Genomic DNA, 57,545 nt, shown 5'->3' with positions numbered 1-57,545 from the left:
CTGCCATGGAACGCGCGCGACGTGTGTACAGGATAGGTGGGAGGCGGAGAAGCCGCCGCGTTAGCGGCGGGGGAGCCATCCTTGGGATACCACCCTCACGGCGTGCACGATCTAACCGCCGCCGGCACCCGGCGCGGGACAGTGGCAGGGGGGCAGTTTGACTGGGGCGGTCGCCTCCTAAAGCGTAACGGAGGCGCCCCATGGTTCCCTCAGCACGGTTGGACAGCGTGCAGGGCGTGCAAAGGCACAAGGGAGCTTGACTGCGAGCGTGACAACGCGAGCAGAGCCGAAAGGCGGGCTTAGTGATCCGGTGGCACCGCGTGGCAGGGCCATCGCGCAACGGATAAAAGCTACCCCGGGGATAACAGGCTGATCTTCCCCAAGAGTCCATATCGACGGGAAGGTTTGGCACCTCGATGTCGGCTCATCGCATCCTGGGGCTGAAGTCGGTCCCAAGGGTTTGGCTGTTCGCCAATTAAAGCGGTACGTGAGCTGGGTTCAGAACGTCGTGAGACAGTTCGGTCCCTCTCCGTCGTAAGCGGTGGATACTTGAGGGGCGCGACTCCTAGTACGAGAGGACCGGAGTGGACGAACCGCTGGTGTGCCCAGTTGTGTTGCCCAATGCAGCGCTGGGAAGCTAGGTTCGGAGCGGAGAAGCGCTGACCGCATCTAAGCGCGAAACCGACCCCAAGATGAGGTATCCGAGGCGGCCTATGGGCCGCCACGAGACCCCCACACGACCAGTGGGTAGATAGGTGGTCCGTGGACACCCGGTAACGGGCGGAGCGAGACCATACTAATCGGTCGAGATCTTTCTCCTGTGAAGTTGTGAGGGTCTGTGGAGCCCCGAAGTTTGTCGGTGCTTTAGGTCGCGTGTGTTGACCCGTTCCCATCTCGCACACGGTCGTCCCCCACGCGGCCGCTGGTGGTACTGGATCCGTCGGGATCTGGGAGGCCCAGTGGTGCCGACAGATATTTTTTATGCCCCTCTCAGGGATGATGAGAGGGGTTTTTTTGATCGCACTGAACGCTGCAATCACGATTCGGTTCAACCGGTTAAAGGAATACTTATGGCTTGGGAACGTATGGACATGTTATTTGACCCTGTTTAGTAAACACGCCGCTGCACGGATTTTTTTTCCGGTGAAATCCTTCACAATTCAATAAATTGGGTCCATTAAGCCCTTATATCCTTCCCCCATAAGGCCTAATTTCTTTTCACCCAATGCGCAATAATCGTGGATAAGAACGTGAACAGCAAAGGGGGAATACTCATTGCAGAAGGTTGCGATTATTGCCAGTGGCGAAAATATCGACTCGGCCTATAAAGTCTTAAATATAGCCAACGCGGCCGCCACAATGGATGTCCAGGTCATTGTCTTTTGTACTTTTGGTGGGCTTCAAATGCTTTTCAAGGACCCGCAATATCCAATGATTCCGCTTCTCGAACCTTTTCAAGATCGTCTTAAAGATATTCCGACAGTCAAAGAATTGCGGGAATCCGCCATGGAAATGGGCGTGACATTTATTGCATGTCAAATGACGATGGACCTTATGGGGATTTCCGCGGATGATTTAGTGGACGGCATTACCACGGCTGGAGCCACTGCGTTTATGGAAGAAGCTCTGGACGCTGATTCGACGATTACCTTTTAGAGATCATGTGATTTTTTGGGTTACTGCAAAACGCTCTCGATGAATGAGGGCGTTTTTATGTTCATTTGCCGTGAAGAACAAGAATCATAAAGTAGTGCCAGCAAATACTCCGTTTGACTTATTAGCATTCAACAAATGAGCCATCACGGGATAAAAGTCATTTTACTGAAAAATCCTATGGATAAGTTAGTCAGCCGATCATTAGCAATAGTTCTTTAGAAACAGTTATACGAACACTGATAGCGAACAAAAATTTAGCTTATACGACCATAAAAGTAGGGTCGAATGGACCTATGGGCAGAGTTCAATGTCACTTTATACTCGCTATAGAAATATTTATAGTCTTGGGTAATTTTTCTAAAAGGTCTTATAAAATTTTTTAACTCAGAAAGTGTCGGCGACCTATGGTGGAAAATATGACGGTGACCACTGATATTCGACGAGTGCGCTTCATTGTGGAAGGAACGGTACAAGGTGTAGGGTTTCGTCCCTTTGTCTATCACCTTGCGCAATTAACCAAATTAAACGGGTTTGTCCGCAATGATGGGCAAGGTGTCATTATTGAAGTGGAAGGTCCTTATCACTTTATCCAGACATTTCGTTCAAAACTCGTGACAGATCTGCCAGGGCTTGCGACGATTACACGCATCCGTGAGGAGAATTGCGACATTCACCATGTGACTAGTTTCGCCATTCAGGATAGCACACAAGGCATTCGCCGTGCACTCACTATTCCACCAGACGTGGCCTTGTGTCCAGAATGTCGCAACGAACTGTTTGATCCGTCTAACCGGCGCTTTGGCTATCCATTTAATGCCTGTACGCAATGTGGTCCGCGTTTTACCGTCATTGAAACTCTTCCCTATGACCGCATGGCAACAACGATGGTAGATTTTCCATTATGTGAAAATTGCGACGAAGAATATCGCGATCCGGGTAGCCGACGGTTTCATGCGGAAGCCACAGGCTGTTTATCATGTGGTCCAACGCTTGAACTGCTGACAGATGATGAGAGTTTCACGGGACCAGTTCTTGATCAAGTGAGTCGCCTGCTAGCTCAAGGAGATATTGTGGGCATTAAAGGCATTGGGGGATATCACTTAGCTTGCGCGGCATGGAATGATGAGAGCATCGAACGTCTTCGACAGATAAAAGCGCGACCGAGCAAACCCTTTGCGTTAATGGCCCGTGATGTGGATACTATCCGCAAGTTTTGCGTGGTGACGCCCGAAGAAGAAGCCTTATTATCCTCCCCTGTGGCCCCGATTGTGTTGCTGGCTCATCGCCGAGATGATTCCCTCTTATCGGACCTGATTGCTCCTGGGCTGATGAAAGTGGGCGTGATGCTCCCTTATGCACCATTACATGCCCTCATTCTTGAACAGCTCAAAGCAGAAGGATATCCCCCCATTGTTGTCATGACAAGTGCCAATCATCATGGAGAACCGGTGATATTCGAGGATCAGACCATGGGATCTTTTGTTCACCAAGTGGATGGGATATTACGTCATAACCGCCGGATAGAGATTCCTGTGGATGATTCTGTGGTACAAGTTGCTGATAATGGTAGGCCCCTTATCTTACGGCGAGCTCGTGGATTTGTGCCTTCACCGATCAAACTACCCACCTCGGTTCCCATATCGACTTTAGCCCTTGGCAGCCATATGAAAAGCACCTTTTGTCTGACCGAGGGTGATGAAGCGATTTTGAGCCCGCACATAGGCGATTTAGATACCACCCTTGTGCAAGACCGCTACCGCTATGTTCTAGCCCACATGCTCGCTCTCGGTGATATTGAACCGGCCACCATTGCTGTCGATTTTCACCCGCAATATGCGTCAAGTCATGTGGCCAGTGCTTGGCCTGACGCCGAAATCATTAAAGTGCAGCATCACCACGCTCACATTGCTGCTGTCATGGGCGAGCATGTCATAACGGACCGGGCGGTGGGATTAGCCTTAGATGGCACGGGTCTCGGCGACGATGGGGCGATCTGGGGTGGGGAAATTTTGGTAGCCCGTCTCACCGATTTTCAGCGGGCATGCCATGTGCGTTATGTCCCGTTAGTGGGCGGTGATCGTGCTATTCGTGAACCCTGGCGTATCGCGGCGACTTATCTTCAACTGATTTTTGGTGATGCATGGCTGCAATTTCCCTTGGAGTTTGTTCGTGCCGTGCCGCTAAAATCGTGGCGCCTTGTGAAACAACTGCTGGAACAGAACGTGCATAACCATCCAACATCGAGCACAGGCAGGCTTTTTGATGCCGCAGCAGCTTTAATCACGGGGCGAATAGCGGTAGATTATGAAGCCCAAGCGGCCATGGAACTTGAACAACTCGCCCGGGAAGATGTCGAACCGTATGCATTGCCTGTCATGGCGAGCCCTCTTCAAACCGGAATAATTGATCCCTTTCCGCTGATCCGGGCTGTCATGACCGATTTGTTGCACCACGAAGACCAGCGGATAATTGCCGGCCGATTTCACAAAACCTTGGCCTGGATGTTTGCCGATGCGGCCGCTGATGTCGCAGAAAAGCAGCGCATTGCGCACGTTGTAGCGGCGGGCGGCGTGATGCAAAATCGCGTTTTCGTCAAGGCCCTGAGAAATCGGCTAGCCGCACGGGGTTATGACCTTAAGGTGAACGAGAAAGTTCCCCCTAATGATGGCGGGCTGAGTTATGGCCAGGCAGTGGTGGCTCAGGCTATTTTGGCCGCCCGCGCCACACAAAACCCAAAGATTGGAAAGGAGTACCAGCCATGTGTTTAGCCATTCCGGGCAAAATCGTAGAAATTGAAAATGAGACCGAAGCCAAATTGGAGGTTACTGGAGTCAAACGGCGTGTTGATGTGTCGCTGTTGAAACAACAGGGCATTGCGATTGCACCAGGCGATTGGGTCGTGATTCATGTGGGATTTGCCATGAATAAAATTAACGACCATGAAGCTCAGAGTATGTTGCAAGAACTTCACAATTTGGGACCTGAAAACTACCAGGACGAATTGATGTTATGGGATTTAATGTCGTCTGACACGCACGAGCCTAAGGAGCCCAAATGATGAAGGCAACGTGGTATCTAACGGTTCCGGCAGCGTCCCATGAGGACAACGAACCCGTATGTGTGACATGTAGTGATGCTGCCGAAACCATGGAAATTGAACGCGTGGAATCTTTGTATGACGCGGTAGCATTGAGCGCACGGGGGCCGGTACGAATTGATGTATCCCTCATAGAAACCCCACACGCTGGACAAAAAGTCTTAGTGCACGGGGGCGTTGCGCTCGGTATTGTTACCGAAAACGACTCAACGACTGACCAGTAAGGAGTAGGCCATGAAATATATGGATGAGTATCGCGACAAAGACCTTGTCGCACGGGTGTCCGAAGAAATTGCCCGTATCTCAGATAAGATGCCGATCAAGATTATGGAAGTCTGTGGAGGCCATACGCACGTCATTTTCAAATATGGGTTAGAAGATTTATTGCCGCAGAACGTAGAAATGGTCCATGGCCCTGGATGTCCGGTCTGTGTTTTGCCCATAGGCCGCTTGGATGATGCCATGGCATTGGCCCAAATTCCCGGTGTTATTTTTACCACCTTTGCTGATATGATGCGGGTCCCGGGTTCACAGTTCAGTCTTTTAGACATTAAAGCGCAAGGGGCTGATGTGCGCTTTGTCTATTCTCCACTGGATGCGCTAAAAATTGCGCAACAAAATCCGGATAAACAGGTCATCTTTTTTGCGATCGGATTTGATACCACGACGCCATCGACAGCCGTAACGATTGCGCGCGCCAAAACGTTGGGCGTAACCAACTTTAGTGTATTTAACAATCATGTCATGCTCATTCCAGCCTTGAAAGCTTTACTCGACGCGCCGGATTTAGACATTACGGCTTTTCTCGCGCCAGGACATGTCAGCATGGTGATCGGTATGGATCCCTATGAGTTCATTGTCCGTGATTATGACAAACCCGTGGTGATCTCGGGATTTGAACCCCTTGATGTTTTGCAATCGGTGTTGATGGTGGTGCGTCAATTGAGGAAAGGGGTGCGGCAAGTGGAAAACCAATATAGCCGCGTGGTATCACCCCAAGGGAATGTCTTAGCCAGGCGCATGATTGACGAGACCATGGAACCCCGTGAGGAATTCGAGTGGCGGGGGCTTGGCACGATTCCCTATAGTGCTTTGAAATTGCGAAAAGCCTTTGCCGAGTTTGACGCGGAACAGCGTTTTGCAATCCCTGGTCGTAAAGTTCCTGATCATCCTGCGTGTCAGTGTGGTTCGGTTTTGCGCGGCACGATTAGACCATGGGAGTGTGGGGTCTTTGGGACCGCGTGTACTCCAGAGCATCCTATTGGCACCTGTATGGTGTCTTCGGAAGGGGCTTGTGCAGCCTATTACAATTACGGCCGGTATTCTATGGCGCGGGAACGACAGCAACTGACAGGAGGGAAGTTGTGATGGGTCAGGTTCGAAGAACTCAAGAAGAGGTTTTAGACAATATTACGAAAGCGCAGCAGGCCAGGCGGCGACACATGACATTAAAACAGGACATAATCACCATGAGTCATGGGGCCGGTGGGAAATCCAGTCATGAATTGATTGAAGGGCTAATTCGGCCGATTCTTGCTAATCCCGTATTGGATGCCCTCGATGATGCTGCAGTGCTGCCTTTGAGCCGGTTTGTTTCCCTAGATAATGGTAACTTACCCGAATTAGCCTTTACCACGGATAGCTATACCGTCAGCCCGGTAAAATTTCCTGGCGGCAATATCGGCGATTTAGCGGTGAATGGCACGGTCAATGATTTGGCCATGAGTGGTGCCCGGCCCATCGCTTTGTCTTTAGGGCTGATTTTAGAAGAAGGTTTACCGGTCGCGCTCTTGCGGGAAGTCCTAGAAAGCATTGCAGTACATGCCAAAGAACTGGGAATATCTATCGTCACCGGCGATACCAAAGTGGTGCCACGCGGGAAAGGTGACGGCCTGTATATTAACACGGCAGGAATTGGAATTGTGGAACGTACCTGGCCTATGGGCCAGCATTTGATTCAACCGGGTGACAAGGTCCTCATTAGCGGCAGTGTGGGCGATCATGGCATTGCGGTAATGCTGCGACGAGAAGGTTTGGAGATGGAATCGGAAGTGCAAAGTGACACCCAAAGTTTGTATGACCTCGTTCATCATCTCTTTGTTCATATGGGCAGTGCCATTCATGCTTTAAAAGACCCAACGCGCGGTGGAGTGGCGACTACGCTGAATGAGATGGCGGTCAGTTCAGACGTGGCCATAAAAGTTTATGAAGACGCTGTACCTGTGAAGGAATCCGTCCGTGGAGCCTGTGAGATCTTGGGCCTTGACCCCTTAACGATCGCTAATGAAGGCAAAATGCTTGTGGTGGTCGCGAAAGAGCGGGCGGACGAGGCCTTATCCCTCATGCGTCAGCATCCCAAAGGGCAAGATGCTCGCATTATCGGAGAAGTGCAAGAAGAACCACGAGGCATGGTGTTTTTACAGACACTTTTAGGAGGCACAAGGGTGTTGGATATGCTCGTCGGAGATCCGTTGCCCCGTATTTGTTAATAAAGTGCCATTTTTAACCAGGAATAAGGAGGAAATCTATCATGTGGACCAATTTATTAGATCCTGCTCATCTGATTATTTTGTTGGTCGTAGTGTTGTTGATTTTTGGCCCCCGACGTTTGCCCGAGCTCGGATCCTCGTTAGGTAAGACGCTCAAGATGTTTAAAGATGCCCAAAAAGGCTTAGAAGACACAAGCACTCGGGACCAAAATCCTTCCTTGCCAAAGGAGTAAGCACGCGTGCAAACAGTAGAAAGTGATACGCAAGGACTTTTGCGATTTAGTCGCTATGCATTTCCTCCTAACCGCTTAGGCTACTGCGGCGGTGAGGATCATGCCGGCTTATATCAATACATGGCGGCCCAAAAAGTCGATGGTGGGTTAAGAGATATGGCCAAAAATTTTGAAGGTGCCTATCCCTACCTGCGTTTGATTGCTCACAGTGTCGGGATTGAAGATCCCCTGGATGAACGGGTTGTCGAAGCTTATTGGCTGGGAAATGCGTGGCTTGATAGGGTTAGTCCCTATGATTTTTACCGGTTTTTGGAACAGTATTACAAAAAAGTTATGGCCCCAACGCGATTTGACATGCTTAAAGACTCGCTCACTAAAGGAGCCCGTCCACACCACAATTTTCATGTATTTGGCATTTTTCTCTATTTACAAAAATCCTTGACGGGTTCAGCTCCCCGCATGGAACGGGTGTTAGGCATGGTAGATGGGTGCCGAATTAGCTGGGGACAAGTGATTACGGTAATCGGCAATCAGCTCATCGTGAACAGGCCTCCGGTAATGATCAAAGACGATCAGTGGGTGATCGGAAAACCGGTACCTGTCCGCGTGGACTGGAAATTGGACCACGATGGGCGGCTTTGGGAGGTGCATGCGGGCGACGTGGTCTCCATTCATTGGGGATGGGCATCAGAGCGCCTTAGAGCCCCTCAACTGGCCCGGCTCATCACAGATACCCGAACTTTTTTGAAATTGGCGAATCAACGCTTTTTGTGTGAATAGCTGCTGCCAGTACAAAACAGGGGAAAGGAATGAGGCGTGATGCCATACACTATTTGGTCCCTAGCGTCTTTGGGACCTTAAATGAGGACCAGAAGACGTGATCATCAAAGAAGGGGGATAGGAATGGATTCATCAATTAATTGGGATGATTTGCCCAAAGTTAGTGGCCGTCCACTGGAAGGTATTACCGAACACACGGCTCAGGATGTCCAACAAGCTGTCCGGGAGGTAGATCAAAGACTTAACGCGATTGATCCTGATGGCACTGTTTCTCGCAATTTTATTGATCGTTTTCTTGCCATGGGTCTAACCCGGAGAGATTTCATCAAATGGAGTTCTATGATGACCGCTGCGTTAATGCTCCCACCCGTATTTGAAAGCCGGGTAGCACGGGCTGCGGCCGTGTCCACAAAGCTTCCGGTGGTGTGGATTAACTTGCAGGATTGTGATGGCAACACCGAGTCTCTTTTGCGAACGTCTGACCCGGGATTTGCATCGTTGATTTTGGACACGATTTCTTTGGACTACAACGAAACCGTGATGGCGGCGGCAGGCTACCAAGCGATGGACCGTCTGAATGAGGTGATTGCTAAACACAAAGGACAATATGTCGCCGTCTTTGAAGGGTCATTGCCCTTAGGAAACAATGGCACCTTCTACACGACTGGGGCCAATGCTGAAACCGGTATCTCTTTGACCAAAAGAGTGGTCGCTGGCGCCAAAATGGTCATGGCCGCAGGAACCTGTGCGGCTTTTGGTGGCATCCCAGCTGCCCAGCCTAACCCGACGGGGGCAAAAGGTATTGGCGACGGGTTAAACATTCCGGTTGTCAATATATCAGGCTGTCCGGCCAATGCGATCAATTTGGTCGGAACCATTTTGGAAGTGGTGATGTTTAACGACAATCCGGCATTAGACCGCTATGGTCGGCCGTTATGGGCTTATGCACACCGCATTCACGACAACTGTGAGAGGCGCGGACATTTTGATGCCGGGGAATATGTGCTGAATTGGGGCGACACCGCAGCACAAAACGAATGGTGCCTGTTCAAGATGGGGTGCAAGGGCCCCTACACCTATAATAACTGTCCGCAAGTGCGTTGGAATCAGCAAGTATCTTGGCCTATTCGCGCGGGACACGGGTGCATTGGTTGCGCCGAACCCAACTTTTGGGACACGATGAGTCCCTTTGAACAACCTCTCGGTGCGAAAGTCTACGGGTCCGCCTTAGGGATCGGGATTGATGCTTCTGCCAACACCGTGGGTGAAGTGGTTGTCGGAGCGGCTGTCGCTGGAATTGCCATTCATGCTACGGCCACGTGGATCCGAGATAAAAAGTCACCTGGTTGGAAAAATCCGCAGTCTAAGGACATCCCACCCAAACCACCTTTGAATCAGTAACGACAGGAGGAAGAATGATGGCTCAGTTAAAACGGTTCACCATTGATCCCATTACCCGTATTGAAGGGCATTTGCGGATTGAAGTGGACTTGGATCCCAATAATGTGGTGAAAGATGCCTACAGTTCATCGGGCATGTTTCGCGGCATCGAACTCATTATGCAAGACCGCGATTTTCATGATGTGGGACTTTTTGCCCAGCGGATTTGCGGTGTCTGTACCTACACCCATTACCGGGTTGGAACCGAAGCCGTCGAGGCGGCCTTAGGTGTTCAAATTCCCACCGATGCCCGGATTGTACGGAACTTGTTGCACGCATCATTGTTTTTGCATGATCACGTCGTTCACTTTTATCAATTGCATGGGATGGATTGGTTTGATGTGGTGGCGGCCTTAAGTGCTGATCCGGAAAAAGCCGCTGCCGTGGCGTTGAAATATTCTCCCACACCGTATAACGCTGGTGCCGGTACGTTCCGCGCCGTCCAGGAACGAGTCTCGGCGTTAGTGGCTTCCGGAGAGTTAGGCCCCTTCGCCAATGGATATTGGGGGAACCCTTCGTATAAGTTGACACCTGAACAGGATTTAATCATGCTTTCGCATTATCTCGACGCTTTAGCGGTACAGCGAACCCTCGCCCAGGCTATGGCAGTTTTCGGTGGAAAAAATCCGCATCCGCAGTCATTGGTGGTAGGTGGCGTGACCTCCATTATGGATATTGTGGATCCGTCCCGGGTTGCAGAGTTCTTGGGCAAAATGCAAAGTGGTGCCCAGTTTATTCAAAATGCTTATCTCCCCGATATCCGCATGATTGCGGATGCGTATATCCAGGAAGCGAAATCGGGTGAAGGCTATGGTGTGCCGGATTTCATGTCCTATGGGGCTTTTCCTTTAGACAATATTCCGTGGCCTAAAGGGGCGATGCTATTTCCCTCAGGAGTCTTCAACCGCAATACCGGCATGGTTAACGATCTGAATGCGGATCAAATTAAAGAAGATGTGACCCGAGCCTGGTATCAAGGACCCAATGAGGGCGTGTATCCTGGCGAGGAATCGACGATTCCGGATTATACCGGATACGAAGCGGATGGTGCCTTGAACCGAAGTGGGAAGTATAGCTGGATTAAGGCGCCACGTTATCAAGGACTTCCCATGGAAACGGGACCGTTAGCGAGACTGTTAATTGGGCGTGCCCGAAAAGATCCCCTAATTGAAAAGGCTATGACAGATTTTGAACGGTCAGTGCCCCGAGGTTTTAGCCCTGACGAGTGGTATTCCACAGTAGGGCGTACAGCTGCCCGAGCTGTGGAAGCGGACATCATTGCCTCGCAGGTAGGGGCTTGGGTGGATGAACTGGCGGCAAATGTTGGACAAGGACAAACCCAAACCTACACCGCGCCCTCCAATACTTCTGGGGAAGGGTTTCGTCTCTTGGATGCGCCCCGTGGTGCCTTAGGACATTGGATCCGCATTGAGAATGGCCGGGTCACCCATTATCAAGCGGTGGTTCCCAGTACATGGAATGCCAGCCCTCGTGACCACAAGGGCCAAATGGGGCCGTATGAAGCATCATTAATCAATACCCGCCTTGCCGTCGCCAATCAACCTTTGGAGGTACTGCGCACTGTGCACTCGTTTGATCCCTGTATTGGATGTGCTGTGCATATTGTCGACAGCAAAGGCGCAGAAGTAGCCCGGTTTCAGGTCGATGTGTAAGTCGACCTGAACAACGGGGCATGAATTACGCCATAAACGCCCGAAGGAGGAATCGTAAACCATGACGGAAGAAAAGACTCAGAAACCCAGACATGTGTTATTTTCTCCTGCAACCAGGTGGATGCACTGGTTGCGGGTGGGATTAATTGCCTATCTGGTTGTGACAGGATTCGAAATTGGTCAACCTTTTATACTCTATAATCCCTTGGTGCCCACGTGGAAGGATTTCTTAATGAACTGGGTCCGGGGGACACATGAAATGGCAGGTTTCACTTTGATCGCGACCGAAATCGTCCGGATTTATGATTTTTTCCGCACACACGAATTTAAGGATGCTCGCATTATGTTTTCGAAAGAAGCATGGAAAAAGCAGTTGCGGTACTATGGGCTTTTTGGCCGGCAGTACCGGCATCCCGGTGTGCGCTATGGTCCGTTGCAATTTGCGTTTTATGCCGCGTTTTATTTGGCGTTGATTTTGATCTCACTAACCGGAATTCTCCTGTTTGGTGCCAACTATAATGGGCCGGGATTTGGATCCTTCATCTATCATCAATTGGGATTCTTTTACCCGCTGTTTGGGGGATTGGTTGGCTTACGGATGGTCCACATTTGGCTGGCATGGAGCATTATTTTCTTCGTAGTGGGCCATGTTTACATGGTGATTTGGAATACTGTGGAAAATCGTGATGGCACGATTGACACCATGTTGACCGGTACGCACATGCAGGTGGCTGACTCTCAGGAAACGGAGTAGGCACAGATGGAAAAAATACTGATTTTAGGACTCGGCAATATTTTGTTTTCTGATGAGGGACTCGGTGTGCACATGGCGCATTATCTCCAGGAAAAATACCGGTTTGAGCCAGCTGTGGATGTCTTGGACGGGGGAACCTTAGCGTATCAACTGATGGATCACATCGCGTTGTATGACCATGTTCTCATCGTCGATGCCGCCCTCATGTCCCAAACTCCAGGAAGCATCTTTGCGTTTCGTTACGAAGATGCGGTCAAATGGGGATGGCATATTACCGCCGGGGCGCACGAGATTGAAATTGTCGGCGTTCTCACGTCGCTGAAATTGCTTGGGGAATTGCCCGATGTGCAGTTTATTGCTATGGAACCCTATGACATTGTGAGCACGCACATTGGGCTAAGCCCTGTGGTACGAGACCGGATGACGGCTCTGGAACAGGTGATCATCGAAAAATTGGGGAGTTGGGGCATTCAATGCACCCCGGTCCGTGAGGTCTCGTTTGACCGGAGCGACAATGATCTCTTAGATATCGCGCCTGATAAGACAGGGAAGGAGAATAGTCATGTGTTTGGCGCTTCCGCTCAAAGTCGTCAAGGTTCTTGATGAATCCCGTTGCCTGGTGGAAGGAGGAGGCCGTACGAGGCATGCCTTCTATGACGGAATTGAAGACTTGCATGAGGGAGATTGGGTTCTCGTCGAGGCGAATTTAGTGCTGGAAAAATTGTCGGAAGAAGAAGGCCGGCAAGCTATGGAGGATGCATTGCGGTACGTATTTGGGAATGAGGATGACGAACCTTCGGCGTAAGGAGACGGGCAGATGCTTCTAATTCGGCTATTGCTGCAAAGACCTAAACGAATTCGCCGCAATGACGCCGTATCGCGTCGCGAGTTCTTTCAAGAGATCTTCGTGCTTCCACGCCCGACGCAACATGTACAGCCGGAGATTTTAGATCCCGAAGATCATCCAGTTGTCCCGGTGCCGCGATTTCGTCCTCCGGGCGCGGTTGCCGAGAACGCGTTTATTCAACAGTGCGTCGGTTGTGGTCTTTGTGCAGACGCTTGTCCAGTTGGTGCAATCGTCCCTGATGATCAAGGCCTGGCGATGATGGATGTAAATCGCCAACCCTGTCTGGCGTGTAGAGATGTCCCGTGCAGCCGGGTCTGTCCTCATGGAGCGTTAAAACCCTTGGAGCAAGCATGGGAAATAGCTATCGGACATGCGGTTTTGCATGCTGACAGTTGTTGGCAACTGACACAAAGCCAGGATTGTGGTGGAGCATGTCTTAATGCCTGTCCCTTACCGCATAATGCGTTGAAACTTTATCCGGGGCAAGCACCTGATATCTCTGAATTGATTTGTTTAGGGTGTGGACAATGCGTTAACGCATGTCCGAGCCCCGGAACTCTTAGCATGCAACCGCGTTAACAAAAAGTGGCAAGAAGAGAAACAAAAGAAAGAAGGTCGTAGGACATGGATTGGCAAGTCTTTCGGGATGCGAAGGAAAGTGAACTGGCCGAGCATAGGGCATTTGTTGAGCAAACTTTGCAGTGGCGGGTCCCTGGCTTCCACTGGAGTGCCGCCAGCGTCAAACAGTGGTATGAGGAACGGAGCCAATGGCCGGAAGAAATCCAGCGTGCCGTCGAGTTTCTCTACCAGTACGATTACCCGTTACGTGTGTTAGAAGAACAAATTGTTCACGACGAATCGTGGTTGTGGAATGACTATGATGGAATGAGAAAAAAACTTATGGAGACCGAAAACCGTTTCTGGCAAAATATTGCAGCCAGTGTTGCAAACCCGGATGCGGATGAATCCCAGAGTCAGGATCTGAGCATGCTAGAGTGGTGGCAGAGCGTGCGGGGACGTCGAGGGCCCCTTTTGGCTGTGTTGCGCTCAAAACTCCCCTTAGAAAAATATCTGCAGCATCTCATCGTGATTGCACAGTCCAATGATTATGAGGCAGCAGGACACATCGATGATGCCGATCATGCTTCCCTCGATCTCATTCCTCAACGATTTGTTGATCTTCTCCGTGATGTCAATCCGGATGTCATGCGGCTTCTCCCTCTTCACATGGATCTCTCCCGGGAGCAAGGCCGTTTATCCGTGACCTTAACGGATTGGATTGGCGAAAGCACATGGCCGGAAAATCCTTCTGAGGATGTTTTGAAAGCATTAGCATGGTTTGATGTGACCGGTACGATTTTTCTCGACAGTTTAGGATGGGTGCGTTAAGGAGGGCATTATGCACGAAGCCGGGCTTATGGCCAGTGTACTTGGCATTATCGACCAGTCGCGGGTCGAAAATAATATTCGTCGGGTTACCGAAATTACTTTAAAAGTCGGCGTCTTAAATGGCGCCTTGCCTGATGCTTTGCAATTTGCCTTTGATGCCCTGCGCAGTGAATATACATGGCTCGATGCATCATCGGTTCTTCGGATTGAATCGGTTCCGGCCATCCTCTTATGTTTTGAGTGTCATTATCAAGGTCCAGGATCCGAGATGACCTGCCCAGCTTGTCAGTCGGTATTGACCCAGCTTATTCAGGGCGAAGAATTTGACATTGTGGGTTTCGATGGTGAGGTTGATGAGTCGCGTAAAGACCGTTCACTTTATGAACCTCTTGGACGAGGAGGACAATAAGCATGCACGTGGATCTACACCAGGATGTATGGGCCTTAAATAACAGTGAAGGAAATCATAATCGGGAATGGCTGGATGAGCATAAGATTTGGGCGGTCAATATCATGGGATCGCCTGGTGCGGGAAAAACGACGTTACTGGAACATTTGCTTCCGATTTTGCGTAAGGATTTTCATGTCGGTGTCATTGAAGGAGACGTGGCGACATCTAAAGATGCTTTGAGAATTTCCGCATTAGGCATTCCTGTGATCCAGCTCGAGACCCAAGGCGTTTGCCATTTGGATGGCCGTATGGTGCGCTCAGGTCTTCGCGCTTTGGAACCGTTGCATTTGGACTTGCTCTTTATTGAGAATGTCGGAAATTTGGTCTGCCCCGCAGACTTCTTCTTAGGGGAACATGCTCGCCTCGGCGTTTTAAGTACTGTCGAAGGTGGGGACAAAATTGTCAAGTATCCGACGTTGTTTCGGCGCATTCACGCCCTGGCTATTACTAAAACGGATTTGCTTCCGTTTACAGATTTTGATATGGACCAAGCATCCCAAGATTTTGCAAGTCTTGGGGCAGGACGCCCACTGTTTTCCCTAGCCAAAAATGAAGGAATTTCCGATTTAGCTCAGTGGATTCGTCACATGGCTCTTAATGTATCCACGACGGAGCAGGATGTCTAAAAGCGCTTGGTGAGAGAAAAAAGGAGGAATGCAGAGTGTGTATGGACGGGAATAGCTACGAAGATTGGCAAATCGTTGCGGAACAATACGCAGCTCAAGTCAAACTGTATGCGGACCACATCGAATTATGGAGTGAGCGCCTCAAGACCGCCGGTTTGCCGGAGGCTACCAAGGCGTTCGAAAGAGCCGTGCTAGCTTTGGGTATGGCTTACAATGAAATGCTGAAGGCTAGTGACATGCTTCATGCCGAACATGATCATGATCATTTCCATGTGGAAGCGTTTAATGTCGGATTACCGGCGCAAGAAATGCATGACCATGATCACCCGACGGATGAGAGAAGTCATGGCCACCATGCCCATGTTCACGCTCATCCCCATTCTCATGCCTAAATTGAAGACGCATAAACTCTCTAGATAACGGGTGTCGCAAAACGTGAAAGAGGCAAAGGTTAATAGGGATTTTACGTTGTTATTGGAACCTGTCATTTTGATTGGTCATGTCCGCATGCCTTATGCGAGAAAAGAGAATGCAGATCACTTGAACAGGGCCCTGGAATCCCAGGACCCTGTTCAACGGGGGTACGCGACGAACTAGGATGCAATAATACCATGTTTCTTTAATAAATCTAAGGCGGTCTGCCGATCAATGACGCCGACATGAACCACTTGATTGTTGATAATGGTACTGGGGACACTACGAATATATAATTTGACGGCCAGTTCTCGTCCTTCTAATGTGCCCACATCCACTTCACGCACCGTAAACCCATATTGATTCGCCAAGTCCTTCCATTGACGAATGGTGGCGGGACAGGTGTGACACCAGGGAGATGTGGCCACAACGACCTCACCCATATTGGTCACCTCTTAACTACACCGCATGCACTGAATTTTGTCGCGGACAATCTTTTCGCGGTAGCGTGTGAGAGCCTCTTCTCCCGTAACCAGATGTCCCCAATCTTGATGCGGGTCAATCTTGAGCTTTGCAATCCATGCTGTCCCGTAGGGATCAATATTTAACAGCGCGGGTTGATCTTTTAAGATGTCATTGGTCTCCAAAATGGTGCCGGATAACGGGCAGACTAAAGGTCCTGCCCATTTCCCGCTTTCGAGCGACGCTAAAGATTTTCCCCGGGCCACATACGTTCCCGCCCTTTTCGGACGGACAAACAAAATACGACCGGACAGAGTTTGGGCGGGGTCGGTCATACCGACCGAGACCACCTCTCCCTCCTCGTTGCCCGTGCTTTCTATGCTTTCCTTTCGTACCCAGACATTATTTTCGATGTCGTAATAAAGGTCTTCGGGAATATCACAGCCTTGAATTTCAGCCATCGTGCACCTCCTGTCTGCTCTTTTGGGCGCAGGTGGGAATTAATGGGTTGGCAAAGAATATTCCGCTTGAGACAAGAACTGTTCGATGAGGCTTAAGGCATCGGATTCCATGTCACCTACATAAAGTTCCTCGGGACGGTGGCCAAAAGCAATGCCGACTAGCTGGGTGTAGTACATGACCGGCAATTTGGCGCCTTCACCAACGGCGTCAATGGCGCGTGGTTGTAGCGCATCCAAACCGCCAGCACATTTCGGGCACATCAGGGCGAGGACATCGGCACCGCTCGATTTTGCCTTGGACAAAATCCGCCCGGTTAATTTGCCGGAAGTCCTGCCATCAGACAACAGGTTCTTGCCGCCACAGCAGGTGGTTTCGGCCGGGTGAGAGACGACGGTGGCGCCCAAGGTCTTTAACAAATCATGCATGAAGTGGGGATGCTCGGTATCTTCGCCCGCAATTTGAACGGAGCTTAACATATTGCCAGGGCGGTGATAGAGACAACCGTAATAGGGCGCGACCCGCAAGCCCGTTAAAGGAACCCGCACATGTTGGGCAATGGTATCCAGACCGACCACATTGACGAGATACTCCAGCGTATTGCGCACGGACGGCTTTTCGGTAAGAGGCGGTTCGCCTGCCTCATTCAGCATATTTTGGATTTCATCACGCACGGCCCCACCCACCTCAAATGTGTAGGCGGTCCGGGAAAGTTCGTGGTAACAGACATTGCAAGATACCATAACTTCTGTCTCACCTTGATGAAGAAGGTGCGCTAAGTTTCTAGCCGGGAGAAAATGACTTTTCACCCCTTCGCCTTTGAGCTCGCCGGCACCACAACACGAATAATCTTCCACTTCGACCAATGTCATCCCTAAATCCTTGGCAATGACGCGTGTGCTGACATCATACGCTCGGTCGATGGTCTTTAAAGAACATCCGGGAAAATAGGCGGTTTTCATCGTGCCTGCCTCCTTAATTTGCCAAATTTGTGATTACGCTTGTTGATGCGTTAACAATAAGGCACTGCGTGACCAATGCCTGGGCTTGCCGATGAATAATGTGCGCATGACACGCCCATCGCGAAGCATTTTGATGGCTGTCTTGCGCATTTCGGGAGAAAACAATTCCTGCCGGCGGCCAAGACGGCTTAAAAACTCGGCTTGCAAGCGAGGCAGGTTTAACCGGCCATACGTGAAGAGTTGATGACGGTAGGCATCATGATTGGCCAGATAGGCCGGGTCCATTTTTTCCGGGACCTGGTGATGCAGCCATTGGCCGATGGATTCCATCACTTCCGCGGTGTTGACGCCTTTGGGGCAATGATTGGTGCAAATATAGCAACCCACACAGCGCCAAATGACATCCGCATTTTTTATCAAGTCCTCTTGACGACCCGTACGAACCCAATAGATGAATTGCCGGGGATTGAATTCGGGAATTTCGTGGGCCACGGTGCAGCCGGCCGTACACATCCCGCATTGAATACAATTGTCAATACTGGCGCCAATCGCACTCTGACGCACTTCATCCCACGAGTCTAATTCAGGGCGGCTGTGCACACGCGATTTAATCATGGTATTCCAGCGGCCAGATATGTCGATGCCGTCCATGACCAAATTGTCATACTCCATAATTTGGTCATCATTTAATAACGAACGTTCGATGATACCGGATCCTTTAGGCATTTTCTCACCTCCACAGGGCTAATTGGCCTCTAAGAGACCGGCGAGTTTTCTTGTTCCACAGGAATTCCCGTGGGAACCGCTTCTTTGGGAATGGGTAAACCCAAAAGATAGCTCACCACCCCGAGAACGGTCGGAATGGTCGAAAAAATGGATTTCGAGGTGGTAAAGTACATTTTGTACAAGTAGTCGGCATACACATAGGCCAACACAATGTCGTTCGAATACATACCCCAGCGGTGCAATGCGAATTGCTCCAGCGCTGTATCTAACTGCTCTAGACGCGCAAACAATTCGGAGTAACCGGCGCCAAATGCCCGGAACCGGTCCTTTCCGTTAAAGCCTGGTTCATTGGTAAACTCGAGCAGGTAAGGCAAGGCGCCGGTTCCTGTCTTCCACGAATACACCCACGTCGTGGCGAGTGGGTACCGTTTGGGAGAATAGAAATGGAGAAATTCGATGGCGATATCATGGGCAGCCTCTTTAGAAAGCATTGGCAAACTGAGGCCCAGGGCTCGGACTTGATCATCGACATCCTCATCCATTTCAATCAGCGCGGTCAGGAAGACAATAAACTGTTGAAACGGTAATTGCTTTTCAATCGTCGGTAGCCAGCGTCTTATCGATCTAAGCCGCATGAGGGCTTCGCGCCAATCCTGGAGGGATGCCGAAGCCATCATACGCGGATTTGCCACATGTTGCAGCTGGCGGCTGGTTAGCGTCAATCCTTGAATAACCGAATCCAGAGGAATCGCATCCAGGTTGGATTGGATGGATGTAAAGACTTCTGTCATGGACGGCTTTAATAAGCGTCTCAAAAAGTCTTCGTTTTCGGTACGCTCAGGGGAATTCATAATGTCACCTTCGCTTTTAAGTACTCGTAGACCGCTAAGCTTGCGACATCTCCTTCTGCAATACTGTCTTCAATCGCTTTGGGACCGCTTGCCGCGCCCGCGACGAACACACCGGGCCGGTTGGTTAAACTGGCATTTTGCATGGGGGATGCTTGTTGGATAAAGCCGTGGGATTCTAAAGAGACCTGGAATTTTTGGGCTAAATCGTGGGTACCCCGGCTTGGTTCCATACCTGCTGCTAATACCACTAAGTCAAAGGGCCACTCGAAGGGTCCGCGGACCAAGGTGTCTTCGCCTTTTAGCACCGGACGTCCATGCAGTTGGGTAACTTCGGCAATACGTCCTTTGACATAGACGACGCCCGCTTCTTCTTGGGAACGCCAGTACAAGGTGTCTTCCCACAGTCCGTACGTGCGTACATCCATATAGAACATGCTAATGCGGGCTTTGGGTAATTGTTGCCGTAGTTCAATGGCCTGTTTGGCTGAAACGGCACAACAGACGCGGGAACAATAGGTGTTGCCGACTTGGCGATCCCGGGAACCGACGCAATAAATGAACGCGACAGATTCCGGAATTTCACCATTAGAAGGACGACGAATCGGTCCTTTGGCAAACATTTCTTCTAATTCAGCTCCGGTAATCACATCAGGAAAGAGACCGTAGCCATATTTTCCATCCCGGGCTGGGTTAAAATGATCAAATCCTGTCGCTAACACCACGGCTTGCGCTTTAATGCTTTCTTGATGAGCCCCTTCAAGCTGAATATGGAACGTGCCATCAGATTCAAGGACCGAGCCGACCGTTGTCCCGGTGTAGACCTTAACATGAGGATCCTCATTGACGGTTTGGATCAGACGTTTCAAGAGCTCAGGACCACTGCTGAAATCGGGCATCAAGACCTGATATTGATGACGGGCGACGGCCCCGCCCAAAAAGTTTTGTTGTTCGACTAATGTGACGTCAAGACCCAAGTGACTTAATGTGGCGGCGGCTTGCAATCCGGCCGGGCCTCCTCCAATGACCGCAACGGACGTAGACATATTACCCCTCCTTTAGTGGAGATTTAATGACTCGAGCGGGGGAACATAGAGTTGTTCCGGTTCGCGTCCCGCCTTGAGTTCTTCCAAATACGCTTCATATTGGGCCTTGGAGGTTCGCCAATCGATGCCCATTTTATCGAGCAGTTTCTCCCAGCCCGAGGTATGCCATTGAATTTGAACGACTTTATACGGGTCGGCTCCTGCGGCTAATGCCGCAAATTGCACATCGGCCATGACCGGGAGTTCGTAGTTATAGCCATGGGCCTTGCCGATCCATTGGTTCTTGTCAAGCGTCGTGGTGCAACCGGTGTCTTGTGTGATGGCAACGTCCGAATGGGCTTCTTCCACCATGACTTTAATCTTGCGTTCTAAGGAGAATGAGCGGGAAAATTCACGCTCGGTCAAGATGTGACGGAACCCAAAACCGCAGCAATCATACCAGGTGGAATAATCGGCCACTTGAGCCCCTAACGCTAAGAGGATAGCGGTTGTGGGGGCAGGGCGTTCGCCTCCATAAATGTTGGGATCGTAAATCACATCTTCCGGCACTAATTTCCACACATGGCATGCAGGATGTACTGTGGTCACAATGTGGGACACATCATGCACTTTTAGAGCAGCAATGCGATCACGCAAGACGTGAAGCCACTCACTATAGTGAACAATTTCTTCAGGAATCACCAGCTCACGGCCCACTTTGTTCATAATCCGGCGCACTTCATCCCGCAAATCCTTGTGCTCAATTAACAAGTTCCGCATCTCTTTGTAATTGCCAAATGAGGTGCCGCAATGAATCAAGGGGTAATATCCGGTTTCATACGCACGGTGCCAATTTCTGACGGCGACAGAGGCTAAGGCGACGAGATTTGAGGTGCCGGAGCCATGATAGTTCCATGCGGTGCAACTCGTTTGATGGGTTTCATCAAGATATTCGAGACCGAGCTTATTCATAAACCACATGATGCTGGTCGGATAGCCAGGAATGTTGCCACATTGGCCACAGGATTTGTGATGCCAAAGCTTGTTTGTCGGAATGCGTTTGGTGCGTCCTAATAAGGTTTCGACTTCAATGGGGCGGTTTTCCTCGGTAATATGGATCACCTTGACTTCCCCTTTGGCTTCAAGCTCGGCCAGTTCTTCGCGGGGATCTTTCGGTTGGGCTTTCAATAAGGCCCTTTTGTCCACCGTCTTGGTGACGAACTCCCATCCACTGGTTCTTACCTTATCGCTAATAGGACTGGTTGCCATGGATTTCCCTCCTTTAGTTTTGTTGAACTTGTGGAACTTTTGCGAACCGACGAGACCACAATGTAACTGCCAAACGGTCTTGCCTGGATTGAAAGGAGTGACAAGTCCTAAAAATGGTTAAAAGGAACTTAACGCGTGGATTCCACCATATCGCGTAGGTCTTCAACCATATCTGAGACCACTTCATAAAGGTTAGGGTCAATTTGTTCGATCAAACGAAACACTCCGGTTTCTTCATAGATGGTATAGAGTTCATAAGACGTTTCCGGAGATACGCGCCATGCCGATGTGGTGACTTGCAGGGTGTATACCGGGATAGCCTTCCGTTTGATGGCGAGATCGGTCGAACTCCACGGGATTTTTGGACCCCAGTCGGGGAAGAAATCGGGTTGAATCATGTCCGGCGTGAGCTGATTGCCAATGGATAAGACTTTTAACAAGACCCGGCCATAGGGCTTGAGTAAACGGTGAACCGCTTCCATCCCTCGCCATACGGCAACTTCTCGCATAATCATGACTAACCCGCCGGGAGAATTGTGAAAAGGACAACGCATCGCACAGGTATAACACTGTGCACACGCCCAGATATACTCATCCATCATGTCTTTGACAGCCTGTGCGTCGCCAGATAGGACCGTTTGCACAACAATACGGGGGGAATAGTCAAAGAACCGGTGAGAGGGACAAGAACCACTGCAAACACCGCAGTTAAGGCAGCCGTGAATGACTTCCTCATAGCGCAAGTCACTCTTTATGGCTTGTAATAAACTTTCGGCATCTTGGTCGCCGACATCATCCGGATCGAGGCGTAAGTGGGGCATGACGGCTTCATCGCTCATACGGGTCACCTCCTTATTTCCAACCAGTTCGTGCGAATGTATCCGCAATGAACCGTTATCAGATACCTAGGATAAGTAAACGGCGCGATCGGCCTCGAGGAGAAGCGAATGGAAATCAGCAGCCCCAATCCACGTGAGAGGCCACACGATGGAAGACGGCTCAATCTGGACGAGGGGTAAGCTGAGCCGACACCCATAGAATGTGACACCTTGGTCCTTGGCATTGCGGATGAAGTCCGTCAGGGTTTTCCCACTGCCATCGAGAGCCAGCACATGATCGGCAAAGCCTTGGGTAAATATCGAAAGCCCGGTTTGCGTAAAGATAATGGCGGCATTATCATCCATAGCCTTTGCCACGGCAGCCATGAAAAAGACGGTGAAACACCGTTCGGGGGCTTCAATTCCGCGAGTTTGAACATAGACAAATCGTGCCATGATCAGCCTCTTTTCTAGTCGATTCCACTTGCTCCCATTACATGGTTCTTTCGAACCAAGATCCGATCGCCGTCATCGTATCACGGCATTGAACGGGGTTAAATGACTATTGGGTACGAATTAAATTTGAATTAACAAAGTTAAGAAAAAAGGCAAAGAGACAATGCGTCATATGGGCCAAACCAAAAAGTAGGGAAAACGTCACAATCTGACGTTTTAACTTGGTGAGGGCATTCACAAAGCGTCATAGCCAGGGCCATATGGTCCTCTAGGCGGGGTGCTTTCGGACCTGTTTAAGTGTAGCCATCTGGCAAAGAATGACCTTAGCGCACCACAATGAAGGTATCATGTAACCGGTGCGTGGGAGGGACGAAAATGGCTACCGTATCCGAGTGCAATATTCCAGAAGATCGGTATTACTGGATTGATAAACATGTATGGGCCAGACGGCTTGCCGGTGATGAGATTGAAGTCGGCATTACCGATCCGGCGCAGGCTTTGGCCGGTAAGATTCTTGTGTGTCGTATCAAGAAGGTGGGACGCGAACTCAAGCGGGGCGCGAGTGCCGCTACGCTGGAGAGTGGAAAGTGGGTTGGCGGTGTTTCAACGCCTGTTGCCGGCGTCATTTCTCAAATCAATGAGGCCGCTGAAAACGATCCGGAAAGTCTCAATCGTGACCCGTATGGCACATGGCTATTTCGATTACACGCCTCGTCACCTGATGAGGATTTGGCTCTTTTGGTGACTGGAGCGGACGCGGTGTCTTTATACCAACAAAAAATTCTGCAAGACGGGATTTCGTGCCATCATAGCTAAGAAGAAGCTTGGATTGCCAACGGGTAAGAGTTAGGGGTGCATAGAGAAGGAGGGACAATATGGAAGAGCATGTTCTTGATGTGCGAGGGTTGTCGTGTCCTATGCCCATCGTCAAAACCAAAAAGACGATGGACCAACTGCCAGCCGGCAATCAACTCGTAGTGTTAGCGACTGATCCGGGCTCGGTGGCAGATTTTGAGGCCTGGACCAAGCGGACGGGTCACAAGTTGTTGCAAGCCGAACAGGTTGGAAACGAGTTTCACTTTCGGATTGAAAAGGTTGGGGTCAAAGCCCAGGAGGGATAAATCACCATGAGCACGAAGAAAATCTTATACATTCAAACATCGGGACCAGATACTCCCGAACGCACGGCGTCCCCATTTTTTTTGGCGACGGCCGCATGCTTATTAGATCATGAAGTGACGATGCTGTTTACCATGCGGGGCACGCAACTCATGAAGAAAGGGATAGCGGAACATCTTTATGTGAAAGAAGGAGGCGAAACCCTGCAATATTTTATCGACCAGGCGTTAGATGCTGGGGTAAAATTTTTAGTATGTACTCCATCGTTAGATCTCAATGATATGACTAAAGACGATCTCATTGACAGCGTCTCCGCTATTGTGGGAGGCACTTTTGTCAATGAAGAAGCGTTAGCGTCGGATTTGGTTTTGTCGTTCTAATCGTCATCTTTCCAAAAATGTGTGAGCACGGGCAGGCCTGCCGATCTTTCCTGTCCCCGAAAATCCACCGGATGCTTGTGGATGGGTGTGATGTGAATGGAGGGAATGCTTAATGCGAGTCATTCATTTAGGACGTGTCCCCATTCCCCGGTCATTATCGGTTTTTCACGCCGTGGCAAAGGTTGCCAATGCCATGGACGAAATGGTTTTGGTGTCGTCGACACCGAGTGGACCTTTTGTGTCTGTCGGATATCATCAATTGGCCAACCGGGAATTAAATGTGCCCTACTGTGAGTCTCATCATATTCCGATTGCTCGCCGCTTGGTCGGCGGCGGCGCGGTCTTACTGGATTCGAATCAAACGTTTTGGCACTTGATTCTGCCTGGCGCCCATGCAGCCATTAAAGATCTCTATGCTGCGCTGCTACCCGCTCCGGTTTCGGCTTATCAACGATTTGGTATTAAGGCAGAGAAGCGGCCTTTGAATGACATTGTTGTGGGATCCAAGAAGATTGGAGGAACCGGTGCGGCGAGTATTGGTCACAGCATGGTTTTCGTCGGCAGTTGGATGTTTGATTTTGATCGCGAGTTGATGGCCCACGTCTTAAATGTCCCTTCCGAGAAGTTTCGAGATAAGACGATCCAATCACTCAAAGAGTATATGACGACAATGAAAGATGAACTAGGGACCAATCTTCCGACACCGGAAGAGGCCATGGCTGTTCTCACCGAAGAATTTGTGAATTTGCTCGACAGTCCGGCCCATGAAGATGTCTTGACCGATGCAGAAGAAGCGGAAGCTGAACGCTTAGCGGTACAGCTTTTCGAGCCGAATTTTGTGTTCCAAAATGAGGGATGGATTACTCCCGGGCGGAAAATCCGTGATGGCGTATATCTCTATGAAGGCTTACATAAAACGCCCACGGGACTGATTCGCATGATATGGCTTGAAGCGGACGGGTGGATTGAAAATGTTTGGCTCGGCGGGGATTTATTAATTGAGCCACCTGATGCGTTAACCCAGTTAGCTGGGGAATTGACTAAAACGCCGTTACTGGCTCGGGAGTTTCCTGAGCGTCTTCAGTCGAGTTTTGCCCGTCATCCGATTATCGGATTAACGCCTGAAGATCTCCTCGCAGCTTATCAACAAAAGATGTCAATCACGCCCGATGTGTCCACGCCAGTCAAATGATGGAGGACGATATGATGCCATCATCCCTTCGCGAGCGTATTTTAGAATATCTTGATCAACACAAAGAGGTGACGACGGAACAGCTCCAAAAGATTTTTGGTGTGTCCCGCCGCCATATTCAGCGTCATCTTCATCAGTTGGTCGAGGAACATCGGGTGTCTATGACCCTGCTTCCGGGGTCGCATCATACCGGGGTGTACCAAAGTGTTTTACCCCGGGATGAAGAGTTTCATGCGATTCCCCAATTGCTTAGAGCCATTGAGAAGGTGGGAGGGAAAGATCTTCTTGGGAAGGTTTTAGAACAATTCACCGATCAATATTACGGTCATTCGATCGATCAATCGCTAGAAGCGTTGAGCCAAGAGGATTCGGTGCTCATGGATTGGAAAAAGAGCCCGAATGGGTGGTGGATCACGATGCGCCAATGTCCTTTACCTAATACCCCGGACGCAGAACTCGTCTGTCAGGCCGAAGCCCGCACGTTTTCCAAACACTTCAAGGCTCCGGCCATTCATTTTAGTCGCGCCGAAACCGGGGTCTGTCAATTTTTCATTCCACAAAAAACGGTGACAGATCCAAGTGAGTCCAGGGCAGGAATGGCTAAGACTCAAGGACGTCTTTCATCGCCCATAGCATCTAGGGAAGGTGGCACAGACACTGATGAATAATCCAGTCGGGACCAAGGAATCGATTTTGGTTATTAGTGATTTTCCGCAAAAGGCATCGTCGTCACTCGTATCCTCGTTGGGATTTGAAGACAGCACCCCTAATCATGAAGAGATTACCGTACTCAATTTAGGAGGAAAGGAGCGGCTTGCCGTTCCCGACGTGTTTTATGATGGGTATATTCAGGTACTTACAGACGCCAGAAAACACGTGGGGCAATGGATAGACACAGTCGATTCGCCTTTGCTCATTGGTCTAGGATTAGGAGGGCTGGTGGCCTTATGGGCCTGTGCCGATAACCGGCAGGCTCCGGTCCGGGGAATTGTGGCTATCGGCAGTACACCCCATTTAGAATTTCTTAAGGATCGCCATCCCTATTATGACTGGCCTGCGGATACGGTGAAAAAGACGTTGCTAGATTGGGACGTCAGTTACAAGGTGCCTCGCATTGGTTCCCGCCATGTTTTGCTTCTGCATGGGGATCATGACCAGGTTATTGGCGCAAACTGGATTGAAGAATTTTTTCTCCTAGCCACGGGCGTTAGCCGGTTTCCTGATCATTGGGAATATCACCGCATCCGCGGCCTTGGACACGACTGGGATCATGAGGGGCAAGCTGTGCAAGAAGCCAGGCAATATCTTCACGCATTCCGTAAAAAGATTGCCACCTTGGTAGGGTAAATGGGGACAACCGCGCATTCGTGGTCGCAGGCCAGCGGGATTCCTTTCAGACTTCTCGGCATTCTTTGTTACAATAGAAAAGAATGTCTAAGAAGGGGTCGATGAGTGATGAAATTCCGCTGGTCTCATCGCAATCATCTGTCGGCAATTCAGCAGCGCCAGGCGGTTCTAGCGCAGTTGCCGCAGATGACCGCGGAGGACCAAAGACGCATCTTTTCTTGGTCCGTAGGGGCCGAAACGTTAGGATCATTTCAAGAATGTTTGACCGGAGAAATGGTCTTGCCAGTCGGTGTGGTCGGGCCCATGACGATTGAAATGGGATTATATGAACGCCGTGATGATGGTCAGTTACAGGAAGTGCAAAGACAAACAGATCACGTTTTTGTTCCCCTGGCTCATACAGAAGGGGGCCTGTCCGAATCCATGTTGCGTGGTTCACATGTCAGCAGCTTGGCTGGCGGCATTAAGACCTGGGTATTGCGTGATGAGATGACCAGGGACTGTGCTTTTGTGTTTCACACCACACAAGATGCGATTCACTTACATGAATGGGTGATGGCGCATCAGGAAGATTTGAAGGCGTGGATTAACAATCCTCTCCATGCCGATAAGGTGGTTCAGCCAGGCGAACGGTCTGCTAAGGTCTCTTCGCATGCTACCCTCTTAAATATCCGCACCCATGTGGTCGGTCCTGTCTGCCATGTTCTGTACGGATTTGATACGCAAGAAGCGTGCGGTCCGAATATGATTACACGAAACGCGTACGCCTTGAATGAATATATTGTCGAGCACATTGAGGGTCAAGGGCTTGCGCCGCACAGTATCTTTTTAGAGGCCAATATGGGCGGAGATAAAAAACCCAGTTATGAATATTTTCATGGTGGTCATGGGAAGACGGTTGTGGCGGAAAGCATCATTCCCGACGACATTATTCGCCGTTATTTAAATACCACCGCGGAAAATCTTCAGGCTCTGGAGTGGACAGGACTCCATGGCGCCCATGATAGTGGGATGCCTTCGTTCGGCTTTACCCCGGCATCGGCGGTGGCGGCGATTTTTGCAGCGACAGGTCAAGACTTGGGCATGGTCGGCACCAGCAGCATGGCTCATGCTACGCTATCGCGGGTAGACGAAGGGATTGCCTTTAGTATCACCTTGAGTGGGCTCGAAGTGGGGACAGTTGGTGGGGGAACAAAATTACCCCATGCCAGGTCCTATTTGCGTATGATGGGCTGTGAAGGTCCTCATTCAGCGCGACGTTTAGCGCAAATTATTGCGGCTGCCACCTTATCCTTAGAAATCTCGGCGGCGGCCTCGATGGCAAGCCGCGGCAGTGAAAATTTCTTTCGCACACACTGGAAACATGGAGGCCTTCGTTAGAAGGCCTCCATGGCTAGTTATACACATTGAGCGCGTCGGAACAAGGGTGTCTGACAGAGCAGTGCTAAATAACATGTTGTGCATTTGGAAGGTTTCAAGGCTTTAAAAGACAATGGGGAATGAGAGCTTGACGACGCGACACCCTTGCCAAAACCCGGAACGATTTTACGCCGCCCTTCTCGAGAGTCTGGACCTTTGGTATCATCAAGACCAATGCGGCGTGCCTTGGTTTCGATATCTTCCCGTAAGCGGTCTAAAAATTGACGACCGTCCATGCCGACGGTTTCCGCATCATCCCGGAGCCTGTAATACATGGCGTCCATAATCATCAAGAGTTCGTCTTTCATGTCGAGCAGAACCTTGTATCGTTCGAAGGGAACGGTGGGTAAAGCCCCTTTCAAATAATGCTCAGCAAAAGCCTGATGCCGTGATTCATCCTTTAATATCCGCCCGGATAATTTGCCAAATAGCGCCTCAGGTTGTGTTTTGGCATATAACGAATAAAAGTTTTTAGCAAAAATATCACTTATCAGAATGCCCCAGACCCAATCCAGGCGGTCTCCTTTACGTAGACGGTTATGGTAACGTAGCATTTCCGGCATCTGCCGGATCGTTAACGGATCGGCCTGAAGACGTTGGTATAGCCGGGTGAGCACCTCAAAGTGGCGTGCTTCATCCATCAGAAAACTGCTGAGGTATAATTGGGCTGTGGTTTCCCCCGCTCCGGCCATTTGGGGAAGCGCGACACTGGCTCCGATCATGGCGGACTGTTCCCCTAAATACACCGGGGTCAACATGCGTGCTAAGGCATGAGCTTGTTCTTCGTTAAATTGAATCGGATCTTCCCAATTGACATCCTCGACCGTCCACTGTGACTTCACGCCTTTATGAAATAACCGTACGAGCAGGTCTTCTTCAAATTGTGGGTAGACTTTTATCACCTGCAACCGTCCTTTCACCCGTCTAGCGATTTTTTTGAAGAGATTTCCGAATAGCCAATATCCTATCGTGTCCATGACACCATGACTGAACGAGATCAGCCATCCATTTCCTGCATCACCAAGATGCTCTATGCGCAACATTACCGGGACATTATCATATCACGTCTTACGCTCATCGTTTGCCCTGTGAGATATTTCTTGGGTGGGACTACCAAATTTCTCACAAACCGTTCCCTCCAAGAGGCAAAATATGCCTACGTACTTGTAAACATACTAAAAGTTACGGAGCTTTGCAAATGATCTGTAAGCAGGAAGCCAGATACCGCATGATGGTAAGCTTAATGGGTGCACTCTGTTCTCTTACACACAACACGCGCTTAATCCCCTTTCCAGGCGAAGCCGGAAGGGGATTAAGCAGACGGTGGACTTGGGTTCCTTGTGCCTCGACACCGTGTTTTACCGTCTCTAAGCAAGTTTTAGCGACACTTCCGACGTAGTACGCCGTGCCAGTGGGCGGCAGATGGGTTGCGTATGCGGAGTATTTATCGGCATAGGACGAGCTTAACTCAGATAGCAATTGCCGGGTGGAACCGAGGGATCTCTCGTCTTCTTAAGGGATAAAGACTTTTTAAAGCTTTTTTGCCGCTTGTTGACTGTAACAACAAGCGGCTTTAGGAGCAGAACTGAATTAGTTGTGATGCGGGATTGAAGTCCATTTGAGTCTGTTCCATCCTGAGGACGGCTATCTCTTGGCCCCTGCTTGACTCACAACATAACCCCTTCCACGAAAAATGTTCGTAGCAAATGGCCTGCGCCGTTTTTGAGATGGTTTCGATATAATGGCCACCAGATCCGGATGGATGGCGATTTCATGATCTGGTGGCGGTCAATTCTTTTCCGGACTATGGGGTTTTTTTGGCTTTTTCCCACTCTTTTTGCCGTAATTCAATGCGCCGAATTTTTCCAGAGACAGTCTTTGGTAAATCCGTGACGAATTCGATGGCCCGGGGATATTTATAGGGTGCCGTTTGCGTTTTGACATGATTTTGCAACGTTTCCGCTAATGCTGCACTCGGTTCAATTCCTGGCTTCAACACCACAAAAGCTTTGACAATTTCTCCACGGATTGGGTCGGGAGAAGAGACGACGGCCGCTTCTAATACTTCTGGGCGTTCGACGAGGAGGGATTCCACTTCAAACGGACCAATGCGGTATCCAGAACTGATAATAACATCGTCTGCACGGCCAACAAACCAAAAATACCCATCTTCGTCCACAATGGCCCGGTCTCCGGTTATGTAATAATCGCCGACAAACCGTTTTTGGGTTCCTTCCTCATCATTGACATAACCTTGAAATAACCCACGCGGCCGCTTCGGATGCACCTTAATCGCAATATCGCCTTCTTGCCCTGGGGGTAAGGGAACACCTTGATGATCGATCACGGTCATTTCAAATTCCGGCGCAGGTCGTCCCATCGATCCCGGTTTAATCGGTTGTCCTGGGGTATTGCCGATTAATAAAACGGTCTCGGTTTGGCCATAGCCATCACGAATATCAAGGCCTGTGGCCTGCTTAAAGATTTGAATCACCTCGGGATTGAGCGGTTCCCCAGCAGATACCGCGCTTTTAAGATGAGGAAATGTCCAAAGGGATAAATCTTCTTTAACGACTAACCGATAAACGGTTGGCGGTGCACAGACCGATGTAATGGGATGTGTGGATAAAATGTGCAAAAATTGCTGGGGATCAAATTTACCAGTCATATTATCGACAAAGATGGCTGCCCCAACCATCCACGGTCCAAATAATGAACTCCAGGCGGCCTTGGCCCATCCGGTATCGGAAATATTCCAATGGAGATCGTCTTGGCTTAATCCGAGCCAATATTGAGCGGTGATGGTATGGGCCTCTGGATATCGTTGATTATGCAGTACCATTTTCGGATATCCGGTAGTGCCAGAGGTAAAGTAAATTAATGTGGGATCGCTAGAGTCCGTGGGAAATCCTTCAAACACCGGGTTGTCCAAATGATAGGGATCAAATGAGATCCAGTGGGGTCGGGCTCCTCCTACCACAATGGGGTGCGTTAAATGAAGAGCCTCGTCCTGTAATTTATCCGCAATCTCGGGCAGAACGATGGCTGAGGTGGCCTGAGAAACCTGTAAGCGGTACAAGAGATCTTTAGCGGTTAATTGCGTTGTGCCGGGCATAGCGACCGCGCCCAGTTTATTCAAGGCGACCATGACCGGCCAAAATGCCGGGTCTTTTCCGAGAACAATCAGAACGCGATCTCCTTTGCCGATGCCTTGGGCTTTTAGCCAATCTGCAGTCTGGCCGGAAAGACGCGAGATATCTTGAAAAGTTAAAAGGACATTGGTGTCATTATGCATCATAGATAACGCAAGCGCATCTGGTCTTTCTTGAGCATAGCGGTCGATCACATCACGGCCAAAATTCCATGGATTGTCCGGTGTCATGCTGATGCCTCCCCCAAAACGATTAATATTGTCCCAATACGCCAAATGCTTTAAATATTCCTGTTCAAATTGAAAATTTTATTCGATTTGGATTAGTTAGAGGATCTAAATGGGGCAGAAATGGTGACCGGAGATGGAATTGGCGCGTTATATACACGGAAGGGGAGAACGAAATGAGAATGGCATTCTTGAGGGCATCCTATTGGATGGTAGGACTTTTAGGGATGGGGATACTGGCGGGATGCGGATTTAATGCATTCCAAGTTCCACGCCATCCTTCCCATATCTCCCTGCGTCCGTCTTTGCAGCATGTTGTACCCAAAAGCCACACACCATCAGTTCCATCACCGACGTCATCTGACATGATGCCGCATACACTACTTCTCCAATTGGGAGCGTTGTCAGTTCGGGTCCCGAACATCTGGAAAGCTCAGTCTCACACGCTGTTATCCCCTGGAGCACGGCAAATGATTGCGGTTTCGAACTCAGCTCACCTAACCATGACCTTAGATCCCTTGAGCCGGTCCACGGTCTTCCAATTGCTCCCCCAGCTACCTAAACCCCAGGGACTTACGAAAAACCCATGGAATCAAAGTCCATATTTTACCGAAACCGTAGACTATATTGACGGCGAGATTTACGTGACCATGTCCGATGTGAGCACCTCCGGTTCCCGGTATGTATTGAATCTATACATGCCTAAAACCGAAGCGACTACGGCATGGACCATTATCAAATCCATTAAGGCACCTGTTCCCTTAGACCTGTCTCAAGGAATTCGTCTGTTGCTAGCTCAAACTCGGTTGTCTAGCACGCCTCCTGAGGCCACGTGGTCCATGGGACAGGACCGCTGGTTGTTGGTGGGCGGCGAGCCGGCTACCGCCCAGGAGCCCTTTTTTCTTTTACGATCCCAAGATGGTGGGAAAAACTGGAATCTCATTAATTATACCCATTGGACGGCGGTGCCCTACCAGGTTTTTCCTAACACCGTGGGAAATCCCGCGATCGTATTTTGGAATGCGCAAGATGGCCTGATTGCCCAGCCGTCGTACGCAACGCCGCAACTCCTTCTTTTCCGAACTACGAATGGGGGCATGTCATGGAACGAGTCACGACTGGATTGTCCTAGCCAACCCCGTCTCGGAAAGGCACCATCCATCACCCTAATGGGTCATGGTCATGTGACCGTCTCCGTTTTGCTACGCTCAGGAAAAACCTTTACAGTGTCTAGTCAAAATCATGGAATCAGCTGGCAGTCATAAGGGGTTTTTGAGTCTTTTCGGCCTTCAGACCGGAGATTTCGGGAGAAGCCGCTATAGCTGCGTCTTGAGGAAATACGGCGTTACGTGATCCTTGAGGAACCCTTATATCTTGGCCCTTAGGGGAAAAAATATCTAAGACGCATTGTAACCCAAAGCTTATCTTAGTGATGGGAATCATCCTTCTTTAGATTTAGAAGCCTGTTACCCGTAGTCGGCCTTGTACTTCACCCGTTAGCGTTATGTTGTCAAGGCGAAGTTAACCCGTGCTCATTTGACCACCATTGCTGCCCCAGTGCTAGGACGAGATTCGACACCGGTGGGAAGCCTCTATCAACCGCAAATATCTGCGGCACTTTTCTCCCAATATCCGTTGTTATTGAGCCAGAACAATGAACCAATGGGACAGTTAAGCTATCAGGCGCCAAACACACGACCGTGCGCAATTTCGAACAATCCGTGTCACCCTTAAGTCTAGCGACCGCTGCTGGGGATTTGTGGAATGCGGTGCACTATACAGCTATTAATCAAAATATAATGACCTATCGATCGTTGTGGGTGAAAAACATCGCGCCGCCATGGCCAACGGTTTACCCTGCTGAAAGTCGTGTGGTGTGTGATGGTCCGTTAAATGTGATTATTGCGATTTCAAACTCAGGCATGCCACAGTTAGTGACTATAACGCATACGGCCATTGACATTAACCACCATACGCTAGGATTGCGAATGACTGCTAAAGTTATGGGGACGAGAATTGCTCTTTTGAGTTTTACGCCCATGAACTACATGTCGTGTGCGGCGAATTCTAGGCTTAAAGCGTATAGCAATCCGTGTTTCTTTTGAAACACGGATTTTTTGTATGATGTTTTAACCCAGGAAATCAACGGTTCCTTGCCATATTGGGTCTCCGCGTTCAACAGAGTCAGCACAAGTAAAAAGTTCACACCGAAACGTGTTTTTCTATGCCGAATCGATGCAAAGAGCAAGAACTTGGCAGCTTTTACGCCGCATCCCATGACACAACAGAGCGCGAAGCGGATTGACTTTGCCTTTTCCCGTGTTAAGGACCTGACTGTTTTGCATAGCAGGAAAACCTTGGCTTAGAGCCGCTCTACGAATTCAAGACGGTTTCCAAACGGATCGTTCAGATAGAAGCGTTTGACGCCTTCATCGGCACGAACATCGTCATTCATGACGTTGACGTTTTTCTGCAACAGATAATCTCGTAACTCGCTGATGTTTTCCACATGAAATGCGGGGTGTGCTTTGGTTGCAGGAATAAAATCCTTTTGAATGCCAATATGTACTTGGTGTGCGCCACATTGGAACCATACCCCTCCACGCTGGCGAAGAGGTTCAGGTTTGGGGATTTCCTCCCAACCCAACAGGTCAACAAAAAACTTGCGTGCTTCGGCTTCGCACCCTTGAGGACCTGCCAATTGAACGTGGTCGACCCCAAAGAACTTATACGCCATATCCATTCCTTCTTCCGTATTTTTCCTTAGTTATCTACTTTACCACTTTACCCAAAATGGGTTCTTTCTTGTTGTGGTCAAAATCGACAATTAAGCAAATTCCAACGATGACCTTTACACGATAACGCCTTTTGAAACGATTTGACATGTGTAATGACAGGTGATATATATACCAGAATGGAGGTGAGATGATGGCTTCGGAAGAACTCGTAGAACCCCTAGGAATTGAATGGGTGCCTTCGGCAAAAAGGCATGGGAAACCCTCGCAATTATTTTCATTGTGGTTCTCGGCAAACTTAGGAATGCCTGCCTGGTTGGTTGGCGTTTTAGGCCCCGTATTAGGCTTGGATTTGGGTCAAACGCTCTTTGCTATTATTTTAGGAAATATTATCGCGTCTCTTTTAGTTGGATTAACGGCCAAAGCGGGAACGGGCCAAGGATTAGCTCAATTGCCTCTGAGCCGCAGTATTTTCGGGCGCCGTGGTAATTATTTGCCTTCCTTTCTAAATACCCTATCGGCTATCGGCTGGTACACGATTAATACAGCCGTTGGCGGAGAGGCCATGGCGAAATTAATACACATTCCGTTGGCCCTCGGATTATTTTTCGTTGCCGCGGGGCAAATCGCGCTAGGATATTTAGGCTATGACATCATTCATCGATTTGAACGCGTCATGGTGTATGTTCAAGGTGTGTTATTTATCTTGATGAGCTATGAAGTGGTTCATCATTTGCCGCGCCTCGCTCACGTACATGCTGGCAATTACGGAGATTTTTTGTTGGAATTGGCTGCGGTTGTCTCCTATTCGTTTAGCTGGGCGCCTTATGCATCCGATTATGGTCGTTACTTACCAGAAAGCACCGCACCCCAACGCGTGTTCTGGGCGACATTTTGGGGGACCTTTTTGGGAACTGTGTGGGTCGAATGTATCGGTGCCGTGGTCGGAGCATTAGGTTGGGGCAATTTGAGTCCCATTGGCATGGTGCAAAACTTGATGGGGCCATTAACCGGTTTTGCCCTGCTCGCGATTATATTTGGCACAATGACAGCGGATGCCATTAACGGCTATACCGCAACTTTGTCCCTATTAACGCTGGATATTCCCATCCGCCGCACTCAGGCTGCGATTTTCTTGGGAGCGGTGGGCTGGCTTGTGGCGTGGTTGGCCAATTCCCATTTGCTGTCTGATTATGAAAACTTCTTATTGCTCCTCAGTTATTGGGTCGCGCCATGGGTGGGAATTGTGTTAGTTGCCGCCCACCAGGGATTGATTAATAAAGACCGTGCATTATTGGCCAAAGGCGTGGATGCCGCGGCGATTGGCGGATTTCTTGTAGGAATTGTGGCGGTCATTCCTTTTATGTCGACGATACTTTTTGAAGGACCGGTCGCCAAAATGTTAGACAACGGGGACACGGGATACTACGCGGGTATGCTCGTTGGGGCGTTAGTTTATTATCTCCTATTGCGGCTTCGCAAATCGGCTGCGCTATCGCATTCGTTATCCTAATTTGCAGCCGAGTTTCCTGGCGGTGCCTAAAAGTGGCGCCGCCATTTTTCTTTACAACGGGAAGAATCATTGATAAGAATTAGTGATTTAAGATGGCACAGATTAATCCATTACAGGCAAGCTGGCCCAGAAATCTTGGACCACGGTGTTGTAAATAGCAGGTTTTTGCCGATTGGCGACATGTCCTGCTCCGGGAATGAGGCCGACTTGCAAAAGAGGATTACCGATATCGGCCAAATAACTGGCGGCATGGCGTTCGTAGGCCTCTTGTGAGCCATTGAGCACGAGGGTGGGAACGCGAAGATTTTTCACGGCCTGATCGTCGACACGGGGATAATGAAAAGTCATATCATCAAGAACCGCCATTAATGTATTTTTCCAGCGTGTGCCGTGAAGCGTAAGAAATTCGTGAACAACTTGGGGATTTTCTCGTTCAATGCGTTGAAACTGTTCATATTGTTGACGCATTAAGGGTTCGAGTTCATCCGGAATAAAGGGCGAATAGCCAGTTAACACGATGCTTTGACAGAGACCCGGGTTTTTTACGGCCACATGTATGGCCAAAGACGCGCCTAACGACAATCCGACGAGATGTCCTCTACCGTGAACGGCAATAACATCCATTATCCACGAAAGCGCAGAAGAAAAATAGGGACGGGGGGCATCCAAGGGATTGGAACCATGTCCTGGCAAATCCATGGGAATCACCTCAAAGGCATCCTGCCAGATGCTGATTTGCTGGGCAAAATGGCTCTGTGCTGTACCCATAAAGCCATGAAACAAATAAATGCGGTCCAAAACATGACCTCCTATATCGAAAAACTTTGGCACCCGCACTATGAAAATTTTAAGAAGTTTTGTTTTCTTTTAAAGAGATGATATAGCAAACGGGTCCAAACAAATTAAATATTCGTGGTCAATTTAAAAACAAGAGGAATTAGTGCATCTCGTAGGACAAGAAGTCTTAGAATGGGATCCGGGCAATAGAATTGGGCGTCCCGGATCCCTGTGTTGGTTACGGTTTCAATGATGTGGCCGATGTTTTGGCCGGCGACAAAACCATTACCGATAAGGCGGTGAGACCCGAGGTATTGCCATTGGTAGTCGGAATGACCCACACTCTAACGGGAGCACCGACCTGTAATTTGCTCCAATCCCCTTCGGGAACATAAATAGCGGTATGAGACGTCAGGGCAATATTCGCGAGTTGCGGCTGATTGGGCACTTTGACGGTGAGTAAGGACGGACTTAAGGCACTGACCATGCCGTTAATGGGTGGAAACGACACATGAATGACTTGGGCTATGACTTGATTATCAGCGGTTCCTTGACCTTTGACAAATACACGATAACCTTTTTGCAAGTATTTGAGACCACTGGCGCCTGTTAATGGCGGTTCCCCTGGCATGACATATTGGGTATGGTCGGTTAATTGTACTGTGCGCGACAATGTTGTTAAATCGCCATGGGGATCCTCTAATGTTAAGGCCACCGTATTGGCATTAAGATTCGTAATTTCACCCCGTAGCGCCACTTGGATAGCGGGTTGGCCTGTGACCGCGCGAGTCAAAGCGCTGGGAGTTTTCTGATAGGCATAGTGCACTACCACAAAAGCCACCAACAACGCCATTAACCATCCTGCAGTTCTTCGGGACATAGAAAATTTCTGCTTCATGTCCATCCCTCCTGGTTAGGAGATATTCGAAAGCAGGACATTTTAGTCCCTATTGCGAACAAGCAATACAAGAAAATTTTAGGAGTTTTGATGACGATGACACGACGCGATCACCAGATTATGCAAGGCACTTTAATCCTTTTGGCATCGAGTTTGTTTTGGGCGCAAAGCTTGCACAATGGTTTAGGTGGGGATGTGTTTTGGCAATGGGCGGCTGGCCGTTATATGATTCATCACCACCTTGTGTTACATGATGATGTCTTTTCCTATACCCTTTATCACAAGCCATGGGTTACAGAAGAATGGGGCTATGAAGTTCTCTTGGCGGCCCTGGTATCTGGGTTGGGGGGTGTAGCATTTTGGCTGATGTCAGCTGGAATTGGAACGATCCTGATGGTGTCATTGGCCTGGTTGTTATCCTTACGGGGCGTTAAAGGTCTTAAAAATGGGCTGTTGGTTTTAATGGCGGCCCCCGGATTGGTCGAATTTGTCAAGGACCGCCCGCAAGCTTTTAGCTATGTTTTTTTTGTTTGGATGCTCATCATTTTGTGGAATGCGAAAACGCATCCAAGGCGTCTATGGTGGTCGGTCCCATTACTGTGGGTCTGGACGAATATGCATGGGAGCTTTCTTCTGGGATTCTTGTTGCTTCTATTAGAAGGAATTTGGATCATCGTGCCAGTCAATACCGCCCGGGTTAAAACGTGGCCTACCCAGGTCTCATTGAAACAATGGGCACGGGTCTTCATCGTGTCGGTGTTGGTCTCGTTCATGAATCCCAACGGGCCAGGGCTTTGGGTCTATTCCTGGCATGTGTCATTTTCTACACGAATTGCCAAGTATATTGCAGAATGGCAATCGCCTGATTTTCACATGATGATCTGGGTCGTCGTTATTTTGGTTCCACTATTCCTTCTTGTGTTGTTGATGCTGTTTGGAAACATCCCCGTGAATTGGCCAGACTTTTTTCTTGTGGCGGGTCTCTTTTATGCCACCATGAAATCCATCCGGTTTCTTCCCTATTACGATGTGCAGTGGGCCGTGTTACTGGGGGTTTTAACCCGGGAATGGCCTTTTCGCCGGATTCAAGGATATGTGGTGGCCCCTCTTCTACTGTTGTTAACCGGATTAATTCTTTTTGAAAAGCCCATCGTTCCAGCCGGAAAGCCGGTAGGAGAACCAATTCTGGCAGCGCAATATCTTAAAACGCATCCGGGACGAGTTTTTAATATGTATCATTGGGGAGGATACCTGATTTCCCAGCATATCCCCGTGTTTATTGATGGCCGGACGGACTTTTATTTACAGGGGCATCAACTTCACCAATATATGGCCGTCAAAAATTTAACAGAAAATCCGAATATCATTTGGAAGCAGTATAATGTGCGGTATGTGCTGTGGCAACCAAAAACGGCAGTGTCGACTTATTTATTATCGTTGCCTAAACAATGGACACCTATTATAAAGACCAAGACGGCCATTTTATTTCAACACCGGGGTTTGTGGTGAGATGATAAGAAGAGCATCAAGAAGAAGGGAGGCACGCCCGGGGTGGTAAGAACGCCGATTATTGAGGCGCTCAAGGCTTATAGTGCTGGCGGAAAAGCCAGGTGGCATACTCCAGGTCATAAAGGCCGGGTGCCCTTACCCTATCTTTTAAGCGAGTGGGACGTGACCGAAGTGCGCGAACTGACCCCCAAGTCAGACGGTGATGATCCTATTCATGATTCTGAGCGCCTCATGGCCCAAAGTTTTGGTGTCCAAAAAACATGGTATTCAGTCCAGGGCGCAACCTTGCCCGTCATGGCAGCCATTTTGGCGGCATGTCCCCCGGAATCTTCCGTCGTGGTAGACCGCATTGCTCACCGCTCCGTGCATGCGGCATTGATACTCGGGCACCTTCGGCCGATTTGGGCATATTCGCGGGTGGGACCTGGGGGTTATCCCTTGCCTGTTAACGATGAGGAACGTGTCCGGCTTATTGAACAATTTCAGCCGAAAGCCGTCATTGTGACAAATCCTACCTATGAAGGACTCGCAGCGGATCTGTCGGCCACAGCCGCCATCTGCCGTCAACACGGCATTCCTTTGATCGTTGACGAAGCCCACGGCACCCATTTTTGGGGACATGAGGGTTTTCCCCGTTCAGCATTGGTGGAAGGGGCCGACTTAGTGTGTCACGGAGTGCACAAGACCGAACGCAGTTTGACGCAAACGGGTCTATTGCACCTGAATTCTCCCATCATTTCCGTGTCTCAGGTTCAAGATGCATGGGATCTGTTGGCCACGTCGAGCCCTTCTTATCTGTTATTAGCATCTCTCGATGATTTTCAGTTTTTACGGCATCAGGAAGAATACCACCGCGGGTGGCACGTTTTAGCTGAGCAGTTGCGAGCATTACGCGCGAGATGGCGTGATCAGGGGCTGAATGTTTTACAAGATTGGTGGGAGCTCCAAAGCGGACAGGCCGACGCCGCCAAATTAACGATTTTGGGAGACGGATCCCACCTTCTTCGCAAACTTGAGCCCTTTGGGGTGGAAGAAAAATCCGATCCGTTTGGAGTGACGTTGATTGTGACTCCTTACGATGACCTGAACATGGTGAAGGCCGCTTTAGATGCTATCCTGGCCAATCAGGATAGCGGTCCACACGGGGCTTTACACTGGGGACGTTGGCCTATCCTTCAACAAATAATGCCGCCTTACCAGGCGATGACGGCAGAAACCGAATGGATTCCTTGGTCCAAAGCTTTGGGACGGATTGCAGCACGACCTCTGATCCCTTATCCCCCGGGCATTCCTCTCGTCGTGCCGGGCGAAGGTATTAATCAAGACGTGATATCATGGCTAACAGAGTACCGGGACTGGTACCTGAGGGGCAGTGGTGACCTAAAAGGATTACAACCTCCTCCCCCAACATGGGATGATGAAGGGACTGACGAAGGGCTATGGGTGATCAAAAACGCAGTGCCCTAATTACGTTTGAGGGTATAGAAAAAGTCGGCAAAACCACGCAGATTGGGCGCTTGGCGGCATGGCTTCGAACTTTAGGATATCCGGTAACCGTACTTAGGGAACCGGGAGGCACCATGCTTGGAGAATCACTACGCAGCTTGTTGTTGCATACGGTACAAATACACAGTGCAGAGGCCGAATTATTGCTTTTTGCAGCGGCCCGGGCTGAGCTGGTGAAAACGGTCATTCGCCCCTTATTAGCGCAAGGACACATTGTGATCGTGGACCGGTTCAGCGATTCATCCGTGGCGTATCAGGGATATGGACGGGGAATCGATGTAACGTGGGTCCAAACGGTAAATCAGCACGTTACGCAAGGATTAAAACCTGACCTGACCTTTTGGCTCAAGGGCCCTTCATTTGTTGAAGGGCAGGACAACATTGAAAAGTCGGGAAGAGAATTTTTCCAACGGGTGGAATCCGGCTATAATAAACTCGTTGAACAAGATCCTGCCCGATGGCATATTGTGGCCAGTATGCGTCCGGTGGAAGATGTGGCGAAAGATATTCAGCACGTGGTGAAATCCTATTTAAATATTGAGTAAGGTCCTGCATGATGACGAAACAATAGACCGCATACAACGTATGCAAACGAGGCACTTAACATGGCACCCTGGTGAGGGTTCGCGCAGGGATGGATTTATTTATGAGGAGGTTTCTTGGTGAAACTGGTCATTGCCATTCTTCAGGACAAAGATGCATCGGGAGCGGTTACCGAACTCAACCGCCGGGGATTTCGGGCCACGAAATTGGCGAGTACGGGAGGCTTTTTGCGCGAGGGCAACACGACGATATTGGTGGGCATTGAAGAAAAAGATGTCGAAGCGGTCATTCATATTTTGAAACGGACGTCGGCTGCACGGCAAGAGACACTTACGCCGCAAACTCCCTCGCATAGTGGAGAACCCTATATTCCTTTCCCGGTTGAGGTCACCGTAGGCGGGGCGACAATATTTGTCGTAGATATTGATCGTTATGAAAAATTCTAAAGCGTATTTAAGTCCGTGGCCCCTGATTCTTCAGGCGTGGCACACACAGCGTTTAGGCCACGCCTTGGTGATTCAAGGAAGCCAAGAAAAGGCGGATTTATTGGCCACGGCGCTTTCCCGGCAAATGACGTGCGAAGAAGTGGGCGATAGAGGATGTGAATGCCGGTCCTGTTCACGTGATATCTTCGATCATCCGGATGTCCTCCATATTCAGCCGGAAAAAGACCGGATTCGTCGCGAGCAGTTACAAATCGTCTTGCAGCATATTAACCGGCCACCACTTTGGAGTCATCATTTGGTTATTTGGGTGGACCAAGCTCACCGCTTAACCGAGGCGGCCCAAAATTATTTGTTAAAAAGTCTTGAGGAACCCCCTCGCTATGTCACGTTTATTTTCGTGACAGAACAAATTCATGGGCTCTTACCGACGGTGAGAAGTCGGTGCCAATTTTTGCGGGCCGATCCCGATATCCAGGATGACGACACGCATTTTGATCCTGATCAATTTTTTGCCGACAATGACTTAACCAAAGAACAACTGATTCAGTTTTCTTATTGGGTGCGCACCCAATATCGTCGGCACCAGAACAAGGCATGGCTCGAACTGTGGGAAGCGAGCTACCAAGCTTTTCACCATTTGAATGCCAACGGCTCCCAGGATCTAATCAAAGAGATTTTACGGGACGTTTTTGATCATGTCCGGCAATAAGGCCATATGGTGGGTCTACATTTTACGGTGTCAAGGGGACGTGTTTTATACCGGGATCACGACCAATCTGGCCCAGCGGTTTCGTGTGCATCAGCAAGGAAAAGGCGCCAAATTTACCCGGGCACATAGACCGCTTGAGATCTGGTGTCACTTTGGACCGTACACCAAATCGCAGGCCTTGCGCGAAGAATACCGCATTAAACAGTTGCCCCATAGTGCAAAGGAGGCCCTGAAGCTATCGTGTCCGTAGATACTGATCATCATTGGGTGGAACCAGGGCATGTATACCTGGTGGGAACGCCGATTGGTAATCTCGAAGACTTTTCACCACGAGCCCAAGCGGTATTGCGGCAGGTTGACCGGATTTTGTGCGAGGATACTCGGGAAACCGAAATTCTCTGCCGTACCTTTGATATCCATCGGCCCTTGGTATCATTTCATGCCCATAATGCACCACGGCGTCTGCAACAAGTTGCGACGTGGATTGCCCAAGGAGAAAGCCTTGCGCTGGTCTCGGACCGGGGAATGCCTGCCATTTCTGATCCGGGCCAAGAACTGATGGTATGGCTTTATGATAACCATATTCCGTTTTCGGTGATTCCGGGCCCGTCGGCGCAGGTCATGGCATTTGCCGCTTCAGGCTTTCCCCATCCTTATGTCTTTTGGGGATTTATCCCGCCAAATGGAAAAGCCCGGCGCGAGAGACTACAAGAAATTCAAGCGTGTCCCTATGCCAGTGTGATTTATGAAGCTCCGCATCACATGGACAAGACCTTAAATGATCTGCTGGAGCTTTTAGGCCGGGACCGTCTGGTCGTGCTCGGGCGGGAGATGACCAAACACTTTGAAGAGTTTTGGAAAGGGACGCTAGGCGAGTTAGTGAGTCAAAACCGGACCTGGAAGGGAGAAATGGTCCTCGTTGTAGGACCAAAAGCTTCGGCGTCTGAGCAAGAACCTGAATGGGACAAACTGATTGATGACGTGGAAAATTTGGTGGCAGCAGGACACACAATCAAAGAGGCGACCCAACAGATCGCCTCCCAATATCATATTTCCCGTCGAGAATTGTATAATCGCGCTCAAAAGAGCCGGAACAATTAAACCGCTTCAATATGCAAGCTTTTTAAGCAATCGTGGCAGATATTTTTGCCGCGGAAGGTTTCAATGTTTTCAGCATTCCCGCAGAAAATGCAAGCGGGTTCATATTTCCGCAAAACGATTTTTTCTCCATCGACATAGATTTCTAAGGAATCTTTGTCTTCAATTTGTAATGTCCTCCGTAATTCAATAGGCAGGACGACGCGACCAAGCTCGTCCACTCGACGGACAATTCCTGTTGATTTCATGCCTTCACTCCCTCATATTCGACAAGCTTTTGGAAGTATAATACCAGAACTTCCAAAATATAGTCAACAAACTTGAAAAATTTTGTCGAGTAAAGGATTGGAAAAAACAGGGATAAAGGAAGCCGTAGCAATCATGCTGAGACGGAAGATGGCACTAGGATTAGCACTGTATGCTGGCGGTGAACGAGGTATCTTAGGTATGACATCGTGGTTCCCATTCGAAGCTGGGAGATAAGAGCAGGGAGGGACCCATAACGTGATCGAGGACGAACGTATTCGGCTATTAATGGCACAGGGCATGCCCGTCGAGGATATGGCCGTCATGTTAGGCATGCCGCGGGGAGAAATTGATCGGCAAGTCCGTTTAGCCTTTAGTGAGTTGTTAAACCGCTATGGAAAAATAGCCGTATCGGGTGAGCATATGGCGCGATTAGCTTCGGATTGGGATTTATTGACGGGATCTTTGACTCGCTATGCGGGAGAACAGGCTTTGGCCAAGCTTATACAAGATGTTACCGACAGCCACCCGTTAACGGTGGCCTTTTTGGATGTGGATAATCTCAAAATGGTTAATGATCATTTTGGACATCAGGCCGGAGATCGCTTGCTATGTCGTATCGTCCACACGATTTTTAGTCAAATTCGGCGGAGCGATTTAGTGATCCGCTGGGCGGGCGATGAATTTGTGTTAGTATTACCGGGCGCATCACCTGCTGCCGCTGAAGAACTTATCGGCCGCATAAAGAGGGCCGATCCCGAGATTCAGTTTTCGATTGGCCTTGCTTTGTATAAACCCGGGGAAGAGGTGATGACGCTTATTGACCGCGCGGATCAAGCGATGTACCAACAAAAACGGGCTAAAAAGGCCATCCATGGACTACCGGAGACAAAACGGCTAGGTATCGAAATTGACCGTCGTCATGACCTGCGCTATGACCAAAGAACTCCTTCGACCAGCACTTTTCGCGTCGGGGCTGAGGACAATTAGTCCACACATAGGGGATTACCTGACGGCAAGACGGGATTATCATGCAATCAATAAGGCAGAGAATTTTCGATTTTGGCGGATTCTAGCCACCTTAGACGACTACGATTTCAGACGATGCTTCAAGACAGATATAAATCTAAATTCGGCATAAATGATACCGTCTAATCCAAGCTCTCTAGGCGACATCATAGACAGTAGGTTCGGATGATGAGGCTTTAATCCCTTTGTTCCTTACTAATCCTGACCTGCTAAGGTATATAGGGATCATCCCTCCCTTTGGCCAGATGTGATTTGCGGAGATATTAAAGTAAAACCATTTTAATCATTTTAGTATTGTGTTTTTATGATATATTGGAAAAGAGAGTAAAATCTCTTGGCAAATGAACGCTCCTCGAGATAGGGGAAAAATAACCGCAGGAGTATGGTGTTAGACCTACCATGAAATGCTGAGAGGTGTTACTCTGATATGCTTATCCCTGGTAAAGGGCATTGTGTCGCTATGCACTCGAAGCGTGAGATCTTTAACGAGATGATGCTGGTTGCATAAATATTGGGTAGTCTTGATTGCCAACTGAGGGAAATCTCTTCTCTACGTATTCACCCAGAGGATGATGGATTGCAAACCGGCACGACTCAACAAATGTTGACAACTCGTTGATGGCTCCTTCATTTACACCTAAAAAGGTGTGATACTGTGTGCACGGGTAAAGGAGGCTATAAGGTGGATCATTCACCGGTGGTTCGATGTGCTCACTGCGGAATTGCTTTGGAACAATCTGTGGTCCACTGGCATGGGGAAGTTTATTGTTGTGCGGGATGTGTGGCACAAGCCCAGAAAGTTGCGAATCAAACGAAAGAACTGGAAAAACTTCGGCTGATGGTCACAGTCGATCCGCTGACTCAAATGAAAGCACGTGGCCAATTGGAGAAAACATGGGCATCTTTTTCACATCCTCTGCACGCAGCTGTGCTGTTTGTAGATATTGATCACTTTAAATCTTTAAACGATCGCTGGGGCCATACTGCGGGGGACGCTGTGCTCTCTGAGGTGGGAAGGCGTCTTGCGATACAGTTGCGAGAAGGAGATGCCTGTATTCGCTATGGGGGCGACGAGTTTGTGATCTTGTTACCTGAAACCTCCCTCTCTGACGCCAAACGTGTAGCAGAACGTATTCGGTCTCAGATTGCCAGACGCCCATTTTCGATTCGAGGCCGTTCATTACGGATAACCATTAGTGTGGGGGTCAGTGCCAATTCGGAAAAAACGCCCCGGTCGTTAACTGCTCTCCTTGAGGAGGCCGATCAAGCCATGTATGCTGCGAAAATTGACGGGCGAAATCGGGTAGGCTTGGCATCTGTATTTCCGCGATATGATATCACTCACCATGGCATCCCAACATGAGGGCGACCATGAAGTGTTATATGGGCAGAATAATCCCGGGGATATTCTAGGTATGAATGGTACCCAAGCTAACCGTGATGTTACGCCATCTCGTTGCTTATGGGGAAGTGGTAATTTTTGCCCGACTTACAGATTTTTTGCGGAGGAATACTCAAAACCTTTGGGGAGCATGATGGGTTAAGAGATATGCGTGGTCGACATGGACACAAAAACTAAGGGGGATCACATCATGAAAATGGGGATGCTGGGATTAGGACGGATGGGATCCAATATGGCTCAACGACTTTTACGTCATGGCCATGAAGTGGTGGTATGGAATCGTACTCCTGACAAAGTGCGAGAGTTGGAAAAAATGGGGGCAATAGGGGCTTCATCAATTCAGAACCTGGTGGAACAATTACCCCATCCTCGGGTCGCCTGGATGATGGTGCCAGCTGGAGAGGCCACCGAAACGCTGTTTGAAACCTTGCTATCCTTATTGTCTGCACACGACATTGTGATCGATGGCGGTAATGCAAACTTTCGCGATTCAATGCGTCGGGGTCAGCGTGCCGCGGAGTTGGGTATCGAATTTATTGATGCAGGAACAAGTGGGGGCATTTGGGGATTAGCTAATGGATATGCCATTATGGCTGGCGGAAGTTCGGCAGCAATTGATCATGTCCGTCCCCTGATGGAGAGTTTGGCTCCGGAGGATGGATTTTTGCACGTGGGTCCTATCGGCTCCGGACACTTTGTCAAAATGGTGCACAACGGCATTGAATATGGGCTTTTGCAGGCCTATGCGGAAGGCTTCGAGATTATGAAAAAAGGTCCCTTTGAGCTAGACCTGGCAGCTATCAGTCATATGTGGAATCACGGGAGTGTGGTGCGCTCGTGGTTATTGGAGCTCGTAGAGAATGTATTTTCGACCAATCCCGACTTAAAAGGCATCCGCGGGTACGTGGAAGACTCGGGAGAAGGACGCTGGACAGTGGAAGAGGCGATTAAGGAATCGGTACCTGCACCCGTCATTACCTTGTCCTTAATGGCCCGTTTTGCATCACGACAAGAGGAGTCTTATAGTGCGCAAGTGATTGCAGCCCTGCGCAATGCGTTTGGAGGCCATGCCATTAAACACGATCCCTCATAACGAATACATTACGAATCCAGGTGGATAAAATGCTGTCTACCTGGATTTCTAAAAATTGATACGGTAAAAGACAATACGCGTGGATTTTGGTCAAATTCGCCGCATCTCGATATTCCCTGTCATCATGCTGATGGGGATTTTTTGCCGTCATGATAGAATTTGAAGCCAAATCCGGCAAGCACGATGAATGGTAATAACGCTGCCCACGGTACTTCTGGGAGTTGTCCATATGGTGGCGACTTCAGGTTAGGATGATTGGGCTCGATGACTACCATTTGAAAGACTTCATGTACAGAAGGCCATGACCTTGGTAAAGCAAAAATGATGCTTAGGGTGCGCGAGTCACTTTTGACAGTGGTTTTTCCGAGAATTTGTGGGGATTGATGAAGGTAGGTAGCTAAGGTCGCATTAGGCCATCCCCACAAGACAACTTCGGTTCCTGAAGTGAATGGCGGCTTTGCAGGCATTATCCAAGTGGCAATACCTTGATGGGCCTGTTCTGTTATGGTGAAGTCTTTCTCAGGGACGACAAAGGATAGGTAATCGGTTGACGCCTTGGAAACGGGGTCTGTTACGGGATATTTCGTGTTTGAGAGGGACGAGCTATGATGCGCAATGTGAACAGGCTGAAATAATGAATCCAGATTTAGCACAAGGACACTAAGGCCCGCGATGACGACTGAAATGGTTAAGGGCTTCCCGAACCGGTGACTCCAGAATTTTTTCATCGGTATGACTTCCTTTCATAAGATGATTCGCTAATTTTCACGGGCACTAACATTTTTGGAATGGTAGGGCACCACGCCCCGTCATGCATGGTTTCTTAAACTGGCATGAAACATTTCGTCCGCTAATGCGATTAACATCGTTTTGGTGTGGAGAATACTGCGCGGCCACAAACCCTGCGTGCCAGGCGCTGTCATAGCTTGGATCGCGGTCAAGGATTTCAGATGTCTGGCGGGATGAAGATTAGTCGGGTTAGGCGTAGACGCTGGAAACGAGGCAATCGACCACCTTTGATAGCGAATGCCCTGAGATGTTTTCACCGCATCGCTCCATTCGATATCCACATATACAGAACGCCGTCCACCCACGGTACTTGGGGGAAGGCTAACCGCATAGGCTGTGGCAACCACTCCAGGAACCAGCTGGAATGACTGGGAGGCTTGAATGTTATCGCCATGATACAACAAGCAAGCATGAAATCCATAGGTAGCGAGTCGGGACGCACTAGCTGTGCTCCACATTTCGACGAGTGCCGCTTTACCGGAACGAGGCATCACGTAGAGATCGGCTTGGGTTGCAGAATGAGGACCCAAAACCGAGGATTCATTGGCATAATAGGCAGGACTCTTTTGAAATTGGGGAAGCGAAGGAAGAAAAGTTGCGACATGATATTGCTTAACGGGACTAGGATTGCCAAATGTTCCTTGAGGGAGGGTAAATAAGGGACGAAGAAGGAAAAACAATATACCCGATACAACGAGGGCTCCACTTACCCGTCCCAGGCTAGCAAATCGCACGGTAGAGGATACCTGAAGTTTTGGCATGTGAAGATTGAAGGGTTTTAAGAGAGTGACTAACAGGACCGCCAATAACGCAAACAGAATAAATCCTAGAACGGGATGGATATAGCGAAAGGTAATGGCTGGACCCAGGATATGGACACAAAGAACGATGACGGCGAGTCTCATCCAATTGAGGATTAAGGCACCAAATAAGGCAATACCACTTAGTAAGGCTTTTTTCCCAATCCCGCCTTGTATCATAAACCAAATCACGGGCATCACAATAGCAGCACCGACAAGGCTATCAGCCCCACTACAAGCTTCAGCTACGACGACCAAAATATTTTGACCATGGTAATTAACCCCAAAGGTTCCGGCGATTTGAGCAGAATGTAGCCACGACACGTGATGGGATAAATCATTTAAAACAGCAACAGCCCATCTGACCAACACGGTTTGCGTCTTATTAGCAATGGCTTCAAAAAACGGTGGCCACACCAATACCAAGTAGAGTAATGGGGCAACCACCTTGCGGGTGGCTTCGATGCCCCAAAAAATCCAGGTCATGGCTAATATCCATAAAGGCCATAATAGGAGCCCGCCGTGATTAAAGACAAAGAAGGTGGGCCAACGGACGGGTCCTAATACTAAGGCTAAACCCACAACAACGGCTAAAGTGAGCCCTAAAATGCCATTTAATTCACTGTCATCGGGGCGGTTGAAGTCCCCCGTCAAAATACTCCAAGTCGCCCAACCAAGGGCTAGAATCGGTATCCAAATCAAATCCGCGATGGGAGTATCCGCCAACACATTCTGCCATAGAGGAGAGGCATAGGCCAATAGAGGAAAGATTGAAACGACAGCCCACAATATCCATAGAATGCCGAGAGAATGTTTTTGATGGATATGAATCTCAGTTCCTGTCATGATGTTTTTGTTGTCCTCCCATCAGTGAAAATCGGTCATACGTTGTTTTTTGGCTATGCTGGTGCGACATGATGAGGTGTTGATGTCGTGATTCGGTGATTTACGATTTAAGCGTCACTAATGAATGGGGTTGAACGCTCTGGCCATCTTATCCTGTCGGGTTGAGGGGATTTAGGCTCATTGTGTGTAACACATTAGGGCATGCATGGAAACCGGAGATCAGAGCAGGATATCATGGGGTTTATGCTCTGGTCTTCTGTTTTTAAGATAAAGGAGAAACTGTGCTGCGGTGTTTATACATCCATATTCCAAATCCTGCAATCAGCATGGCAGGTAGCACACTGGCGAGAGGCACTTCGGGCAATTGTCCATAGGGTAGTGACGTGATGGACACGGCAGGAGATTCTTGGCGTACTTCAACACTGCTGCCAGTCCCTTCGCCGGATGACGAATGGTCAAAGTATTCAGAAGCATCAATGAGGTTATTGCCGGGGTTAGGTGCTGAACTTTGGAATGTTGCGGTAATGGTTCCATTATGGACTTGAGCGGGCTCAATGGGATAAATAAATAGGCGACTCCCAATATCATTGTTGTTGACAAAGTTTTGTTGCTGACTCGGGGTTAACAGCCGAAATTTCAGAAATGATGATCCGGTGCTTTCAGGCGTTTTGACATTGCTGATCTTAATTGTCCATTGCCATGTCTGTTGAGATCCAGGTCCATGTCCAGACGGGGAGGCATTGACATAGTCGATGACTAACGCCTGGTGAGAATCTTCGTGTTGCCGGTTCGGCTGTGGAAGCATCGGTGTAGGACTTTGTGCAAATGCCGGGACGCTAAGACCTGCGGTAAGGATCATGCTAAGAGGAATCATCCACCAACGATATGCCATGATTTGTCTTCCTTTCTATTCCCTTCTACTCCTCTATTCCAAATCTATACCCATTATTGAAGCCGGGTGGCATGTTGTCAGTCTCACCCGGCGTCGCAATGCCAGTGCCACGAAAGTCTCTTGACAAAAAATCATGACCTGGCGATGGTGATGAGGGAATAACAAAAAAGAGATTTTTTGTTGGCGCTGTGGTGTTAGTCGGATTCTACCGATTTTGACAAGGGGTAGAGCTTTAGCTCTGCATCAGGGCGCCGGGTTAAGAGCCAGGCATATCCCATAAATAACAACCCCGAAAATAAGAGAAGAATCCCTAAAAGATTCGCAGCCGAACCATAACGGATCAACAAGACGGTTAAAAGTCCCCACAGGGCTAGGCCCAAGATGGCTCCCAGGAGTTGGCGTTGATGAAGAAGGCGAGCCGTAGCGAGGACGACCATGGTGATGGTGGCGGCCGACCACATGGGATTTATGCCCCAGACAAAGTGGGTCGCGGAAAATCCTGTGATCGCATTTAAGCCAAGTCCCGTACCAATGCCACTGGCGATGGCGAGCAGGACCGCTTTACGGGGAAAGGTATCCTTCCACAATAGGACGACTAAGGTGGGTCCTACGACGGCGGCATTACGGAGAGTCAAGCCGAATACACGCCACCAAGCCAGTTCGCCTGGGCGCCACAGGCCATATAAGACCATAATAACGCCTTCCACGATGAGTCCTATACGGAGCCAGGTAAGACTGTGAAATTGACCCATCACATCGTGGGTTACACTAATGGCGCCGGAAAATAATAAGGGACCACACCACATGATAGCCAGAGACCACATGGACATACCAAGGAGGGCCACCCACAAGGGAGAACTGTGGGCCAGCACAATATGGAAAAAGGCCTTAAGTCCATCCATGTGCGGATTCGGCGTTAAGAGCCGAGTCATGACGCCAAGCCATGTGCTGACGAAAATGATTCCCAAAAGCCAAAGAGTGGATAGCCAGGTTGCCCACTTGGCATGGCGGATATGACGGGCCGCCGCTAGCGTTTGAATTTCGGCTTGGGCACAGACAACGTTTAAAATGTTCATACCAAACCACACGGCGACAATTCCGTGACCGACTCCCCATAGGTGCCAAAACCTGGGAGGCATTACCATTTTGGGATGGGGAAGAGGATGCGCCATGGTGTGGATGGCATAAACGATACCGATCATGACCATAAACAAATTAAAGCCCTGCATTTGAGCTAAAGACAGCATGCCAGCAAATTGAATGGTGACAATTAACAATAAGGTGGTGACGCTCAAACTGAGCCATAATGGCCACGACAAGGCGGTTTGCAGAAATATGGCGGCTGCGAGCGCATTAGATAGCGCGAAAATGGGAAAAGTCCCGCCAATGACCATTCCGCTTAAACGGCGGACCCCCCGTCCGAAGGTGCGGCCTAACAGGTCACTATTAGAAATATAAGCATGTTGGTGAAACCAAGGCATGAGCAAAGACACAAGAACAGACATCAGAGCCACGCTGACGCCATACCATAGCGCACTCACCCCATATTGATAGGCGGCATCGATTTCCACCACAATCAGGGAAGAAGACCATAGAGCGGTCACCATAATGAGAATGGTCCAAAATCCTAGCTGGTGGTTACCATTCTGAAAGGCCGTTACACTCGTGACCGTCTTGTGTTTGCCCAACAATACGATAAAGCCCATGTAACCAACTAGTAGGGCAATAATCACCACTATCCACCCTTCCTATATTATAATCCCTATCAAAATACTCATATATCATTATGAATACCAGGTCCCCTGTCAACAGACTTTTTTAGGGGAGTTTTTTCCGCTGTAGCCGATTTCAGTCAATCTGCGGCGACTCCACAGCCGTTTGTCACGCAGATCCCAGAGGGTGAATGGGCCTCAATTATGGCGGAACAGGAGGAATCGACGCCGAAGCAGCGGCCCGACGGGCCGTTCCGGGATTTCGATGAATGGGGGTGGGGTTCACGACCCCACGAGGCGGCGCATCCGCTCCGGTTGCCGTTGCCGTATCCGCCCGAGCGCCATCGCCAACATCACGATGAGGGCCAACCCGCAGCGGAGTTGCATTTTCTTTAGCCCCCGAATGGTATGGAGTTCCAACCCGAACGACACATCCAACCGACTGTTCACCCGTTCCACCGCCGTGCGATGGGCATACTCGCGCTTCCATTGATAACTGGCCCGGTCCATGGGCGTAAAAATCCGCCGATCGGTCTGTAAGGGAATGCGCAGGCCCTGGACGACGGGGCAGGTGTCTTGACCCCGGCAGGACACGCCCGCAAAGCGGGCGGGGCACCGCTTTTTGAGACGTTGGCGCCTGACTTCGAATCCGCCGTTACTCATGGTGTGAACCTGACCCGTGACCGGATCCTGACAAAAGACGTCGCCACGATAATTGTAGGTCACCGTCGAATGGCCCGGTAGCACTCGCGTGGCATCCGGGTCCCGCCACATATTCCGGATATCGATCACCGGCTTAATCTGGTAGCTATCCCAGCAGGCGGCGATCAATTTGGTATCATCATAGCCCCGGTCGGCCGTTAAAAGGACGGCACGGGACAGCAGCACCCCGTGGCGATGGTGCAGATGATCCAACATGGGCATCGCCCGGGTCACATCGGACACCGACGCTTTCGTCACCTCCCACGCCACCGGCAATTCGTACGTCGAATCCACCACCAGGTGCAGCTTATACCCGAACCACTTGACCACTTTGGTCCAGGTAGTCCCGTCCTCATGCACACCGCGGTATTCCTTCCGTCCAAAATCGGCATCGACGTCCCGGCGCCCATCGGCGGTGGGGTTTTTGGCGGGCCGCACGGCCCGCGACGAGATACCCTTGCTGTCCATGGCCAAGCGCTGACCGAAATTCGGGAGCACGGCGGCGAGGTCATCCACCAGCTGCTCAAACATCCCGTCCACGGTATCCTGTTCGGCCATCAGACGATGCAGAAATCGGGTGTAGGCCGACGCGGGCGGGACGGCCGCGTTGCGGAACCCGCACAGCATGCGCAGTTGCGCATTGCGGGCCAGTTCTCGGCGAAGGCTCTCGATGCTGGGGTGTTGGAAAACCACCCCGGCCAACACCGAATTCCACATCGCCCGGACCGGGTACGTATTCCGCCCATGCCCACGGGCGGCTTCCAGGTGGGCCATGAGGGTTTCATCCGGGACCGTCTCGAGGACGAGCACGAGGCGTTCGAGGTCGCCTAATTCTTCGAGATCTTGCCACGAAAAGAGAGAAAGTTGTGGTATGATAGCCATACGGGAGAGCTCCTTTCGGAAAATTGTGGTTGGTACTTCAATTTTACCAGAGCTCGGCCCGTTTTTCTTAGGGTTTTGCGGGTTTCGGGGATCGCGGCACGGTGTGCCGCGGGTGGGGTCAAATCGGCCGCCGGCGGCCGACCGGGAACCGAAAAGCCGCATTCCTCCGTCCATGAATGGGGGAAATTCTTTATGAGCCTCTGCGAATCCCGCGCCCCTCTACGGTTTCAAGACAGCGCAAATGCCTCTAGGGGGGATGATAATTCCCTTCTCCTTCGTATTGTCATCGTCAGAGATCGATAGCCAATGGCCATCAGAAACCCAAGAGAATGTCCATGATACGTGATATCGTTGTGGTAGCTAACAAAGAGCTTGCAGGGTTCGATATGACAATGTGCTAGGAAGTCAGAGGGTGAGACAACAACTGACACTGACTGAGTTGACACTTGTTGGTAGGGTGAGGTAACGAATCGTTTTTCGGGGTGAGGAACACATGGCAAGACGCCGGAAAAAAGCTGATCACGAGATGTTATTAGACGTCAAAGAGCGGACGTTACTGCGCTTGCTAAGCGAAGGATATGATTTTGAGGCGCTTTCAACGACAATGAATATGTCTCAGACAACGATTTTACGCGACTTGCAAGACATCCTTCGAAAAATGACAGAAGAGGGGACCATGGCTTTTCTCTTGGTTTCACCCTCTGTGATGCCGCGCTATGATGACCGTCGCCGGATCATGTCACGTTCTCTAGGAGAACGCCAGATAGAGCGGTCTATTCAAAAATTAAAACAGCGTGCCTTGGGCACCTGGTCATGCCTGTACATCGTCGACATGTCCCCTAAAATATCGGCGCACGAAGAAAGACGGGATAAAATAGGGGCACCGTTTTCCGAGTTCGATTTAATAACCCATTTACGGCATTATGATTTGGTCATCCAATGGTTGCCGCATGAATGGGTCATTTTCATGCCGTTTGTGAGCCATCAAAAAATCCCGGGGGTTCTCGCCCGGATACGAGACCTGGTCACTCCTTGTGCCATTGGATGGGGTTCGGCCGATATCAAACTCACGGTTGATGAAGTTCTCGGAAAGGCAAGAGAACGCGCCTTAATCGACTTGACTGACCGAACCCTAGGCAACTATTTGAAGCCGCCGCCATCTCCTTTATGTTAATGGAATAAGGCGGCGGATAATTTTTCTAATGCGGTGCGGTGGTTACGAAAATACGTGGCGCGCGACAAGTGTAGTTGTTCGGCGAGTTCTTCGTGAGTTCCTTGCTTCTTTAAATAATACAGCGCCAATAAGGTGCGCCCTCCGATGCTAGGACCCAAATCGGCTGAGGATAGGGCATCAAGAAACCAAGAGCGCACGGTTCCCTTGTGGGAAATGCTTCGCCAATAGCGGGAGAGTTCGGTTTGATGTAATTCAGAATCGGAAGATAAAACCTGCAAGGCATTCTGAACCGCTTGCACGGGATTGTCTATTGAATCTCCTTGCGGTGAGCGTAGAATCTGAGTCAGCCACATGACTAAATCCACGTTATTAAAGTCGAGAATCTTGGACCCATCTAATTGGTCGATGAAACCGAGATAATGCAAAAGGTCAAGAAAAGCTGCGGTCATGGGATGCTCGGGTGTTAACGCCCACATTATTTGCCCATAGCCACTCGATTGTTTGATGACATGACTGAACAACATGAACATGACGGCTAGATTACTCGCATGGCTAACAAGATCCGTAATGATGATCCTGGGGACGGTCTTGTCGCGGCGAATGGTCATGGTTCCTAAACATCTTTCTTCATCGTCAAAGACGGAAAAGGTTTCGTTATCACCGGGAACGCCCGACAACAAGTCATGAATTACCCGCCATTGTTGTCCTTGCCATTCATCAACTTGAAAAGCTGAGTGGCCAAATTTCCAGCGAATAAGACCTACGACCTGTTCCCAGGCAAAGGGAAAAGAGTGTTCTGTGCTCTTAATGAGGTGGATAAAGTATTGCGCCGTTTTCCTGGTCCATTGTTCCCAGATCCAGGGGCGTGCCTGTTGTGTCGCTTGTCGAACGCGTTGCCTGAGACCGGGATATAAACCAAAATATCCCCCGTGAAAGACATCGAGAAAAGGCGAGTTCGTGAAGGCGTCCCATGATTCATTGACCGTGGCAGGCCCGACTAATTGACTCAGTAGGTCACGCGTAAAGATAGGAGTCAGTGATGCGGCCGCCATGAGTAAATCTAGGGATTGATTTGTCCCTTGACCTGCGCGCCATTTCATGCGACGTGAGCCAGGATGACACACCTGTTCAATCAAAAACATCGGCATCTGGGTGTGAAAAAGATTGGCGTTTAAATGCGTGCTAGGGGGAAGCATATCCTTGACCGATTTAATACCTTGGGCAATGGCATATAAGAGTCGGGGGCGTCCTCGGGAAATGGCAATGGCTTCTGATACGAACTCAGGATCATGTAATTCAAACTGGCGGCAAATCTGCGTAATGGTTTCCTTATCAAAATCTGGTAAAGGAAGAGTTTCGACCACATTATCCGATTGACCCGCCCAAAGCCTGCGTGGAGACTCTTTGCCTGTTAAGACAATGCCGGCACCGAAATGGCGCATATCGGTTAACACGGTCCAAAACCAGGCGTGATGACGCCGCCATGCATCATAGTCATCGATAATCCAAATCAAGTCTCGTGCTTTAAAAGCCAATCGAGACCAATCAAATTTCTTTTCGGAGGGTTCGATCTCAAACACTTGTTGCAAATAGCTGGTGATGTCTTTGTCATCGGGGCCGATTAAACGAGCCTGCGAATAGAGGGCATGCTGCCCGGTTAGACGCTGGTGTTCGAAGAATTGTTCGGCGACATGCGATTTTCCGGAGCCGGGAGGCCCCCAGAGATAAACAATAGGACGTTTGGGGTGAGAGAAATCTGTTAAGGTGTTGAGCGCATTCCATTCTTTGTAGCGCCCTATCATGGAGATTTGGGGCATATTGGTCATCAAAGTTGAAGATGGCTCTATCACGGTATGACACCTCCTATTCCCTAGAGTTAGTGATGAAGAGTCATTTTCTTAGCGAAGCAACTTTACAATAATTCAAAAAGATCTAGTCCGTGTCTCAGAATTGTCTCAATCATCGTCTCAAATATCTCGCAACAATCTTCTGGTATTGGGCTTAAGAGACACGTCATGGGAAGGATATTTGTACGGCTCTTTTGCGGATATTGCGCCCATCACGGCTAAAACCCTGTGGCTAGGCCCTAAGACTTGTGCCAACAGGGAAGGAATCAAAGAAGGAATCAAAGAAGAAATCAAAGAAAGAATCAAAGAAAGAGTCAGGAAGGAATCTCAGGAGGGCAATCCGAAGACGTGAGAACACAATCAGCATGCTTTAGGGGATTTTTTCGTAATGAGGACGGGAATCATGAGGAGCCTGGGGACCGATCAACGAACGAGGCGGGCGGCTTGGTTCGGTGACTTTCTGGGAAGTAAGGACAGTAGACAGGGCAGGCGCAGGATTTTGGGACGTCCGCGATGAAAACTTTGATGACCATGACTGGCGCCACTGAGTCCAGGCTAATTGTGTGAGCGGCACCGCGCACGCAAGCATTTGCCATATTCCCGCGCGCCGTGGTCGGATGCGTTGTTGTGTTACGGGAATTTGAATAATACGAAGCCCGTTGTTTTGTGCGGCTAATAAGGCTTCGA

At 49.7% G+C, this 57,545-nt stretch carries 61 protein-coding genes and 2 rRNA genes (2 of these 63 cut by a window edge); 41 read left to right on the top strand and 22 right to left on the bottom strand.

From position 1 onward, the window contains the following. From B8987_RS05360 to B8987_RS05270, 20 genes are all read left to right on the top strand, one after another. Positions 1 to 820, top strand: a 23S ribosomal RNA gene (locus tag B8987_RS05360); it begins 2,082 nt to the left of the window's first position. Positions 821 to 855: 35 nt separating this feature from the next. Beyond that, a 5S ribosomal RNA gene (gene rrf, locus B8987_RS20215) occupies positions 856 to 971 on the top strand. A gap of 304 nt (positions 972 to 1,275) precedes the next feature. After that, the gene (locus B8987_RS05355) at positions 1,276 to 1,656 is read left to right on the top strand and encodes a DsrE/DsrF/DrsH-like family protein (RefSeq protein WP_020374223.1); all 381 of its coding nucleotides are present in this window, start codon (positions 1,276 to 1,278) and stop codon (positions 1,654 to 1,656) included. A 416-nt stretch (positions 1,657 to 2,072) separates the two neighbouring features. Then, a complete protein-coding gene (gene hypF, locus B8987_RS05350; RefSeq protein ID WP_242823942.1) occupies positions 2,073 to 4,424 on the top strand; it encodes a carbamoyltransferase HypF in 2,352 nt (783 codons plus the stop codon). Continuing rightward, positions 4,415 to 4,714, top strand: a complete 300-nt coding sequence (locus B8987_RS05345; protein WP_020374225.1) for a HypC/HybG/HupF family hydrogenase formation chaperone — start codon at positions 4,415 to 4,417, stop codon at positions 4,712 to 4,714. Before hypF ends, B8987_RS05345 begins: the two co-directional genes overlap by 10 nt. After that, positions 4,711 to 4,977, top strand: a complete 267-nt coding sequence (locus B8987_RS05340; protein WP_139793470.1) for a HypC/HybG/HupF family hydrogenase formation chaperone — start codon at positions 4,711 to 4,713, stop codon at positions 4,975 to 4,977. The genes B8987_RS05345 and B8987_RS05340 overlap by 4 nt, the downstream gene beginning before the upstream one ends. Before the next feature lie 10 nt (positions 4,978 to 4,987). After that, positions 4,988 to 6,121: a hydrogenase formation protein HypD gene (hypD, locus tag B8987_RS05335; RefSeq protein ID WP_020374227.1), complete on the top strand. Its 1,134-nt coding sequence runs from the start codon at positions 4,988 to 4,990 to the stop codon at positions 6,119 to 6,121. Further along, positions 6,121 to 7,242, top strand: a complete 1,122-nt coding sequence (hypE, locus tag B8987_RS05330; RefSeq protein WP_020374228.1) for a hydrogenase expression/formation protein HypE — start codon at positions 6,121 to 6,123, stop codon at positions 7,240 to 7,242. The genes hypD and hypE overlap by 1 nt, the downstream gene beginning before the upstream one ends. Positions 7,243 to 7,283: 41 nt before the next feature. Further along, on the top strand, positions 7,284 to 7,475 hold the full coding sequence (gene tatA / locus B8987_RS05325; RefSeq protein ID WP_020374229.1) for a twin-arginine translocase TatA/TatE family subunit: 192 nt from the start codon (positions 7,284 to 7,286) through the stop codon (positions 7,473 to 7,475). 6 nt (positions 7,476 to 7,481) lie between these two features. Continuing rightward, positions 7,482 to 8,255: a DUF6390 family protein gene (locus B8987_RS05320; protein ID WP_020374230.1), complete on the top strand. Its 774-nt coding sequence runs from the start codon at positions 7,482 to 7,484 to the stop codon at positions 8,253 to 8,255. Positions 8,256 to 8,378: 123 nt separating this feature from the next. After that, positions 8,379 to 9,656, top strand: coding sequence for a hydrogenase small subunit (locus B8987_RS05315; protein WP_020374231.1), 1,278 nt, complete (start codon positions 8,379 to 8,381; stop codon positions 9,654 to 9,656). Positions 9,657 to 9,670: 14 nt separating this feature from the next. Continuing rightward, the gene (locus B8987_RS05310; RefSeq protein ID WP_242823943.1) at positions 9,671 to 11,368 is read left to right on the top strand and encodes a nickel-dependent hydrogenase large subunit; all 1,698 of its coding nucleotides are present in this window, start codon (positions 9,671 to 9,673) and stop codon (positions 11,366 to 11,368) included. 61 nt (positions 11,369 to 11,429) lie between these two features. Continuing rightward, entirely contained in the window at positions 11,430 to 12,122 is a 693-nt protein-coding gene (cybH, locus tag B8987_RS05305; protein ID WP_020374233.1) for a Ni/Fe-hydrogenase, b-type cytochrome subunit, read from the top strand. Between the two features lie 6 nt (positions 12,123 to 12,128). After that, entirely contained in the window at positions 12,129 to 12,725 is a 597-nt protein-coding gene (locus B8987_RS05300) for a HyaD/HybD family hydrogenase maturation endopeptidase (protein ID WP_020374234.1), read from the top strand. Beyond that, a complete protein-coding gene (locus B8987_RS05295) occupies positions 12,685 to 12,927 on the top strand; it encodes a HypC/HybG/HupF family hydrogenase formation chaperone (protein ID WP_013987139.1) in 243 nt (80 codons plus the stop codon). The genes B8987_RS05300 and B8987_RS05295 overlap by 41 nt, the downstream gene beginning before the upstream one ends. A 12-nt stretch (positions 12,928 to 12,939) precedes the next feature. Further along, positions 12,940 to 13,548: a 4Fe-4S dicluster domain-containing protein gene (locus B8987_RS05290; protein ID WP_020374235.1), complete on the top strand. Its 609-nt coding sequence runs from the start codon at positions 12,940 to 12,942 to the stop codon at positions 13,546 to 13,548. A gap of 45 nt (positions 13,549 to 13,593) precedes the next feature. Continuing rightward, a complete protein-coding gene (locus B8987_RS05285) occupies positions 13,594 to 14,358 on the top strand; it encodes a hypothetical protein (protein ID WP_020374236.1) in 765 nt (254 codons plus the stop codon). A gap of 10 nt (positions 14,359 to 14,368) precedes the next feature. Continuing rightward, positions 14,369 to 14,767: a hydrogenase maturation nickel metallochaperone HypA/HybF gene (locus B8987_RS05280; RefSeq protein WP_020374237.1), complete on the top strand. Its 399-nt coding sequence runs from the start codon at positions 14,369 to 14,371 to the stop codon at positions 14,765 to 14,767. 2 nt (positions 14,768 to 14,769) lie between these two features. Beyond that, entirely contained in the window at positions 14,770 to 15,435 is a 666-nt protein-coding gene (hypB, locus tag B8987_RS05275; RefSeq protein WP_020374238.1) for a hydrogenase nickel incorporation protein HypB, read from the top strand. 41 nt (positions 15,436 to 15,476) lie between these two features. Then, positions 15,477 to 15,827 carry a hypothetical protein gene (locus B8987_RS05270; protein WP_020374239.1) on the top strand — a complete coding sequence of 117 codons (351 nt, stop codon included), beginning with the start codon at positions 15,477 to 15,479 and terminating at the stop codon, positions 15,825 to 15,827. Positions 15,828 to 16,028: 201 nt separating this feature from the next. Here B8987_RS05270 and B8987_RS05265 read toward each other — a convergent pair whose 3' ends face one another. The 9 genes from B8987_RS05265 to B8987_RS05225 all read right to left on the bottom strand — a co-directional run bounded on the left by B8987_RS05265 (position 16,029) and on the right by B8987_RS05225 (position 22,874). Then, complete coding sequence (locus B8987_RS05265) at positions 16,029 to 16,292, bottom strand: glutaredoxin family protein (RefSeq protein WP_020374241.1); 264 nt, start codon at positions 16,290 to 16,292, stop codon at positions 16,029 to 16,031. 12 nt (positions 16,293 to 16,304) lie between these two features. Continuing rightward, positions 16,305 to 16,772 carry a biotin/lipoyl attachment domain-containing protein gene (locus B8987_RS05260; protein WP_020374242.1) on the bottom strand — a complete coding sequence of 156 codons (468 nt, stop codon included), beginning with the start codon at positions 16,770 to 16,772 and terminating at the stop codon, positions 16,305 to 16,307. A gap of 39 nt (positions 16,773 to 16,811) precedes the next feature. Further along, a complete protein-coding gene (locus B8987_RS05255) occupies positions 16,812 to 17,732 on the bottom strand; it encodes a CoB--CoM heterodisulfide reductase iron-sulfur subunit B family protein (protein ID WP_020374243.1) in 921 nt (306 codons plus the stop codon). Between the two features lie 33 nt (positions 17,733 to 17,765). Further along, on the bottom strand, positions 17,766 to 18,458 hold the full coding sequence (locus B8987_RS05250; RefSeq protein ID WP_020374244.1) for a 4Fe-4S dicluster domain-containing protein: 693 nt from the start codon (positions 18,456 to 18,458) through the stop codon (positions 17,766 to 17,768). 29 nt (positions 18,459 to 18,487) lie between these two features. Then, positions 18,488 to 19,309 (bottom strand): hypothetical protein, encoded by an 822-nt coding sequence (locus B8987_RS05245; protein ID WP_020374245.1) that lies wholly within the window; start codon positions 19,307 to 19,309, stop codon positions 18,488 to 18,490. After that, entirely contained in the window at positions 19,306 to 20,352 is a 1,047-nt protein-coding gene (locus B8987_RS05240; RefSeq protein WP_020374246.1) for an FAD-dependent oxidoreductase, read from the bottom strand. Before B8987_RS05240 ends, B8987_RS05245 begins: the two co-directional genes overlap by 4 nt. Before the next feature lie 12 nt (positions 20,353 to 20,364). Then, complete coding sequence (locus tag B8987_RS05235; RefSeq protein ID WP_020374247.1) at positions 20,365 to 21,600, bottom strand: heterodisulfide reductase-related iron-sulfur binding cluster; 1,236 nt, start codon at positions 21,598 to 21,600, stop codon at positions 20,365 to 20,367. A gap of 128 nt (positions 21,601 to 21,728) precedes the next feature. After that, the gene (locus tag B8987_RS05230; protein WP_020374248.1) at positions 21,729 to 22,439 is read right to left on the bottom strand and encodes a 4Fe-4S dicluster domain-containing protein; all 711 of its coding nucleotides are present in this window, start codon (positions 22,437 to 22,439) and stop codon (positions 21,729 to 21,731) included. 66 nt (positions 22,440 to 22,505) lie between these two features. Beyond that, positions 22,506 to 22,874 carry a DsrE family protein gene (locus B8987_RS05225; protein ID WP_020374249.1) on the bottom strand — a complete coding sequence of 123 codons (369 nt, stop codon included), beginning with the start codon at positions 22,872 to 22,874 and terminating at the stop codon, positions 22,506 to 22,508. Positions 22,875 to 23,249: 375 nt separating this feature from the next. Between B8987_RS05225 and B8987_RS05220 the strand changes: the two genes are divergently transcribed. The 7 genes from B8987_RS05220 to B8987_RS05190 all read left to right on the top strand — a co-directional run bounded on the left by B8987_RS05220 (position 23,250) and on the right by B8987_RS05190 (position 28,292). After that, positions 23,250 to 23,690 carry a biotin/lipoyl attachment domain-containing protein gene (locus B8987_RS05220; protein ID WP_020374250.1) on the top strand — a complete coding sequence of 147 codons (441 nt, stop codon included), beginning with the start codon at positions 23,250 to 23,252 and terminating at the stop codon, positions 23,688 to 23,690. 59 nt (positions 23,691 to 23,749) lie between these two features. Continuing rightward, positions 23,750 to 23,995, top strand: a complete 246-nt coding sequence (locus B8987_RS05215) for a sulfurtransferase TusA family protein (RefSeq protein ID WP_020374251.1) — start codon at positions 23,750 to 23,752, stop codon at positions 23,993 to 23,995. A gap of 6 nt (positions 23,996 to 24,001) precedes the next feature. Next, positions 24,002 to 24,373 (top strand): DsrE family protein, encoded by a 372-nt coding sequence (locus B8987_RS05210; protein WP_020374252.1) that lies wholly within the window; start codon positions 24,002 to 24,004, stop codon positions 24,371 to 24,373. Between the two features lie 112 nt (positions 24,374 to 24,485). Further along, complete coding sequence (locus B8987_RS05205) at positions 24,486 to 25,565, top strand: lipoate--protein ligase family protein (RefSeq protein WP_020374253.1); 1,080 nt, start codon at positions 24,486 to 24,488, stop codon at positions 25,563 to 25,565. Positions 25,566 to 25,576: 11 nt separating this feature from the next. Next, on the top strand, positions 25,577 to 26,233 hold the full coding sequence (locus tag B8987_RS05200) for an HTH domain-containing protein (protein ID WP_157782358.1): 657 nt from the start codon (positions 25,577 to 25,579) through the stop codon (positions 26,231 to 26,233). Next, on the top strand, positions 26,226 to 26,912 hold the full coding sequence (locus B8987_RS05195) for an alpha/beta fold hydrolase (RefSeq protein WP_020374255.1): 687 nt from the start codon (positions 26,226 to 26,228) through the stop codon (positions 26,910 to 26,912). The genes B8987_RS05200 and B8987_RS05195 overlap by 8 nt, the downstream gene beginning before the upstream one ends. 108 nt (positions 26,913 to 27,020) lie before the next feature. Next, entirely contained in the window at positions 27,021 to 28,292 is a 1,272-nt protein-coding gene (locus tag B8987_RS05190) for a 3-hydroxy-3-methylglutaryl-CoA reductase (protein ID WP_040767234.1), read from the top strand. Between the two features lie 17 nt (positions 28,293 to 28,309). Here the strand turns inward: B8987_RS05190 and B8987_RS05185 are convergent, their stop codons facing one another. Together B8987_RS05185 and B8987_RS05180 are read right to left on the bottom strand one after the other, a co-directional pair. Next, a complete protein-coding gene (locus B8987_RS05185; protein WP_040767237.1) occupies positions 28,310 to 29,233 on the bottom strand; it encodes a ferritin family protein in 924 nt (307 codons plus the stop codon). A 902-nt stretch (positions 29,234 to 30,135) separates the two neighbouring features. After that, complete coding sequence (locus B8987_RS05180; RefSeq protein ID WP_020374258.1) at positions 30,136 to 31,713, bottom strand: acyl--CoA ligase; 1,578 nt, start codon at positions 31,711 to 31,713, stop codon at positions 30,136 to 30,138. Positions 31,714 to 31,892: 179 nt separating this feature from the next. On the opposite strand from B8987_RS05180, the gene B8987_RS05175 reads away from it, so the two are divergent. Together B8987_RS05175 and B8987_RS05170 are read left to right on the top strand one after the other, a co-directional pair. Next, entirely contained in the window at positions 31,893 to 32,975 is a 1,083-nt protein-coding gene (locus B8987_RS05175; RefSeq protein ID WP_020374259.1) for a WD40/YVTN/BNR-like repeat-containing protein, read from the top strand. 435 nt (positions 32,976 to 33,410) lie between these two features. Further along, a complete protein-coding gene (locus B8987_RS05170) occupies positions 33,411 to 33,815 on the top strand; it encodes a hypothetical protein (RefSeq protein ID WP_020374261.1) in 405 nt (134 codons plus the stop codon). Positions 33,816 to 34,072: 257 nt separating this feature from the next. Here B8987_RS05170 and B8987_RS05165 read toward each other — a convergent pair whose 3' ends face one another. Beyond that, on the bottom strand, positions 34,073 to 34,453 hold the full coding sequence (locus B8987_RS05165; RefSeq protein ID WP_242823944.1) for a VOC family protein: 381 nt from the start codon (positions 34,451 to 34,453) through the stop codon (positions 34,073 to 34,075). A 182-nt stretch (positions 34,454 to 34,635) separates the two neighbouring features. On the opposite strand from B8987_RS05165, the gene B8987_RS05160 reads away from it, so the two are divergent. Then, positions 34,636 to 35,958, top strand: coding sequence for a purine-cytosine permease family protein (locus B8987_RS05160; protein ID WP_081503218.1), 1,323 nt, complete (start codon positions 34,636 to 34,638; stop codon positions 35,956 to 35,958). 102 nt (positions 35,959 to 36,060) lie between these two features. Here B8987_RS05160 and B8987_RS05155 read toward each other — a convergent pair whose 3' ends face one another. Together B8987_RS05155 and B8987_RS05150 are read right to left on the bottom strand one after the other, a co-directional pair. Then, positions 36,061 to 36,756 (bottom strand): alpha/beta fold hydrolase, encoded by a 696-nt coding sequence (locus B8987_RS05155; RefSeq protein WP_020374264.1) that lies wholly within the window; start codon positions 36,754 to 36,756, stop codon positions 36,061 to 36,063. Positions 36,757 to 36,973: 217 nt separating this feature from the next. After that, positions 36,974 to 37,633 (bottom strand): DUF5666 domain-containing protein, encoded by a 660-nt coding sequence (locus B8987_RS05150; protein ID WP_020374265.1) that lies wholly within the window; start codon positions 37,631 to 37,633, stop codon positions 36,974 to 36,976. Positions 37,634 to 37,729: 96 nt separating this feature from the next. Between B8987_RS05150 and B8987_RS05145 the strand changes: the two genes are divergently transcribed. The 7 genes from B8987_RS05145 (at position 37,730) to rsmI (ending at position 43,447) form a co-directional block, all read left to right on the top strand. Beyond that, complete coding sequence (locus B8987_RS05145) at positions 37,730 to 39,142, top strand: hypothetical protein (protein ID WP_084660935.1); 1,413 nt, start codon at positions 37,730 to 37,732, stop codon at positions 39,140 to 39,142. Between the two features lie 42 nt (positions 39,143 to 39,184). Next, positions 39,185 to 40,609 (top strand): aminotransferase class I/II-fold pyridoxal phosphate-dependent enzyme, encoded by a 1,425-nt coding sequence (locus B8987_RS05140; protein ID WP_020374266.1) that lies wholly within the window; start codon positions 39,185 to 39,187, stop codon positions 40,607 to 40,609. Then, a complete protein-coding gene (tmk, locus tag B8987_RS05135; RefSeq protein ID WP_020374267.1) occupies positions 40,582 to 41,193 on the top strand; it encodes a dTMP kinase in 612 nt (203 codons plus the stop codon). Before B8987_RS05140 ends, tmk begins: the two co-directional genes overlap by 28 nt. Before the next feature lie 117 nt (positions 41,194 to 41,310). Then, entirely contained in the window at positions 41,311 to 41,637 is a 327-nt protein-coding gene (locus B8987_RS05130) for a cyclic-di-AMP receptor (RefSeq protein WP_020374268.1), read from the top strand. Beyond that, positions 41,624 to 42,346: a hypothetical protein gene (locus B8987_RS05125; RefSeq protein WP_020374269.1), complete on the top strand. Its 723-nt coding sequence runs from the start codon at positions 41,624 to 41,626 to the stop codon at positions 42,344 to 42,346. The genes B8987_RS05130 and B8987_RS05125 overlap by 14 nt, the downstream gene beginning before the upstream one ends. Further along, entirely contained in the window at positions 42,333 to 42,596 is a 264-nt protein-coding gene (locus tag B8987_RS05120; RefSeq protein WP_020374270.1) for a GIY-YIG nuclease family protein, read from the top strand. The genes B8987_RS05125 and B8987_RS05120 overlap by 14 nt, the downstream gene beginning before the upstream one ends. Next, positions 42,587 to 43,447 carry a 16S rRNA (cytidine(1402)-2'-O)-methyltransferase gene (gene rsmI / locus B8987_RS05115; protein ID WP_020374271.1) on the top strand — a complete coding sequence of 287 codons (861 nt, stop codon included), beginning with the start codon at positions 42,587 to 42,589 and terminating at the stop codon, positions 43,445 to 43,447. The genes B8987_RS05120 and rsmI overlap by 10 nt, the downstream gene beginning before the upstream one ends. On the opposite strand, the gene B8987_RS05110 is transcribed toward rsmI, so the two are convergent. Continuing rightward, entirely contained in the window at positions 43,444 to 43,692 is a 249-nt protein-coding gene (locus B8987_RS05110) for an AbrB/MazE/SpoVT family DNA-binding domain-containing protein (RefSeq protein WP_020374272.1), read from the bottom strand. The genes rsmI and B8987_RS05110 overlap by 4 nt on opposite strands. Before the next feature lie 256 nt (positions 43,693 to 43,948). Between B8987_RS05110 and B8987_RS05105 the strand changes: the two genes are divergently transcribed. The 3 genes from B8987_RS05105 to gnd all read left to right on the top strand — a co-directional run bounded on the left by B8987_RS05105 (position 43,949) and on the right by gnd (position 47,214). Continuing rightward, on the top strand, positions 43,949 to 44,680 hold the full coding sequence (locus B8987_RS05105) for a GGDEF domain-containing protein (RefSeq protein WP_020374273.1): 732 nt from the start codon (positions 43,949 to 43,951) through the stop codon (positions 44,678 to 44,680). 721 nt (positions 44,681 to 45,401) lie between these two features. Continuing rightward, complete coding sequence (locus tag B8987_RS05100; protein WP_020374274.1) at positions 45,402 to 46,082, top strand: GGDEF domain-containing protein; 681 nt, start codon at positions 45,402 to 45,404, stop codon at positions 46,080 to 46,082. Between the two features lie 229 nt (positions 46,083 to 46,311). Next, complete coding sequence (gnd, locus tag B8987_RS05095; RefSeq protein WP_020374275.1) at positions 46,312 to 47,214, top strand: phosphogluconate dehydrogenase (NAD(+)-dependent, decarboxylating); 903 nt, start codon at positions 46,312 to 46,314, stop codon at positions 47,212 to 47,214. Positions 47,215 to 47,336: 122 nt separating this feature from the next. Here the strand turns inward: gnd and B8987_RS05090 are convergent, their stop codons facing one another. From B8987_RS05090 to B8987_RS05070, 5 genes are all read right to left on the bottom strand, one after another. Beyond that, positions 47,337 to 47,942 (bottom strand): hypothetical protein, encoded by a 606-nt coding sequence (locus B8987_RS05090; protein ID WP_020374276.1) that lies wholly within the window; start codon positions 47,940 to 47,942, stop codon positions 47,337 to 47,339. A gap of 81 nt (positions 47,943 to 48,023) precedes the next feature. Beyond that, positions 48,024 to 49,649: an archaeosortase/exosortase family protein gene (locus B8987_RS05085; RefSeq protein ID WP_020374277.1), complete on the bottom strand. Its 1,626-nt coding sequence runs from the start codon at positions 49,647 to 49,649 to the stop codon at positions 48,024 to 48,026. Between the two features lie 262 nt (positions 49,650 to 49,911). Then, entirely contained in the window at positions 49,912 to 50,541 is a 630-nt protein-coding gene (locus tag B8987_RS05080; RefSeq protein ID WP_020374278.1) for a hypothetical protein, read from the bottom strand. A 194-nt stretch (positions 50,542 to 50,735) separates the two neighbouring features. After that, positions 50,736 to 52,277, bottom strand: a complete 1,542-nt coding sequence (locus tag B8987_RS05075) for an SLC5/6 family protein (protein ID WP_020374279.1) — start codon at positions 52,275 to 52,277, stop codon at positions 50,736 to 50,738. Between the two features lie 258 nt (positions 52,278 to 52,535). After that, positions 52,536 to 53,837 carry a transposase gene (locus B8987_RS05070; protein ID WP_084660934.1) on the bottom strand — a complete coding sequence of 434 codons (1,302 nt, stop codon included), beginning with the start codon at positions 53,835 to 53,837 and terminating at the stop codon, positions 52,536 to 52,538. Between the two features lie 493 nt (positions 53,838 to 54,330). On the opposite strand from B8987_RS05070, the gene B8987_RS05060 reads away from it, so the two are divergent. After that, positions 54,331 to 55,011: a hypothetical protein gene (locus B8987_RS05060; protein ID WP_020374281.1), complete on the top strand. Its 681-nt coding sequence runs from the start codon at positions 54,331 to 54,333 to the stop codon at positions 55,009 to 55,011. Here B8987_RS05060 and B8987_RS05055 read toward each other — a convergent pair. Both B8987_RS05055 and B8987_RS05050 read right to left on the bottom strand, forming a co-directional pair. Beyond that, the gene (locus B8987_RS05055; RefSeq protein ID WP_139793469.1) at positions 55,008 to 56,861 is read right to left on the bottom strand and encodes an ATP-binding protein; all 1,854 of its coding nucleotides are present in this window, start codon (positions 56,859 to 56,861) and stop codon (positions 55,008 to 55,010) included. The two genes, B8987_RS05060 and B8987_RS05055, sit on opposite strands and share 4 nt — an antisense overlap. A 367-nt stretch (positions 56,862 to 57,228) precedes the next feature. Then, positions 57,229 to 57,545 carry the 3' portion of a glycosyltransferase family 2 protein gene (locus B8987_RS05050; protein WP_020374284.1) on the bottom strand. It continues 586 nt past the right edge of the window, so 317 of the gene's 903 nt are visible here — the last part of the coding sequence; its start codon lies beyond the right edge, outside the window; the stop codon is at positions 57,229 to 57,231.

The organism is Sulfobacillus thermosulfidooxidans DSM 9293 (assembly GCF_900176145.1).
GTDB lineage: Bacteria > Bacillota > Sulfobacillia > Sulfobacillales > Sulfobacillaceae > Sulfobacillus > Sulfobacillus thermosulfidooxidans.
Note: the sequence above shows the minus strand (reverse complement) of the source record. Positions and strands in the feature narration are given on the sequence as shown.

Coding starts and splice junctions, on each gene's coding strand:
- hypF (WP_242823942.1), top strand. CDS start 2,073: ATGACGGTGACCACTGATATTCGACGAGTGCGCTTCATTGTGGAAGGA.
- B8987_RS05345 (WP_020374225.1), top strand. CDS start 4,415: ATGTGTTTAGCCATTCCGGGCAAAATCGTAGAAATTGAAAATGAGACC.
- B8987_RS05340 (WP_139793470.1), top strand. CDS start 4,711: ATGATGAAGGCAACGTGGTATCTAACGGTTCCGGCAGCGTCCCATGAG.
- hypD (WP_020374227.1), top strand. CDS start 4,988: ATGAAATATATGGATGAGTATCGCGACAAAGACCTTGTCGCACGGGTG.
- hypE (WP_020374228.1), top strand. CDS start 6,121: ATGGGTCAGGTTCGAAGAACTCAAGAAGAGGTTTTAGACAATATTACG.
- tatA (WP_020374229.1), top strand. CDS start 7,284: ATGTGGACCAATTTATTAGATCCTGCTCATCTGATTATTTTGTTGGTC.
- B8987_RS05315 (WP_020374231.1), top strand. CDS start 8,379: ATGGATTCATCAATTAATTGGGATGATTTGCCCAAAGTTAGTGGCCGT.
- B8987_RS05310 (WP_242823943.1), top strand. CDS start 9,671: ATGATGGCTCAGTTAAAACGGTTCACCATTGATCCCATTACCCGTATT.
- cybH (WP_020374233.1), top strand. CDS start 11,430: ATGACGGAAGAAAAGACTCAGAAACCCAGACATGTGTTATTTTCTCCT.
- B8987_RS05300 (WP_020374234.1), top strand. CDS start 12,129: ATGGAAAAAATACTGATTTTAGGACTCGGCAATATTTTGTTTTCTGAT.
- B8987_RS05295 (WP_013987139.1), top strand. CDS start 12,685: ATGTGTTTGGCGCTTCCGCTCAAAGTCGTCAAGGTTCTTGATGAATCC.
- B8987_RS05290 (WP_020374235.1), top strand. CDS start 12,940: ATGCTTCTAATTCGGCTATTGCTGCAAAGACCTAAACGAATTCGCCGC.
- B8987_RS05285 (WP_020374236.1), top strand. CDS start 13,594: ATGGATTGGCAAGTCTTTCGGGATGCGAAGGAAAGTGAACTGGCCGAG.
- B8987_RS05280 (WP_020374237.1), top strand. CDS start 14,369: ATGCACGAAGCCGGGCTTATGGCCAGTGTACTTGGCATTATCGACCAG.
- hypB (WP_020374238.1), top strand. CDS start 14,770: ATGCACGTGGATCTACACCAGGATGTATGGGCCTTAAATAACAGTGAA.
- B8987_RS05270 (WP_020374239.1), top strand. CDS start 15,477: ATGGACGGGAATAGCTACGAAGATTGGCAAATCGTTGCGGAACAATAC.
- B8987_RS05265 (WP_020374241.1), bottom strand. CDS start 16,292: ATGGGTGAGGTCGTTGTGGCCACATCTCCCTGGTGTCACACCTGTCCC.
- B8987_RS05260 (WP_020374242.1), bottom strand. CDS start 16,772: ATGGCTGAAATTCAAGGCTGTGATATTCCCGAAGACCTTTATTACGAC.
- B8987_RS05255 (WP_020374243.1), bottom strand. CDS start 17,732: ATGAAAACCGCCTATTTTCCCGGATGTTCTTTAAAGACCATCGACCGA.
- B8987_RS05250 (WP_020374244.1), bottom strand. CDS start 18,458: ATGCCTAAAGGATCCGGTATCATCGAACGTTCGTTATTAAATGATGAC.
- B8987_RS05245 (WP_020374245.1), bottom strand. CDS start 19,309: ATGAATTCCCCTGAGCGTACCGAAAACGAAGACTTTTTGAGACGCTTA.
- B8987_RS05240 (WP_020374246.1), bottom strand. CDS start 20,352: ATGTCTACGTCCGTTGCGGTCATTGGAGGAGGCCCGGCCGGATTGCAA.
- B8987_RS05235 (WP_020374247.1), bottom strand. CDS start 21,600: ATGGCAACCAGTCCTATTAGCGATAAGGTAAGAACCAGTGGATGGGAG.
- B8987_RS05230 (WP_020374248.1), bottom strand. CDS start 22,439: ATGAGCGATGAAGCCGTCATGCCCCACTTACGCCTCGATCCGGATGAT.
- B8987_RS05225 (WP_020374249.1), bottom strand. CDS start 22,874: ATGGCACGATTTGTCTATGTTCAAACTCGCGGAATTGAAGCCCCCGAA.
- B8987_RS05220 (WP_020374250.1), top strand. CDS start 23,250: ATGGCTACCGTATCCGAGTGCAATATTCCAGAAGATCGGTATTACTGG.
- B8987_RS05215 (WP_020374251.1), top strand. CDS start 23,750: ATGGAAGAGCATGTTCTTGATGTGCGAGGGTTGTCGTGTCCTATGCCC.
- B8987_RS05210 (WP_020374252.1), top strand. CDS start 24,002: ATGAGCACGAAGAAAATCTTATACATTCAAACATCGGGACCAGATACT.
- B8987_RS05205 (WP_020374253.1), top strand. CDS start 24,486: ATGCGAGTCATTCATTTAGGACGTGTCCCCATTCCCCGGTCATTATCG.
- B8987_RS05200 (WP_157782358.1), top strand. CDS start 25,577: ATGATGCCATCATCCCTTCGCGAGCGTATTTTAGAATATCTTGATCAA.
- B8987_RS05195 (WP_020374255.1), top strand. CDS start 26,226: ATGAATAATCCAGTCGGGACCAAGGAATCGATTTTGGTTATTAGTGAT.
- B8987_RS05190 (WP_040767234.1), top strand. CDS start 27,021: ATGAAATTCCGCTGGTCTCATCGCAATCATCTGTCGGCAATTCAGCAG.
- B8987_RS05180 (WP_020374258.1), bottom strand. CDS start 31,713: ATGACACCGGACAATCCATGGAATTTTGGCCGTGATGTGATCGACCGC.
- B8987_RS05175 (WP_020374259.1), top strand. CDS start 31,893: ATGGCATTCTTGAGGGCATCCTATTGGATGGTAGGACTTTTAGGGATG.
- B8987_RS05165 (WP_242823944.1), bottom strand. CDS start 34,453: ATGGATATGGCGTATAAGTTCTTTGGGGTCGACCACGTTCAATTGGCA.
- B8987_RS05160 (WP_081503218.1), top strand. CDS start 34,636: ATGATGGCTTCGGAAGAACTCGTAGAACCCCTAGGAATTGAATGGGTG.
- B8987_RS05150 (WP_020374265.1), bottom strand. CDS start 37,633: ATGAAGCAGAAATTTTCTATGTCCCGAAGAACTGCAGGATGGTTAATG.
- B8987_RS05145 (WP_084660935.1), top strand. CDS start 37,730: ATGACACGACGCGATCACCAGATTATGCAAGGCACTTTAATCCTTTTG.
- tmk (WP_020374267.1), top strand. CDS start 40,582: ATGGGTGATCAAAAACGCAGTGCCCTAATTACGTTTGAGGGTATAGAA.
- B8987_RS05125 (WP_020374269.1), top strand. CDS start 41,624: ATGAAAAATTCTAAAGCGTATTTAAGTCCGTGGCCCCTGATTCTTCAG.
- B8987_RS05120 (WP_020374270.1), top strand. CDS start 42,333: ATGTCCGGCAATAAGGCCATATGGTGGGTCTACATTTTACGGTGTCAA.
- B8987_RS05110 (WP_020374272.1), bottom strand. CDS start 43,692: ATGAAATCAACAGGAATTGTCCGTCGAGTGGACGAGCTTGGTCGCGTC.
- gnd (WP_020374275.1), top strand. CDS start 46,312: ATGAAAATGGGGATGCTGGGATTAGGACGGATGGGATCCAATATGGCT.
- B8987_RS05090 (WP_020374276.1), bottom strand. CDS start 47,942: ATGAAAAAATTCTGGAGTCACCGGTTCGGGAAGCCCTTAACCATTTCA.
- B8987_RS05085 (WP_020374277.1), bottom strand. CDS start 49,649: ATGACAGGAACTGAGATTCATATCCATCAAAAACATTCTCTCGGCATT.
- B8987_RS05080 (WP_020374278.1), bottom strand. CDS start 50,541: ATGGCATATCGTTGGTGGATGATTCCTCTTAGCATGATCCTTACCGCA.
- B8987_RS05070 (WP_084660934.1), bottom strand. CDS start 53,837: ATGGCTATCATACCACAACTTTCTCTCTTTTCGTGGCAAGATCTCGAA.
- B8987_RS05060 (WP_020374281.1), top strand. CDS start 54,331: ATGGCAAGACGCCGGAAAAAAGCTGATCACGAGATGTTATTAGACGTC.